This window comes from Kitasatospora herbaricolor, assembly GCF_030813695.1.
Lineage (GTDB): Bacteria > Actinomycetota > Actinomycetes > Streptomycetales > Streptomycetaceae > Kitasatospora > Kitasatospora herbaricolor.
Genome location: NZ_JAUSVA010000002.1, coordinates 7,800,705 through 7,856,811, shown reverse-complemented (window position 1 = coordinate 7,856,811; position 56,107 = coordinate 7,800,705). Strand labels below are relative to the sequence as shown.

Here is a 56,107-nt window from a genome sequence, read left to right as displayed (position 1 = left end):
CCGCTCTACGCCCGGCTGGCCCACTCCACCGCCACCGGGCCGAGCGCCCCGGGGGACGTCCCCGACAACCACTTCGGGCTGCTGTCCGAGGGGGTGCTCAGCGAACGCGGACGGATCAGGCCGCTCGGCTCCGGGCCCGGCTGGGCCGCCTCCGGCCACCGGCCCCGGTGCGGCGGGACGGAGCTGCCCGGGGCCGCCGTGACCTCGGTGGTGCTGGCCCGCGGCGCCGACGAGATCCACGCCCACCTGGTCACCGGCGCCGCACCGGGCACCGGCGTACGGCAGAGCGGCTGGCCGGTGGCCGGCCCGGCCGTCCGGTCGGGGACGACCGGCGCCCACGCCTGGGTCCGGACCGAACGACGCAACGGCACCGGAAGCGATCCGGCCGGCGGCGAGCAAGGCGGCGACGGGCGACCCGGCAGCAAGCAACTCGGCAACGGGCGACCCGGCGGCGAGCAACCCGGCGGCGAGCAACCCGGCAACGGGCAACCCGAGAACCAGCAGTCCGGCAGCGAGCACGACGACCGGACCGGGCTCCCGGACCACCCGGGCGCCACCCGCCCTCCACAGGTCGCCGAACTCCACGGCGGGCTGACGCGGGTGCACGGCTTCAGCACCGCCCGGGCCGTCCCCCTCGCCGGCGGCACCGCGTACGGGCCGGCCGGCGCCGTCCCCGTGCTGGACGGCGTCGCCGCCGGCAGGCCCGGCGGGGACCTCTTCGTCAGCGGCGGCCGGCTCGGCGCCGCACCGCCCGAGGCGGGCCCGGACGCCGCCGCGCCGCCCGAGCCCGCCTCGGGGGCATCGGTCCGCACCGGCTATTCCCCGGACGGCGCCTGGGTGGAGGTGACCTGGCCGGACGGCACCCGTCAGCACGCCGTGCTCCGCGCCGGCACGGTCACCGTCCGCTCCGAGCCCGCCGCCGGCGAGCCCCGGCCAACCTGAGACCGTGCTCGCCGGGCCCCCGCCCGCACCGTCCGTGCGCCCCCGACCTGCCCCGTCCGCGTCCCCGTCGCCGTCCTCAGGAGTGCCGTGCCCCTCGCCCTCGCCACCCTCGGCCTGCCCGGCCTGCCCCTGCCCGAGGCGCTACGGCTCGCCGCCGACCACGGCTGGCACGGGCTGGAACTGCGCTGCGCGGCGGGCGAGGCCGTCCACCCCGCCATGGACTCGTCCGAACGCCGCTCGGCCGTGAGAGAGTTCACCGCCGCAGGCGTCGTCCCGCTCACGCTCGCCTCCTACGTCGGCCTCGCCGCGCCGGGGCCGGACGAGCCCGTCCTCACCGCGCTCCGTGCCCGGCTGCGGCTGGCGGCCGATCTGGGCGCCCGGTACCTGCGGGTCTTCCCGCACGGCGGCGACGGACCGGCCGCCGAGGCCGACCGGCGCGGGGCCCGGCGGCTGGCCGCGGTGGCCGGGCAGGCCCAGGAGCTCGGCCTGCGGGTCCTGCTGGAGACCCACGACTCGCACCGGTCCGGCGCGGACGTCGCCCGGCTGCTGGCGGCGGCCGACCACCCGGCCGCCGGCGCGCTCTGGGACTTGATGCACACCCGGCTCGCCGGCGAGACCCCCGCGGCCAGCTACGCCGCCCTCGGCCCACGGCTCGGCTATCTGCAGGTCAAGGACATCGCCGGCGCCGAGGACCGCACGCCGCTGCCGCTGGGCGCCGGGGTGCTGCCGATCGCCGAGGCGGTGGCCGCGCTCCCGCCGGACAGCTGGGTCGCCTGGGAGTACGAGGCCCCGTGGCACCCCGCCGCCCGGCCGCTCCCGCCGCTGCTCGGCGACGGCGCACGGCTGCTGGCGGGGATGCTCGCCGCGGCGGCCGGCGGCCACCACCGCCCGGGCGGCCGCCACACCGCCGGGGCCGCGGAGGGACGGCCCGGCGGACACGATACGGTCGGCCGATGACCGACACGGCGGACGGAAACGAGCGGATCAGGCCCCGGTACTTCCACGGGATTGCCGGCCTGGAGGACTGGCGGGTACTGGGTGAGGGAGCCTGCGCGTACTTCCGCACCGGGTCGTTCACGACCGGCGCCCGGCTGGTCCGGGCGATCGCCGAACTGCCCGGTCTCGGGCCGCACGCGCCGGATGTCGACCTGCGGCCCGAGGGCGTGACGGTGCGGCTGATCACGCTCACGGACGACTACTACGGGCTGACCGAGCGGCACGTGGGGCTGGCCCGCGAGATCTCGGCGACGGCCCGCGCGCTGGGCATCGCGGCCGACCCGTCCGCCGTGCAGACCGTCCAGGTCACCGTCGACGCGCTGGAAACCCCCGCCGTGCTGCCCTTCTGGCGCGCCCTGCTCGGCTATCAGGACCGCGCGGACAGCGGCGAGGACCTGGTGGACCCCGGCCGCCGCGGAGCGCCGTTCTACTTCCAGCCGATGGACGCGCCGCGCCCGCAGCGCAACCGGGTCCACGTCGACGTCTGGGTGCCGTACGACCAGGCCGAGGCCCGGGTCGCGGCGGCGATCGCGGCCGGCGGACGCCTGGTGAGCGACGCCGACGCGCCGTCGACCTACGTGCTGGCCGACCCCGAGGGCAACGAGGCGTGTGTCGGCGCGGCCGGCGCGCCGGAGCCCGGCTGACGGGTCGCGGCGGGCCGGCTGCCGGTCAGTCCTCCCGCGCCGGCCCCTCCGCGGGCACCGCGGCCACCTTGGCGCCGCAGGAGCCGCGGACCTTCAGGCTGGCCAGCAGCTCGATGTGGTGGGCGGGCAGCGAGGCGCCGCCGCCGAGCCGGCGCAGCAGCAGGTCCAGGGCGGCCCCGCCGACGGCCCGCTTGGGCGGGGCGACGGCCGTCAGCGGCGGCGCGGCCAGGGCCGCGAACACGTCGTCGTAGGAGATCAGCGCCAGGTCGTCCGGGATCCGCAGGCCGCGGGCCCGCATCAGCGGCGCCAGCTGGATGGCGTCCTGGTCGTTGTGGACGAGCGCGGCGCGCACGCCCTGCCCGACCGCCCGGGCGATCTGGTCGGCCACGTACTCCAGGTCCGGCGCGGCGGCGGTCGCCCCGGGCCCGGCCAGCCGGATGTCGGTCACCGGGTACGCCTCCATGCCCAGGTACTGCATGCCCTTGGCGTAGCCGGTCCGCACCCGCTGCGCCGTCCAGGTGTCCTCTCGGGCGGCCAGCAGCACCGACCGGTGGCCGAGCGAGGCGAGGTGACGCAGGGCCAGCAGCACGCCGTGCTGGTGGTCGGAGGAGACGGCGTCCAGCTCCGCACCGGCCGTTCCGGGCCGGGCCTTGCGCTCCACCAGCACGGTCGGCACCGGGAGTTCGGCCAGCCACTCGCTGTCGGCGGGCCAGCTGCCGGGCCGCCAGTTGGGGGTGAGCAGCAGGCCGTCCACGCCGGACTCCAGCAGGCGCTCCACCTGGGCCCGGTCGTCGCGGGCCTCGTAGGGCGAGATCGCCAGCACGAGCTGGGCGCCGGCGGTGGCCGCGGACGCCCGGGCGCCGGCGATCACCTCGTTGAAGTACGAGGCCACCGTGGGCACCAGCATGCCGATCACCCGGTCGCGGCCCTCGGGTTTGCCGAACGCCCCGGTGTCGGGGAGCGCCACCGAGCCGTGCACGCGGTGCAGCAGGCCGGCGTCCGCCAGTGCGGCGACGTCGCGGCGGGCCGTGACGGCGGAGATGCCGATCCGGGCGGCCAGGTCGACCACCCGCACGGTCCCCGTGTCCCGCACCACCTCAAGGATCCGCGCGCGGCGTTCCTCGGACGAAAGGGTCATGGCGTTCTTCCCCGATCCCGGGCCCGATTCGACGTGAGCCCAACTGGTCGCATTCGTATCACTCGATCAATATACGATCCAGTGGTCTCGATGTATTGACTCGATCAGCCTACCGACCCTACGGTTCCGTCGGCGGCCGCTTCAAGGCACTGCCCGTCGCAGGCCGCAGCGCCCCGGCCCGCACCGCACGCACCGCCCGGGCCGGGCCGCACCGCACGCACCGCCCGGGCCGGGCCGGGCCGGGCGGCGAACGCCCGGCCGGATCCGTTGTGGCAGCACCGCCGGGGCAGCACCCCACGACACACATCCTGCCCCTTCCCCCGGCCCGGCCCGGCCGCGCAACCCTCCCGCCGCCCGCCGCGAGTCCACCCGGCGCGGACGCGGCACCACGGCTCGACTCCCGCGACACCCCACCCACGACTGCGGAGTCCCTCATGTTCCTGCCTCACCCCCGCCGGCTCAAGGCGCTCGCCGTCGGCGCCGCCCTGACCGCCGCCCTCGGCGCGCTCGGCGCCCCGCCCGCCTCGGCCGCCGCCACCTCCTGGTACCTCGACTGCGCCGCGGGCAGCGGCGGGTCCGGCAGCCAGGCCGACCCCTGGAACAGCCTCGCCGCCGCCAACGCCCACCTGTTCGGCCCGGGCGACCGGCTCCTGCTCCGGCGCGGCAGCACCTGCACCGGCACCCTGAAGCCCCAGGGCTCCGGCGCCGCCGGCGCCCCCGTCACCCTGGCCGCCTACGGCCCCGGCAGCGCCCGGCCGGTGGTCGCGGGGGACGCCGCCACCGGCGAGAAGGCGGCCGTCCACCTCTACAACGTGGAGCAGTGGGAGATCCGCGACCTGGAGATCACGTTCCAGGACACCAACGCCGTCAGGAAGGAGCGAAACGGCCTGCTGGTCGAGATCGCCGACCTCCCCGACGGGGTGGGCACCCACTACGTGGTCGACGACGTCTACGTGCACGACGTCAACGGCGACAAAGGGAAGTTCAGCAACGGGATCCAGTTCCGGGTCAGCGGCGCCACCACCCCGACCAACTTCGACGACGTCCTGGTGCAGAACTCCCGGATCTCCCGGGTGGACCGCGAGGGCCTGACCAACCGCTCGACCTGGATGTGCCGCCCGTCCTACGGCAGCGGCGACAACTGCGGCAGCACCGTCAACTGGCGCGCCAGCACAAGGGTCGTCTTCCGCGGCAACACCCTGAACGACATCGGCGGCGACGGCATCGTGGTGCGGGCCGCCGACCACGCGCTGGTCGAGCACAACACCGCTTACGACCTGGCGATGCGCCCGATGGGCTCCAACGCCGGTATCTGGACGATCGATTCGGACTGGACCACGATCCAGTACAACGAGGTGCACCATGTCCGCCGGCTGTCCGACAACAACGACGGCATGGCCTTCGACTCCGACTACGGCAACACCGGCGCGCTGTTCCAGTACAACTACAGCCATGACAACGAGGGCGGCTTCATGCTGTTCTGCGGGGCCTGCGGCGCGAATTCCAGCAGCACGGGGACGGTCGTCCGGTACAACCTGAGCAGCAACGACCGGACTCGCTGGCTGTTCGCGGTCGGCGAGAAGAACGCCCGGATGTACAACAACACCGCCTACCTGCCCCCGGGTTCGACCGCATCGGTGATCCAGCAGGGCGCCGGCAACTCGGTCACCCGGCTGAGCGGCAACATCTTCTCCAACCTGGGCACCGGCGGGTACTCCGGCTGGGGCGGCAACGCCTGGAAGCCCGCCGACTTCAGCTGGGACTCGAACGTCCTCCACGGCTACCACCCCGCCGACGAACCGGCCGACCCGCGCAAGATCACGGCCGATCCGGGTCTGCTGAACCCGGGCGGAAGCACCGCCGCCGACTACCGGCTGGGCGCCGGCTCCCCCGCCCGCGCGGCGGGCGCCACCGTCGCGGCCAACGGCGGCCTGGACTACTTCGGCTCGGCCGTGCCGGCCGCCTGCCGCCCCGACATCGGCTTCCAGCAGGCGAGTTCCTTCGACGACGCCGCGTGCTCGGCCGCCGACCCGGTGGTCAACCCCGGCTTCGAGAGCGGCGCCCTGGCCCCCTGGACGTGGTACGGCGGCGCGGCCGCCGACCCGGCGGCCGCGCGCACCGGCGGCTTCGGCGCCCGGGTCGGCCCGGCGCCGGCCGCGGTCGAGCAGGTCGTCCCGGTCGCGCCCAGCACCACCTACCGGCTGTCGGGCTGGGGCAAGGTGTCGGCCGCCGGCACCGAGGTCTCGCTCGGGGCGAAGCAGTACGACACCGCCGGGTCCACCACCCGGGCCGGCTTCACCGCCACCACCTACGCCGCGGGCAGCACGGTGTTCACCACCGGCCCGACCGCGACCACGGCCAGGATCTACTGCTACGCCCGCAGCGGCACCGGCTACGGGTACTGCGACGACATCACGGTCGTCCCGGCCTGACCTGAGCCGACCCGGCCCGGCCCGGCGAAACATCGCCGGGTCGGGCCGGACCACTCTTGACCTCCCGGCACGGGGCTCGTACCGTTCCATTGGGTAAGCGCTTACCGACACCCCTCACCAGCACCCCTCACCAGCACCCCTCACCAGCACCACGCACCAGCACCACGCACGATCACCTCCCAACGTCACCGCGCACCAGCCCGCCCCGCCCAATCCCGGCCCCAGGATCCCCATGCACCAGCCCGTCCCCCGCCTCGCCCTCACCGACGCCGGCTTCCTGCGCGACGGCCGCCCGCACCGGATCGTCTCCGCCGCGATCCACTACTTCCGGGTGCACCCCGACCTCTGGCACGACCGGCTCCTGCGGCTGCGCGCGATGGGGGTGAACACCGTCGAGACCTACGTCGCCTGGAACGTCCACGAGCCCGTGCGCGGCCGGCACGACTTCAGCGGCGGGAAGGACGTCGCGGCCTTCGTCCGCACCGCCGGCGAGCTGGGGCTGGACGTGATCGTCCGGCCCGGCCCGTACATCTGCGCGGAGTGGGAGTTCGGCGGCCTGCCCGGCTGGCTGCTCGCCGACCCCGGGATGCGGCTCCGCCGGGTGAACACCCCGTACCTGGCCGCCGTGGACTCCTGGTTCGACGTCCTGGTGCCCGTCCTGCTCCCGCTGCTCGCCGGCAACGGAGGCCCGCTGGTGGCGATGGGCGTCGAGAACGAGTACGGCAGCTACGGCAACGAGACGGCGTACCCGGAGCACCTGCGCGACGGCCTGGTCCGGCGCGGCGTCGACTGCCTGCTGTTCACCGCCGACGGCGCGGCCGACGGGTTCCAGCTCGGCGGGCGGCTGCCCGGCATCCTCACCACCGGCACCTTCGGCTCCCGCCCGAAGTCCGCCCTGGACTGCCTCCGCCGCCACCAACCCGAGGGCCCACTGGTCTGCATGGAGTTCTGGCACGGCTGGTTCGACCACTGGGGCGAGCCGCACCACACCCGGGAGGCCACGGAGGCGGCCGGCGTGCTGGACGAACTCCTCACGGCGGGCGCCTCGGTGAACATCTACATGGGCCACGGCGGCACCAACTTCGGCTGGTACAACGGCGCCAACCACACCGGGGAGGTCTACCAGCCGATCGTCACCAGCTACGACTACGACGCCCCGGTCGGCGAGGCCGGCGAACTCACCGAGAAGTACCACCGCTTCCGCGAGGTGATCGAGAGGCACACCGGCCCGATCGCCCACACTCCCCCGCCGCCGCCCGCCCGGCTGGCCCCGCGAAGCATCGTCCCGGACGGCCGGGCGGGACTGCTGACCGCGCTGGACGGGCTGGCCGAGCCGGTGCACCGGGCCGAGCCCGAGCCGATGGAGACGTTCGGCCAGTCGCTCGGCCTGATCCACTACCGGACCCGGCTGCGCGGCCCGCTGGCCCACGCCGAGCTGCGGATCGACGGCCTGGCCGACCGGGCACAGGTCTTCCTGGACGGGGTGGAGCTGGGGGTCCTCGACCGCAACCGGCCCGGCCGGGCACTGCCGCTGACCGTCCCGGCCGGCGGCGCCGAACTCGACCTGCTGGTCGAGAACCTGGGCCGGATCAACTACGGGCCGCTGCTCGCCGACCGCAAGGGCATCACCGGCGGCGTGCGGCTGGACAGCCAGTACCAGTTCGGCTGGGAGATCCGCCCGCTGCCGCTCACCGACCTCTCCGCGCTGCCGTTCGACCGGGACCGGGCCCCGGTCGGCGCGACCGGCGGGCGGCTCGCAGGCCCGGTCTTCCACCGGGCGGTGCTGGACCTCGACGCGCCCGCCGACGGTTTCCTCGCCCTGCCCGGCTGGGGCCGCGGCACGGTCTGGCTCAACGGCTTCGCGCTCGGCCGGTACCGGGAGGACGGGCCGCAGCGCACCCTGTACGCGCCCGCGCCGCTCTGGCGGGCCGGCCGGAACGAGATCGTCGTGCTGGAGCTGCACCGCGCGGGCCCCGCCGTGGAACTGCGGGACACACCCGACCTGGGCCAGGCCGAACCCGCCCCCATCCCGGCCTGGTGACCGACAGGTCCTCCCCGCCCCGCCCCCACCCGCACGCCCGCCCCCGGCATCCCGGCCCGCCGCTGTCACCCGTACGCCTCGGCGTCGGCGACCGCCGCGGACGCCGCCGGCCTGGACAATCCCGAGGTGAGCCCCTCCCTCCCCCGGCGCGCCCGCGCCGCGCCCGGAAGGCAGCACCCGATGCCATCTCGCCCCCGCCGCGGCCGGCCCGAGACCGCCGCCGGACCCGCCGGAACACCCTCGAACCCGGCGGTGCCGGCGGCCCTGGCGGTCCTGTCCGCCCTGACGGCCTGCTGCGTGCTGCTGCCGGGGGCCGGCCCGGCCGGGGCCGCGCCCCTGCCCGGCAGCGGGCGGCCGGCCGCCGCCCCCTTCGACTCCGCGCCGGCCGTCGCCGCGCTGGGGCGGCTGCTGCCCGCCCGGGCGGCGCAGTTCACCCTGACGGCGGCCCCGCGGAGCGGCGCCGACACCTATGCCGTCTCCGGCACGGCGGGCGCCGTCACCGTCCGGGGCACCTCCCCCGCCGCGCTGCTGACCGGCGTCGGCTGGTACCTGGAGAACGTGGCCAAGGTCGACATCGGCCTGCCCGGCGACTCGGCGGCCGCCCTGCCCGCCGTCCTCCCGGCCGTCCCGGCCCCGGTCACCCGCGCCGCCGTCGTCCCGCACCGCTACGCGCTGAACGACACCGACGACGGCTACTCCGGCGCCTACCGGGACTTCGCCTCCTACCAGCACGAGATCGACGTCCTGGCGCTGCACGGGGTCAACGAGGTGTTCGTGCAGGCCGGCGCCGAGTACCCGTACTACCGGGCGCTGCAGGAATTCGGCTACGGCGCGGACGAGTTGCGCGACTGGATCCCGGCGCCGGCCCACCAGAGCTGGTGGCTGCTGCAGAACATGAGCGGCTTCGGCGGGCCGGTCTCCGAGCAACTCATCTCCGCCCGGGCCACGTTGGGCCGACGCATCACCGACCAGCTGCGCTCGCTCGGGATGACACCCGTCCTGCCCGGGTACTTCGGCACCGTGCCCCCGGGCTTCGCCGCCCGCAACCCCGGCGCGCGGACGGTGCCGCAGGGCGACTGGGTGGGCTTCACCCGGCCCGACTGGCTGGACCCGACCGGGCCGTTGTTCGGCCGGCTGGCCGCCGCCTACTACCGGGCCCAGAGCGAGGCCTTCGGCGACAGCGCGATGTACAAGATGGACCTGCTGCACGAGGGCGGCCAGGCAGGACCGGTGGACGTCACGGCGGCCGCCGCCGCCGTCCAGCGGGCGCTGCTCACCGCCCGTCCCGGGGCGACCTGGGCCATCCTGGGCTGGCAGGACAACCCCTCGGACGCGCTGCTGGCCGGCGTCGACCGGTCCAGGATGCTGATCGTGGACGGCCTGTCCGACCGGTACGAGGGCCTCGACCGGGACGCCGACTGGCACGGCACCCCGTACGCCTTCGGCAGCATCCCCAACTTCGGCGGCCACACCACGATCGGCGCCAACGCGGGGGTCTGGGCGCGGCGCTTCCAGGAGTGGCGCTCCCGGCCGGGCAGCGCCCTGCAGGGCATCGCCTACCTGCCGGAGGGGACCGGAACCGACCCGGCCGCCTTCGCCCTGTTCACCCGACTGGCCTGGCAGGACGGGCCGATCGACCTGGCGGGCTGGTTCGGCCGCTATGCCGCCCGGCGCTACGGCGCCGCAGACCCGCACGCGGCCGCCGCCTGGGACGCCCTGCGCCAGGGGCCCTACGCGATGCCCTCCGACTCCTGGAGCGAGGCGCAGGACGGCCTGTTCGCCGCGCGTCCGAGCCTGACCGTCGCCAGCGCGGCCAGCTGGAGCCCGCCCTCGATCCGCTACGACCCCGCGCTGGTACGCCGAGCGCTGGACGAACTGCTCGCGGTGGCACCGGCGTTGCGGACGAGCGACGCGTACCGCTTCGACCTGGTGAACCTCGCCCGGCAGGCGCTGGCCGATCACGGCCGCGCCCTGCTGCCCCGGATCAGGGCCGCGTACGAGGCCGGTGACCTGGCGGGCTTCCGCTCGGCCACCGCCGCGTGGCAGGACGCCGTCGGCCTGCTGGACGAACTCCTCGGCTCCGACCGGCGGTTCCTGCTCGGGCCGTGGCTGGCCGCGGCCCGGGCCCAGGGGGCTTCGCCGGCCGAGGCGGACCAGCTGGAGTACGACGCCCGCTCCATCCTGACCAGTTGGGGCGGGCGCGGCCCGAGCGACGGCGGCGGGCTGCACGACTACGCCGGCCGGGAGTGGTCCGGGCTGGTCTCGGGGCTGTACGCCGAGCGCTGGGGGGTGTACTTCGCCTCGCTGGACGCGGCCCTGGCCACCGGCGCCCCGCCGGCGCCGGTCGACTGGTTCGCCGTCGACGACGACTGGGCCCGGCGGACCGACCGCCACCCGACCACCGCCACCGGCGACCCGGTCGAGCTGGCCAGGGCCGCGGCGGCGACGGTGGCGGTGGCGGCGGGGACGCGCGCGCCCGGCCGCTCCTGAGCCACGCCGGGCGGCCCGAATTCCAGGTGCCGCGGCGGGCCCGGCTCCCTACGCTGAGCGGCATGGACGACGGGGGCGGGCTGTGGAACGTGGTGGACGTCGAGGCGACCTGCTGGGACGGGCGGCCGCCACCGGGCGCGGTCAGCGAGATCATCGAGATCGGGCTGACCGTGGTCGACCTCGGCAGTGGTGAGCGGGTCGGCCGCCATCGGGTCCTGGTCCGGCCGCAGCGCTCGTCCGTCAGCGGGTTCTGCACCGAGCTGACCGGGCTGACCCAGGCCGAGGTGGACTCCGGTCTCGGCTTCGCCGAGGCCTGCCGGCTGCTGGCCGCCGAGCACCGGTCCGGCGCACGCCCGTGGGCCAGCTGGGGCGACTACGACCGGCACCAGTTCACCCGGCAGTGCGCCGCCACCCGCACCGAGTACCCCTTCGGGCGGCTGCACACCAACGCCAAGGCGGTGTTCACCGAGGCGCACGGGCTGCGCAGGCGGCCCGGCATGGCGCGGGCGCTGGAGATCGCCGGGCTGCCGCTGGAGGGGCGCCACCACCGGGGCGAGGACGACGCGTGGAACATCGCCGCGCTGGTCCTCGGACTTTCGGCCCGGGGCGCCTGGCCGGCCGGCGCCCCGATCGGCGGCCGCCCGGCCGCCGGGTGAACCCCCGGGCCGGACGGCCCGGTTCAGGCGCCGACGACCCCGTCGATGCCCTCCCGCAGGAAGTCCGCGTGGCCGTTGTGCCGGGCGTACTCGTGCATCATGTGCAGCATCACCAGGCGCAGCGAGACGTCCTCGCCCCAGCGCGGCTGGTGGCCCGTCACGTCGAGCGACTCGGCGGCCGCCTCGATCCGCCGGGAGTGCTCCACCTCGGCCTGCCAGGCGGCGAAGGCCTCCGAGCGGGTGGAGGTGCTCGCGTCGTAGGCGGCCTGGTAGTCCATCTCGTCCGACCAGACGAGCGGGACGTCCTCGGCGTCGATCACCCGCCGGAACCATGTCCGCTCGACCTCGGCCATGTGCCGTACCAGCCCGAGCAGGGAGAGCGTCGAGGGCGGGCTGGACCGCCGGCGCAGTTCCTCGTCGGAGAGGCCGTCGCACTTCATGGCGAGGGTGGCGCGGTGGAAGTCGAGGAAGGCGCGCAGCATCTCGCGCTCGCCGCCGGTGAGGGGCGGGGCGATCCGTTCGGTGGTCACTGCTGGTCCTTCCGGCCGCGACGGGCCGCGGCGGCTGTCACCCGTCGCGCGGGCGTCCCGAATCGACGGGCCAGGCTACCGCGAGGGACGGCCGGGCGATCAAGGGGTTTTCGGCGCGGGGCGGGCCGTCCGGGCGCCGCTGCCGGTCCGCCGCCCGGGACGGCCGGGCGGCGGGGTCCGGGGCGGGTGCTGCCGGTGCCGGGGCAGCCTGCCGGTGCCTGCCCACGCATCCCGCCGGTACCTCAGGAGGCCGCCCGCAGGTGCCGGCGTGGCTTGGCCGTCCGGCGGTCGTCGCCCTGCGCGGCGGCGGCCTCCTCCAGGGCGGCCTGGAGCTGGTCACGGGTCATCGTCGAGCGGTGCGGGATGTCGAGGTCGCCGGCCCGCTTGTAGAGCTCCGCCTTGGTGAGCCCGGAGAGGTCCTCGGCGGCGGCCTTCTTCCCGGCGCCCTTCCCGCTGCTCCTGGTGGCGGCGGCCGTCTTCCGGCTCGCGGCGCCCTTGCCGCCGGCGGCGGTCCGACCGCTCCGGGGGGCCTCCTCGGCCTCCTCGGCCTGCTCGGCCTGCTCGGGTTCGGCGGCCCCGGCCGGCCGGCCGGCGTTCTCCAGGCTGCGGCTGAGGATGTCCATCAGGTCGATGACGTTGCTGGGCCGGGGCGCGGCTTCGGGGGCGGCGTACTCGGCGCCGGACTGCTTGGCGGCGATCAGCTCGTGCACCTTCTGCTCGAAGGTGTCGTGGTAGTCGTCCGGGTTCCAGTCGACGGCCAGCATCTCGATCAGCTGCTCGGCCATGGTCAGTTCGCGGTCGCTGACCGCGGTGTCGCCGTCCGGGAGGTTGCCGATCTCGTGGTGCGGGTCGCGCACCTCGTCGGCGAAGTGCATGGTGTGGGCGGTGAGGATGCCGTTCTCGGCCCGGACGGCCGTCAGGTACTCCTTGCCGCGCATCGAGAACATCGCGATCCCGGCCCGGTTGGCCTGCTCCAGCGCCTTCTGCAGCAGGGTGTAGACCTTGCCGTACTCCTTGCCCTTGGGGCCAAGGTAGTAGGTCTTGTCGAAGAAGATCGGCTTCACCTGGTCCAGGTCGACGAAGCCGGTGATCTCGATGGTCTTGGAACGGCCGGGGGAGATCTGCTCCAGCTCCTCGGGCTCGACCACCACGTACTCGCCCTCGGCGGTCTCGAAGCCCTTCACGATGTCGCCGAAGGCGACCTCCTCACCGGTGCGCTCGTTCACCCGCAGATTGCGCACCCGGTCGGAGGTGCCGCGCTGGATCTGCCGGAAGTGCACGGTGTGGTCCTCGGTCGCCGCGTACAGCGACACCGGTACGGACACCAGGCCGAAGCTCAGGATCCCGCTCCAAATCGGTCGGGCCATCACTGGCCTCCTCTCGAACGACCGCCCGGGCGCGCCGCGCGCTGCCGAGGTCCTGCATCCATGGGACCACTTTCGGCGTGGTCGGCGCACGTGTCCGTCCGGGCTGGTCCGTCGGTGGCCGCACCCGTGCGGGCACCCGGCCCGGTCAGTCGCCGCGCAGCCGGACGAAGCGGGCCCGCAGCACCCGCCCGGCGTCGATCCGGACCTCGGCCCGCAGCGCTCCGGCCAGCGGGTGCACCGGGCCGTGCTCGGGGTCGGTGCGCGGCTCGCCGAGCAGTCCGGCGGCCGCCTCGGCCACCGGGCGGGCCTGGACGGGGGTGAGCCGGGGTGAGCTGAGCACCTCGCGGCCGTCCGCCAGCCGCAGCAGCAGCGCCTGCGGGCGGGTGGCCGTCCCGGTGAAGGCCGTGACGGTGGCGTCGGCGGTGTCGTGCGGGCGGTACTTCACCCAGACCCGGCCGGCGCCCCTGGCCCGGTAGGGGGAGGCCGCGCCCTTGCAGACCAGGCCCTCGACGCCGGTCGCGGCGAGCCGCTCGACCCAGCTGAGCGCCTCGGCGCGGTCGGTGGTGGCCATCACCTGCTGGACCGGCGGCGGCACTCCGGCCAGCACCTCCGCGAGCAGCCGGCGCCGGTCGGTGAGCGGCAGCCCGCGGACGTCCTGCCCGCCGGGCAGCGCGAGCACGTCGAAGGCGATCAGGCCGAGCGCCACGTCGTCGGCCTCGCGGGCGGCGCGGGTGCGCAGGAGCTCCTCGAAGGCGAACCGGCCGTCCCGCCAGGCGACGAGTTCGGCGTCCAGGACGAGGCCGGCGGGCAGCCGGGCGACGGCCCGCGCGATCGGCGGGAAGTCGGCGGAGAGGTCGCGGCCGGAACGGGACTGCAGGTAGGGCGGGCGGTCCCCGCGGGCGAAGGCCAGGCAGCGGAACCCGTCCAGCTTCAGCTCGTAGACGACACCGGAGCCGCCGAGGCCGTCCGGCTCCGGCACCGCGTCGACGGCGGCCGGGCGCATCACGTCCAGGGGCGGTTCCAGCAGGGGCGGTTGCAGCGGCCGGGCGGCGGCGGAGGGCTCCGCGGCCGGCGGCGCGGTGGGCGCCTTCGCGGGCCGGGTCGCGGGCGCCGCCAGGTCCGGCGAGGGAGCCGGCCGGCGCCCGGGGGCGGCCGGCGCGCCCCGGCCCGGCGCGGCGGCCGCGGGCAGCGGGCGGGCCCGGGAGGGGAGGAGCAGCGGGGCGAGCAGGTCGCCGTCCGCCCGCAGCCGGCCGGGGACGTCGGCGATGGTGAACTCCAGGTCCCCGGCGGCCTCGGCCCGGTCGAGTTCGTCCCAGCTGATCGGGGTCGAGACGGTCGGGCGGGGCCGGGCCCGGACGGTGTAGGGCGCCGCCGTGGTCTTCTTCGCCGCGTTCTGGGACCAGTCGACCAGCACCCGGCCGACCCGGCGGGCCTTGGCCATGGTGTGCACGACCAGGTCGGGGTGGAGCCGTTCGAGCTCCGCGGCGACCGCCTTGGCGTACCGGGATACCTCCTCCCCCGGCGTGGGGGTGATCGGCACCAGCAGGTGCAGGCCCTTGGAGCCGGAGGTCTTCACCCAGGTGGTCAGGCCGTCGGCGGCCAGCCGCTCGCGCAGCAGCCGGGCGACCGCCCGGCAGGTCAGGACGTCGGCGCCCTCGCCCGGGTCGAGGTCGAGGACCAGCCGGTCGGCCACCGCCGGTTCGGCGCCGTGCCACTGCGGCACGTGGAACTCGACGCAGCCGAGGTTGGCCGCCCAGACCAGGGTGGCGCCGTCCTCCACCACGACCTGCCGCAGCCCGCCGGCGGTGCTCGGGACCGCGACGGTGCGCACCCAGGCGGGCGTGCCGGCCGGCGGGCTCTTGGCGAAGAACCGCTCGCCCTCGACGCCCTCGGGGCAGCGCAGGAAGGACAGCGGCCGGTCGCGCAGGTGGGGCAGCAGCGCCGACTGCACGGTGGCGTAGTAGGTGATCACCTCGCCCTTGAGGGTCCCGGTCCGCGGGAAGTACACCTTGTCGAGGTGGGACAGGTTGAGCCTGCGTCCCTCGACCACCGTCATCGGCACCGCCGCCACCTCCCGCGCGCGGGCCGGCGGCCGGGGGTTCGACCGCCGGGACCGGGGGTGCGACCGCTCAGTGGGTGCGGTCCTGGAGGTCGGCCATCGCGACCGCCCAGCGGATGTACTTGTTGCGGCCGAGGTCGCCGACGGTCTTGATCCGCAACGAGGCGAGCGCCTCCCCGTGCGCGTCGGTGAGGCCGGCCAGGGCGGCGACCGGCGCGTCGAGCACCTCCGGCAGGCTCAGGTTCTCGTACTTCTTGTCCAGCACCTTGTCGAGGTCGGCGGTGACGGTCATGACGGGGCTCCTCGGGGACGGGGATGATGCCCCCAGGCTCCGGCCGGGCGGGCCCGGCTGCCATCCCGATCGGCCGATCGGGCGACGCGCGGCCCGGGCCTACCCGCCGCCGGCCGGCCTCCCCCAGCGGACGTTCCAGCGGCCGGAGCGGCCGGTCAGTTCGGTGACCGACAGCGGCGGCACGTCCAGCCGCCAGAAGGCCGGTCCGGGTACACCCAGGGCGTGCAGGGCGGCGGCGCGAACGACGTCCGGCTCGACCACGGCGACCACCGGGCCACGTCCGCCGCCCGGCGTCACGTCGAGCGCCAGCGCGTCCAGCCAGCCGGCGACCCGGGCGAACAGGTCGAGCAGGCTCTCGCCGCCGTGCGGGGCGGCCGCCGGGTCGGCCAGCCAGTGGGCCACCGACCCGCCCTCGGCCGCCGCCACCTCGGCCAGGGTCAGGCCGGTCCAGCGGCCCATCGCGCACCCGGCCAGAGCGGGCGCCGGCTCGGCCCGCAGGCCGAGCGCCGCGGCGGTGGCGGCGCAGCGCGGCGACGGGGAGGCGTACGCCCGGCCGCCGGCCGGCAGGGTGCCGGCGGCCTGCTCGGCCTGCCGCAGGCCGGTCGGTTCCAGCGGCCCGCCGTCGTCGAACCGGGCCTCCCGCAGCGCGCTGCCCATCGCCGCTGAGACCAAGGTCACGCGGACGGTCATCGCTCGCTCCATCCTGTCCAACTCCTCTGCCGCGGGGGTGAATCGCTCCGTGCACCGGGCGCTCGGCGGTGCTCCCGGCGCGGTGCTGCCCCAAGAGCGCCGCCCCCACGCCCTTGGCGGACCCGACCGCAGACGGTACCTTCAAGCCCGATACGACGACGGTATGACGGAAGCCCGGTGAGAATCCGGCACGGTCGCGCCACTGTAAGCCCGCAGCACCGGCCCGTACGGGCGGTTCTGCCGGGGAGTCAGACCCGATGCCGTCGTTTCTGCACCATCTAGCGGGACGCGAGTTCCCGAGGAGGTTCCCGTCATGGCACAGTCCGCTGCCCCCGCGGCCATCCCCGCCGCACCACTGACCCTGCCGCTGAAGGCGATCGCCCCCTGGGCGGTCTTCTTCGGCATCCTGATGCTGGCGCTGATCTACTTCGTCGGCGCCGAACAGGGCGCGACGTCCCTCATCTCCGGCGAGAGCGTGCACGAATGGGTGCACGACGGCCGCCACCTGCTCGGTTTCCCCTGCCACTGAAGCTCCGGGGGAACCACTCCATGAACTCCACAACTGTCAGATCCCTGCTCGTCCGCGGCATGCTGGCGGGTCTCGCCGCGGGCGTGCTCGCGCTGATCGTCGCCTACCTGATGGGTGAGCCGCACATCGACGCGGCGATCGCCTTCGAGGAGGCGCACGCCCACGAGCACGGTGAGGTCGAACTCGTCAGCCGGGCCGTGCAGTCGACCGCCGGTCTCGCCACCGGCGTTCTCGTCTACGGCATTTCGCTGGGCGGCTTCGGCGCGCTCGCGTTCTGCTTCGCGCTGGGCCGGGTCGGCCGGTTCGGCGCCCGCGCCACCGCCGCGCTGCTCTCCGGTGCGGCCCTGCTCGCGGTCTACGTCGTCCCTTTCCTCAAGTACCCGGCCAACCCGCCGTCGGTGGGCGACCCGGAGACGATCGGCAAGCGCACCACGCTGTACTTCCTGATGATGGCGCTCAGCATCCTGCTGGCCGTCGCCGCGGTGATCGTCGGCAAGCGCCTCGCGCCGCGCCTGGGCACCTGGTACGCGACGGTGGCCACGGCGGCCGGCTTCGCCCTGGCCGTGGGCCTGGCCTACGTGTTCCTGCCCGCGATCAACGAGGTGCCGGAGGACTTCCCGGCCACGCTGCTCTGGCAGTTCCGGCTCTCGGCCCTCGCCATCCAGGTCACCCTCTGGGTGTCCTTCGGTCTGCTCTTCGGCCACCTGGCCGAGCGGGTGCTCAACCCGAAGGCGGCTCCGGCCGTGGAGCGCACCGCCGCGCCGGAGGCCGCCGCACCGGCGGTCTGACCCTCGGTGCCGGTCACGGGGACGGGGCCGGTGGCAGCGACCTTCGTCGCGGCCACCGGCCCCGTCCGGCTTCGCCGGGTGGCGCTCAGGCGAGGGTGAGGAAGAGCTTCTCCAGCTCGGCCTCGGTCATCGGCGGGGTGTCGCCGTCGGCGGTGGCCAGGCACTGGCGCATCCCGCTGGCCACGATCTTGAATCCGGCGCGGTCCAGCGCCCGGGAGACGGCGGCGAGTTGGGTGACCACGTCCTTGCAGTCCCGGCCGGCCTCGATCATGGCGATCACGCCGTTGAGCTGTCCCTGGGCGCGGCGCAGGCGGTTCAGGACGGCGCCGGTGGCTTCTTCGTCGACGGTCACGGACGTCTCCTCCTCGCGATGGTTCCCTCCATCGTACCCCCTGGGGTATCCGCGGCGGCCGCCGCCGTCCCGGCCGGGGCGCCGCTCACCCGTGCGAGAAGCGGATGTCCGGCAGCACCCGGCGCAGCCAGGCCGGTGACCACCAGGCGGCCCGGCCGGTCAGCCGCAGCAGGACCGGCAGCAGGACCAGGCGCACCAGCGCCGCGTCCAGCAGCACCGCCAGGCCGAGGACGATGCCCATCTCCTTGGGCGGCAGCGGGCCGGAGAGCGCGAAGGTGAGGAACACCGCCACCATCACGGCGGCCGCGGCGAAGACCACCCGCCCGGAGTGGGCCAGCGCCCCGACGACGGCCCGGCGCGGATCACCCGTCCGCTCGTGGTGCTCCTTGGCGGAGGAGAGCAGGAAGACGGTGTAGTCCATCGCGATCGCGAAGATCATGGCGAAGAAGAACACCGGCGCCCAGCCGTCGAGGAAGCCCTGCGGTTCGAATCCGAGCAGCCCCGCACCGTGGCCGTCCTGGAACACCAGCCGGGCGGCGCCGAAGGCGGCGGCGGTGGCCAGCAGGTAGGTGACCGTCCCGAGGAGGGCGAGCAGCGGCGCCTGCAGGGCCAGCAGCAGGAGCACGAAGCCCATCGCCAGCACCACGCCGACGACCAGCGGGGTCTTCCCGTCCAGCATGCTCTGCAGGTCGAGGTTCTCCACCGCCGCGCCGCCGACCAGCGCCTGCTCCGGCAGTCGCTCGCGCAGCTGCTCGACGGTGGCCGCCAGCGCAGGGTCCGAGGGGTCGACCGCCGGCACGGCCTGCAGCATCGTGAGCCCGGAGCCGTCCGCGGCCTGTTGAGCGGGCATCACCGCGGCGATCGAGGCCGAGTCGCGCAGCACGGCGGCCGCGGCGTCGGCCTGCCCGGCGGGCGTCACGATCTGCAGCGCGCCGGGCGCGCCGGGGCCGAAGGCCCGCTGCACGGCGGTGTACCCGGTACGGGCCGAGGAGTCCTCGGGGACGACGGTGATGGAGGGCATCGCGGTCCGCAGCCCGATCACGGGGGCGGCCAGGGCGAGCAGCACGAGCAGCGCCGGAACGCCGTACCGCAGCGGGTGCGCCCACAGGCGCTCGCCCCAGGCGGTGAAGCGGGCCGAGCCCTCGCTCTGCCCGGCGGCCCGGCGGGAGCGGGGCAGCGCACCGGCGTTCACCCGGCGCCCGAGCCGGCCGAGCACGGCGGGCAGCAGGGTGAGGGTGGCGGCGAGCACGAAGGTGACGGCCAGCATGATGCCGAGCGCCATCGAGCGGAACGCCGGCGCGGGCACCAGCAGCACGGCGGAGAGGCTGACCAGCACGGTGACGCCGGACAGGGCGACGGCCTTGCCGGCGGTGTCCATGGTCTCGCCGACCGCGCGGCGGGCGTCGCCGTGCCGGGCGAGGGCCGAGCGGAAGCGGACCACCAGGAACAGCGCGTAGTCGATGCCGAGCGCCAGAGCGAACATCATGGCGAAGTTCATCGCCCAGACCGAGGTCGGGGTGAGGTGGTTGAGCAGGACGAGGGCGCCGGCCGAGGCGGCCAGGCCCGCCAGGGTGAGCAGCAGGGGGAGTCCGGCGGCGACGAGCGAGCCGAAGGCGAGGACCAGGATGGCCAGGGTGACCGGCCAGGACAGCATCTCGGACTTCATCATGGCGTCGTGGTTGGCGGCGTTGAAGTCGCTCCACAGCACCGAGGCCCCGGTGGCGCTGACCTGGACGCCGCCACCGGAGAGCGCGGCGAGCGGGCCCTTGAGGTCGTCCGCGGCCCGGACCATGTCGTCGGTGTCCGCCCCGGCCCCGGCCAGCAGGATCGCCGTCCGGCCGTCGGGGCCGACCGTGACACCGGGCTCCGGCGGGACCACCCGCTCGATCCGCGGGTCGGCCGCGAGAAGGGCCCCGGCGCGTTCGATCACGGAGGCCACGGCGGGGTCCGTGACCGGCCGGTCGGCGGCGACCACGACCTGCAGGGCGGAGGAGGCGTTGCCGCCGAAGTGGGCGTCGGCGAGCTCCCGGACCTTCACCGACTCCGAGCCGTCGGCCTGCCAGCCGGCGCCTGCCAGCGAGGAGGTCACCTGCGGCGCGAACGCGCCGAGCCCGGCGACCAGGGCGAGCCAGAGCACCGCGACCAGTCGCAGGTGCGCGCTCGCCCACCGGCCGAGCCGGCCCAACCGGCCGTAGGGCTGGGGCGGTTCGGAAGGGTCGTGGCCGGGTGCGCCGGTCGGTGGGGGCACCCGGGTCTGGTCTGCGGTGGTCATGGAGAGCCTCCTCGTGGATACCCCGGGGGGTAAGGATGGGATCGAGCCTAACCGATACCCCCACCGGTATCCCGGGAGGCGCACCTCACCCTCGGGGCGAGGGCGGACCGGACGCGCCGATTTACCCTGGGGGGTATAGGCTCACCGTACACCGATACCCACGGGGGTATCCTGGAGCGAACCGGTACCCCACCGGTACCCCACCCACGGGCACCTCGCCCCACCCGGCGCCCGGCCCCGACCCGGCCCACCGGCCGCCCCACCCGCAAGGAGCGCAGCATGAGCTACGACCGCACCGTCCGCGTGAGCGGCGACTTCGCCGACACCGTCACCCGCGTCCGGGAGGCCCTCGCCGAGCAGGGATTCGGCATCCTCACCGAGATCGACGTGGCCGCCACCCTCAAGGCCAAGCTCGACCACACCATGGAGGACTACCTGATCCTGGGGGCCTGCAACCCGCCGCTGGCCCGCCAGGCCCTGGACGCCGACCGGGCCGTCGGACTCCTGCTGCCCTGCAACGTGGTGGTCCGCCGCGACGGCGGCGAGATCCTCGTCCAGGCCCTCGACCCCGACACCATGGTCGCGTTCACCGGGCTGCCCGACCTGGAGCCGGTCGCAGCGGAGGCGACGGCGCGCCTGGACGCCGCCCTCGCAGCCGTCGCCGACCAGGCCTGACGGGCCGGAACCGACCCGGCCCCGAACCCGACCCGACCTCGAACCCGACCCGACCCGACCCGTCCGGGCCGCCCTGCGGCGGCTCAGCGGCCGGTCAGGTCATCCGGCCGGACGGCGATGTGGTCGGCGCCCAGCTCGACCGCCACCCGGTGCTCCATGCCCAGCGCCGCAAGGAACTTGGCGGGCAGCTGGACCCGCCCGGTACGGTCCAGCATCACGTACTCTCGCTCGCTGACCGACTCCTCGCCGTGCTCGTCGGTGACGGTACGGCGCAACACTTCGCTACTGGTGCGCCCGTCCCGGACGGCTACCGTGCGGCGCACCTCACCGGCGACCAGCGGGTCGTGGGTGACGATCACCACGGTGGCGCCCAGCTCGCGGTTGACCGTCCGGAAGGCCTCGAAGACACCCGCGCCGGTCTCCGAGTCGAGTTCGCCGGTGGGCTCGTCGGCGAGCAGCACCGCCGGGTCGTTGGCCATCGCCACCGCGATCGCGGCCCGCTGCTGCTGGCCGCCGGACAGCTCGGCGGGACGGCGGCCGGCCAGCTCGCCGATGCCCAGCGCCTCCAGCAGCTCCCCCACCCGGGCGGCGCGCGCCGCCGATCGGGCCCGGCCACCCCGCTCGCCACGCAACTGCATCGGCATCGCGACGTTCTGAGCGATCGTCAGAAAGGGCAGCAGGTTCCGGGCGGTCTGCTGCCAGATGAAGCCGACCACGTCCCGGCGGTAGGTCAGCCGCTCCTTGGCGGTCATGCCCAGCAGGTCCCGGCCGGCCACCATGGCGGTGCCGGCGGTCGGGACGTCCAGGCCGGCCAGGATGTTGAGCAGGGTGGACTTGCCGCTGCCGGAGGCGCCGACCAGGGCCATCAGGTCGCCCTGCTCGACCTGCAGGTCCAGGCCCTGCAGCGCCTGGACCTCGACCCCGTCCGTGCTGAAGATCCGGACCAGCCGCTCGCAGACGATCGCCGTACCGGCGCGGTGCGTGCGCGGGGCCGCGGCCGCCAGCGCCCGCTGCCGCAACTCCTGCAGGGTGGGCGGGCGGTGGGCGGGCGCCTCCTCGGTGGCCGGGCCGTACGGCGCGCTGTTCATCGGCTGTCCCCTGCTCTCAACTCGGTGGTGATCTGTCGCCGCCCGGTGACGGCGGCCTCTGCCAGCACCCCGGCGGACACCAGCGCGGCCAGGCCCAGCGCCTGGGTGAGCACCGGCAGCGCGGCCGGCCGCAGTCCGGCCGGCACCACCGCGCCGACCAGCGAGGTCAGGTCGACGGCGGGCCCGAGCAGGGCCACGGCGGCGAGCGCCAGCAGCATCCCGCCGGCCGCCGCCACCAGGGTCTGCGGCAGGGTTTCGGCCAGGACCAGCGCCAGCCCCTGCCGTGGCCGCAGGCCCATGGTCCGCAACCTGGCCAGCAGCGCGGCCCGTTCGGGCGCCGCCCGGACGAGGGTGAGCAGCACCGCCAGCAGCGCGAGGCCGGCGGCGCCGGCCACCGAGGCCTGGAACAGCCGGCCGGCGGAGTGCTGCAGCGGGTCGGCGCCGAGCTCCGCCGTCACGGCGGCGCTGGTCAGCACGGTCGGTCCGGCCTGCGCACGGCCGGCCGCCGGGGCCGGCCGTGCACCGGCGGACGGCTCCGGGGCCGCGACCGTGTCGCGGACCAGGGCCCGCAGGCGCTCGTCCTCGACGCTCCCGGTCGCGTACCAGCGGTTGGGCAGGCCCACCGCGGGCACCTTGAGCACCGTCGGGCCGGTCGGCAGCACGATCAGCGCCTTCGTCGCGTTCGGCCGGGCCGGCGTGCCGTCGACCACCCCGGCGACGGTGGCCAGGAACTCGGTCCCGCCCGCGAGCCGCAAGGGGAAGGCGGCCGGGCCGAGCGCCCCGGCGAGGTCGGCGCTCACCAGGGCGGGTACCGGGGCGCCCGGTGCCGGGCCGGCCAGCAGCGCCGGGTCGAAGCGTCCGCGTCCGACCGTCCGGGCCAGCTCGGCGTACCCGGCCGGGTCCGCGACCACCACGGTGGCCCGGTCCCGGCCGGCGGCGGCGGGCAGCGCGATGTCGTCGTCCGTCCACAGCGCGGTGGCGGTCCGTACGCCGGGCAGCCCGGCCGCCGCCCGGGTGAAGGCCTCCGGCAGGGTGCCCCGGACGGGCGCGGCGACGGCGGCGTCACCGCCGACGGCGAGCCGGGCGACCCGCAGCCGGGAGTGGTCCACCGCATCGAGCACGGTGGCGCCGAAGCCGGCCGTCGTCACGGCGAGCAGCAGGGCGAGCAGCGGCAGCACCGGGGTACCGGGGCGGGCTCCGGTACCCCGGGCGGCGCGGGCCAGGCCGAGGAAGCCGATCGCGCCGGGGCCGCGTCCGGCGGCCCGGGCCAGCGCCCCCACCAGTACCGGCTGGAGCCGGGCCAGCAGCAGCGCTCCGGTCAGGGCGAGCAACAGCGGGGCGGCGACCAGCAGCGGGTCCAGGCCCTCGCCGGGCGGGGCGACCCCCCGGCGGCGGACTTCGGTCACGGCGGCCACGGTGGCGGCCAGCACGGCGAGTTCGGCGACCGCGCGGCGCCGCCCGCCGGTCCGCCGGGGGGCGGCGAGCAGCACGGCGGCCCGGACCGGCAGGGCCAGCAGGGCCAGCAGCGTGGTGACGAGGGCCCCCAGCAGGGCGGCCGTCCAGCGCGGTGCGGGGAGCAGCACGAAGGCGAGCAGGGTGGCGGCCGCCGCCGCGGGCAGCACGGTCACCGCGCCCTCGCCGAGCAGCCGGCCGAGGATGCCGGCGCGTGATCCGCCGCGGGCCCGGAGCAGGTGCAGTTCCCCGGCGCGGCGGTCGGCGGTGAGTCCGGCCGCCAGGCAGAGCACCACCAGGGCGACCCCGGCCACGCCGGCCGGGCCGACCGCGGTCAGCGGCGCGGCGGCGAACCGGCGGGCCTGCGCCCGGGTGAGGAGATCCGGCAGGTCGGAGGCGATCCGCAGTTCGCTGCGGCCGGTGGCGGTGGCCAGTTCGGCGGCCCGCGGGCCGGTCACGAAGGAGGCCAGCTCCGCGCCGGTGCCGGCCAGCCGGTCGGCCCGCATCCCGTCGGGGTCGAGCGGCAGCCGCCAGAAGGCCTCGGCCCGGACGCCCCAGTCGAGCAGCCTGCCCACGGATTCCGGCCCGACCAGGCCGGCGGTCGTCCAGAACGACTCGGCCGGCAGCACGTTGGTCATGCTGAGGCAGGCCTCGGTGAGACAGGGGAGGCCGGTCCAGTAGTCCTCGGTCGGATCGGCGGCGCGGTAGAGGCCGACCACCTCGGCCCGCAGCGGGACGCCGACCGAGGAGGGGGCGACCAGGACGGAGCCGACCCGCGCGCCGAGGGTCTCGGCGGCCTCGGCGGCCAGCGCGACGGGGATGGGGCCGTCGGCCGGGCCACCGCCGGGCCACTGCCCCTCGACCAGCCGGACGTGGTCGCCGGCGGCGGGCAGGAAGTACAGGCCGAGTTGGGGCGGCACCGCTTCGGGGCGGGCGAGTTCGGGGTTGGAGAGGACCCGCGGGTGCAGCGCGCGGGCGCCGTGCACCGGCCCGCTCGGGTCGAGCCGGAACGCGGATCCGACCCGGCTGCGCAGGGTGGCGAGCGCCGTGTCGAGGCTCTGGGGCGAGTCCTGGCCGGGCCTGGCCGGGGCGCTGGCCAGCAGGCTGGTCGCCGCCGGGCCGGCGTCGCGCAGGTAGGCGCGCAGGGCGCTGTCGGCGCCGCGGTCCAGGGCGCGCGGCAGGGCCGCGGCGAGCAGGACCAGGCCGAAGGCGAGGGCGGCGCCGAGCAGGACGGCCGACGGCGCCGCGCGCAGCCGGGTGCGCACCCACGGGGCGGGCCGCCGGGCGCGGTCGGCCCGTCCGGCATGGTCGCGGGTGCTCACATCTCCTCCACGAGTCGCAGCCGGGCGGCCGGACCGCGGCGGTGGCGACCGCCGAGGAAGGCCGACAGCAGGGGGACGGCGCCGATCGCGGCCGCCAGCAGCAAGGACTGGCCGAGCGGCGGTCCGGCCAGCACGTCCGGCACCGGGCGGCGGGCGGCCGGGGTGAGCACCACCAGCGGGACGATCAGACGGACCATCAGGGCGCCCAGGGCGATCCCGACCACCGTGCCCAGGCCGACCAGGACGGCCTGCTCGGCGGCGACCGTACGGGTCAGCCGGCGCCGCGGCACCCCGAGCGCCATCAGGACGGCGAACTCCCCCGCCCGTTCGGCCGACGCGGCGGCCGCGGCCGCCGCGAACCCGATCGCGGCGAGCACCGCGGTGGCAACGGTCATCGCGGCCAGCGCGGTCTGCGGGGCGGCGCTCACCGGGTCCTCCAGCAGCCCGGCGACGATCTCCTCGCGCAGGTGCAGCAGTTGGGTTCCGGGTGCGGAGCGGAGTGCGGCGGCGGCCGCCACGGGTGCGGGGTCGTGCTCGGAGGCGGCGGGCAGCCACCACTCGTTCGGGACGGGGGTCTCCACCCCGCTGTCGGCCAGCAGCCGCCCGGCGGAGCCGAGGTCGAGGACGAGCGCGGTGCGGCCGGCCACCGGCACCGAGTCCACGGCGGCGGTGATCCGGACGGGCACGCGGGCCCCGCCGAACGGCACCCGGACGAGGTCGCCGACGGAGGCGCCGACGGCCGTCAGGTAGTCGTGGGTGGCGAGGCCGGGCAGTTCACCGCCGGCGGCGGCCGCCGGGGCGCCGCCCGCCGGGACCAGCGGGACGCGGACGCCGCGGAAGTCGGAGGGCCCGCTGCGGTAGCGCAGCCGGAGCAGCGTGCCGGCGGCCCGCTGGTCCGCCGGGACGCCCTCCACGGTCGCGGCGGCGGTGCCGCCGCCTTGCGCGGGGGCCTGCGACCAGTCCGGCCCGGCGGGGAGGGGCACGGCCGGGCCGTCCGGGGTGTCGGCCGCCGCGATCCGGCCCACCGTCAGCTCGCCGTCGATCCGTTCGCCGCCCGCCCAGCCGTAGCCGACCACCAGGCCGGTCAGGGTCAGCGGCGCGGCGACGGAGCCGAGCGGGGCGTCCGTCAGCGCGGTCAGGTCGACGGAGAGCTTCGCCTCGCCCTCGGCCGGCAGGCCCGGGACGAGGGTGCGGTAGGTGGTGCCGAAGCGGTCGCGCAGCATCAGCCACAGGCCCGGGCGGACGGGCGCGCCGTCGGACGGCGGCCCGGCCGCGGCGGAGCGTTGCAGCACCCGGACGCCCACCTCCAGGTCGATCCGCGCCGGGTGGCCCGGCAGCGGGATGCCGGCCGCCCGGCCCGAGGGTTCGGGGCGCACCAGCGGCGCCAGCAGCTCGCGGGCGCCGCGCCCGTCGAACAGGTCGGGGCGGACCCGCAGGTGCTCGGCCGCGCCCGCCGCGTCCAGCGCCAGCACCCGGCCGGTGCCGCCGCCGGGCAGCGACTGGTCGGTCCGGACGACCGGGATCAGCCGTTCGCCGCCGGGCAGCGCCGCGTAGCGTCCGCCCTGGCCCATCGCGGCCAGGCCGGAGCCGGTGATCCGCAACCCCCCGGCGGTCGCGAAGTCGGCCTGGTCGCGCTGCGAGGCGGACCACGCGCTGTGCTGGCCGAGCGCCAGCACCCCGGTGGCGACGGCGAGCACCAGGAGCAGGACCGGCCCGGTGGCCCGGCCGGGCCGGCGCGCGAACTGCCAACCAACCAGGGCCGGCCCCAGGCCCCGCCCGCGGGCCGCCAGCCGGCCGCCCAGGCGGGCGGCGAACGGCAGCAGGCGCAGGACGAGCAGGGTGCCGGCGCAGAGCGCCAGGGTCGGCGCGGCGACCAGGACGGGATCGACGCCGAGCCGGCCGGCGGTCTCCGCCGCGAGCGTGCCGCCGCTTTGCCGGGCCAGTTGCCGGTAGGCCAGCACGGCGAGGGCGAGCAGGGCGAGGTCGGCGCCGGAGCGGGCCGCGCCGGCCACCACGGCCTGCCGCCGGCCGGCCCGGCGCAGCGCGGCCGCGCCGGCCCCGCGGACCAGCCCGGGCAGGGTGGTGAGCACGACGCAGGCCAGCGCGCAGGCGGCCGCGACGGGCCACAGGATCCACGGCAGGGAGGTGTCCAGCGGCACCCGGGAGAGCGGTCCGAAGCGCCCCAGCAGGTGCAGCAACGGCGGGGTGAGCAGGGGTGCGAGCAGGGCCGCGGGCAGCGCCAGCAGGACGGATTCGGCGGCGGTGAGCAGGCCGATCCGGCGGCGCGAGGCGCCTCGGGCGGCCAGCAGCGCGTTCTCGCCCTCCTGGCGGCCGGTCAGCAGGGAGACGACCAGCAGCAGGGCCGCCGCGCCGAGCACGGCGAGTTGCAGGGCGCCGATCAGTACGGTCGACCGGGCCACCACCGCACCCGATTTCAACTCTCCCAGCAGCTCAGGGAGTTCGGTCTGCACCCGGAGCGCGGCAGTGTGCTGCAGGGCGGCGGAGACGGTGTCGGCCCGCTGCCGCAGGGCCTCCGCCCCGGCGGGCCGGACGGCGCCGAAGTCGGCCCGGACCAGCCAGCTCCGACCGCTCTGGACCAGCCTGCCGGAGGTGAAGGCGGCGTCGTCCACCAGCAGGGGCCCGTACGTGGTGAAGCTGCTGACCTGCACCTCGGCGCCGCCGAGCGGGTCGAGCCGCCAGAACGGGTCGGTGCGGTCGGTGGCCTGGTAGACGCCCGTGACCAGTACCGTCAGCGGGCTCCCCTGGAGCCGGTCGGCCAGGGTCACCGAGGCGGGCAGGGCCGCGGCCGTCAGACCCAGGCGGGTCAGCGCGGCCGGCGGCACCGCGACCTCGACGGCGTCGCCCGCGCCCGCCGGTCCGGGGGCCCGGAGCGGCGGTCGGTCGGACGGCTGCGGCCAGCGACCGGCCAGCAGGTGCGCCTGGTCGCGGTCGAGCGCCACCAGGACGGTGAGGTCGGGGTCCTTGCCGGTGGCGCCGTGGTCGTCGGGGGCCCTGCCCGTCTCGGGTCCGGCTGCGGGCAGCCCGTACGAGCGGCTGCGGGCGGCGCTCTCGACCCGGGTCGGGAGCGGGCCGAAGAGGTCGCCGGCGAAGGCCCGGACGGCCGCGTCGTCGGTGCCGCGGTCCTGGGCGGCGCGCTCGCCGGTGACCAGGACGCTGGTCCGGCTCCGGCCCGGCCCCTGGAGCGCCTGGCGCAGACCGGCCTCGCCCACGGTGCGGTTGAACGCCACGATCGCGGTGAGCATCGCCGTGGTGATCAGCACCGTGACCAGGACCGCCGCGGCGAGCGGGAGTCGCCCGCGCAGGCGGCGAAGGACGAAGCCGAGCATCCCGTTCCTCCCCCAAGGCCGGTTGCTAGACACCGGATAGCGGACGATCCTGTCAGATTCGATCATCGTATGGAAGGGTCTTGCGCAATTCGCGCAAAGGATGAGCAAATTCAAACCCTCACGAACAACGACCGGCCTACGGGCCGAACCCCGGGGGGACTCAGCATGAGCCAGCGAGCGGCGAGCACACCGGCGGCCGCACCGACGGTCGCACCGGCACCCATGGTGCAGGTGGAGGATCTGCGGCGGAGCTTCGGCAGCGGGCCGCAGGCCGTGCACGCCCTGCGCGGGGTCAGCTTCTCCGCCGCCCGCGGCGAACTCACCGCGCTCAAGGGCAGGTCGGGCTCCGGCAAGACCACCCTGCTCAACCTGGTGGGCGGTCTGGACGCTCCGACCGGCGGGCGGGTCGAGCTGGAGGGCGTCGACCTGGCCGGGCTGGACGAGGACGGCCGGCTCGCGCTGCGCCGGGACCGGATCGGCTTCGTGTTCCAGTCCTTCGGCCTGATCCCCGTGCTCACCGCCGCCGAGAACGTCGGCGTCCCGATGCGCCTGCGCAAGCTGCCGGCCAAGCAGCGCGAGGAGCGGGCCCACACCCTGCTGGCCCTGGTCGGCCTGGCCGACCACGCCGGACGGCGACCGGGCGAGCTCTCCGGCGGCCAGCAGCAACGCGTCGCCATCGCCCGGGCCTTGGCCAACGAACCCGCCCTGATCATCGCGGACGAGCCGACCGGCCAGTTGGACTCCGAGACCGGCCGCTCGGTGATGGAGCTGCTCCGCGCGGTGGTCCGCAGCGAGGGCGTCACGGCCTTGGTCGCCACCCACGACCCGGCTCTGATGGAACTGGCCGACCGGGTGGTGGAACTGCGCGACGGCCGGACGGCCGAGCAGGCCGCCGGGTAGCGGTCGCGGTGGCGGGCGACCGGGCCGGTCCGTCAGCCGGAGGTGACGACCGGGCGGGGGCCGCCGTGCCCGGCGGCCCCCGCATCCGGTGCGGCCTGCGCCCGGCCGAGGGGACGGGGGTCACCTCGGGCCCGGAGGGACGGGGGCGGGGCCCGGCCGGACGGTCAGACGTGGGTGTTCTCCGACCAGCTGTCGACCCCCGGGTCGCCGCCCTCGGCGAGGACCACCAGCCGGTCCAGGTAGTGCACCCAGCCCTCGTGGTGCGGAACGCAGGCCTCCGGCGGCAGGTCGCGGTGGACCAGCCGGACCCAGGTGCCCTCGCCCTCGGGTTCGAGGGTGATCTCGACCGTGCTGGAGCCGGGCGGCACGGGCATCCCGCCGCTCTCCCAGCCCCAGGTGAACACCACCCGCTTCGGCGGGTCGATCTCCACGAAGTGGCCGGCCGCGTGGTTCTCGGCGGCCACGTGGGTGCGGTAGGCACCGCCCGGGGTGAACGCGAAGTCGCCGTCCTTGCCCATCCAGGACAACCAGCGGTCTCGGTCGGCGAAGAAGGAGAACACCGTTTCGGGCCGGGCGGCGATCCGCCGCTCCACGGTCACCACGGGGTCGCTCATGGCTGGGGTCCTTCCCTTCGGCCCGGGTGGGCCGGTTCGGCCCGGCGGTCCGCTAGCGGGCCCGCTCGGCGCGTTCGGCGTCTTCCGCGCCCTCGGCCCGCTCCGCCCGCTCGGCGAGTTCGGCCAGGGCGTCCAGTCTGTCGGCCCACATCGTCTGCAGGTACGTGGCCAGCGGACCCATCGCGTCCCGGTCGGCCCGGTAGTAGCGCCTGCGGCCCTCCTGGCGCAGCGTAACCAGCCCGGCGTCACGGAGCACCTTCAGATGCTGCGAGACGGCGCCGAACGTGACGTCGAACCGCTCGGCGATCTCGCCGGCGGACAGCTCCTCGTCCCAGATCAGCCACAGGATCGCGCGCCGTCTGGGTTCGGCGACCACGCGCACCGCATCCATAGGGACATTTTAGTCACGGCTTCAGCTTGCGGCGGGCAGGGCATCGTTTTAGCCTTGACTTAAACGAACGGGCCCCTCGCCCCGGGGCCGCACCACCCCTCTCCCGCAAGGACCGTCGCCATGCGCACCGCACTGAGCGAACTCGCCACCTTGTTCGCCGCCACCGCCGACCGGATCACCCCCGACCAGCTCGACCGCCGCACCCCCTGCCCGGACTACTCCGTCGGCGACCTGCTGGCCCACCTGGGCGGCGTCCTGCCCGACTCGGAGCGGGCCGCCCGCAAGGAGCCCCGCCCCGCCGAGCCCGCCCCGCCGCTGACCGAACCGGCCGCCGTCGCCCGCTCGGCCGAGCGGGCCGTCGCCGCCTGGCTCGCCCCCGACGCACTCTCCGGCACCACCGAATTCGGCCCCGGCACCCTGCCGGCCGAGGTCGCCGCAGCCATCACCATCCAGGAACTCGCCCTGCACGGATGGGACTTGGCCCAGGGCGCCGGCCTCGACCATCCGGTCGGCGAGCACACCGCGAAGATCGTCCTCGGCGTGGTCGAGCAGCTCGCCGAACAGGCCCGCGCCAACGGCTCGTACGGGCCTGCGGTCGATGTCCCGGCCGACGCCGACCCGTTCGACCGCGCCCTCGGCGCCAGCGGACGCACCCCGGTCCGGCGCTCCTGACCGGCCCGCCCGCCGGCACGGGCGATAGCCGCGGAGCCACGTTGCGCCGGCGGCCCGGGCCGGGGCCCCGGGCCGCGAAGCTCCCGGTAAATGTCTTGCCCGCCTCGGTGTCCCTGCTGCAGAGTAGGCGCATCGCCGCCCAGCAACGCAGGAAGGAACGCATCATGCCCACCACCACCGGTGTCCGGTCGTATCAGCGTTCCTCAAGTTCCCAGCGCAGTTCGGGACTTCTCCCCGCACGGTGACCGGCCGACAGCCGAGCCGCCCCGGGGATTCCCCGCGAGGGCGGCTTCTTCCTGTCGCCCTCCCGTGCCGGATGGTGCAACTGGCAGCACGCCTGACTCTGATTCAGGAGATTCGAGGTTCGAATCCTCGTCCGGCAGCGTTGGAGAGTTGGCCGAGTGGCAAGGCAACGGCTTGCTGAGCCGTGGTCGGGTGCAAGCCCGCGCGCGTTCGATCCGCGCACTCTCCGCGCGGTGAAGTCACGTCCGCGATTCCTGGAACCTTGACCGGATTCGTGGATCAAGCACCAGCAGGGCGTGACTCCACACCGAAGAAGGAAGAATGAAAGGCTGTCCTAAGGACGGCACTTCACAGTTCCCGGAGGAACGGACCGGCCGTGCGCAGCCACGGCCGCGCCCGTCCCGGGGGCCGCCCGGTACGCGCAGACGTCCCGGGCGGCCCCCCGCCCCTCCGTCCGGGGTGAGCTGGGCACTGGTGAGCCCAAGGGCCTGTAAAGCCCCCGCTTCGGCTGTGACGGTTCGACTCCGTCCTCGCCCACCTCCGTCTTCCCCCCACCGATCCCGACCGGTGCGGGGGTAGACCCTCAGACAGCCGCGGTGCGAACTCCGCGCAGGCGTCCCGCGTGGCCGGTGCCTCAGCGGCCGGCGCCGTCGTCGTACTCGGCGGCCCCGGCGTCCAGCGAGGCGGCCTGCGGGTGCTTCATGTGGGCGGGGGCCGCCAGGCGCAGGCCGTGGTAGCCGAGGACGACGATCAGGGTGCCCAGGGCGATGCCGCCGAGCTCGAAGGTGTCGGTGAACCTGAGGATGACCCCGCCGATGCCGACGATCACCCCGGCCGCGACCGGGACGAGGTGCAGGGGGTTGGTCAGGTCGACCCGGTTGTGGATCCAGATCTGGGCGCCGAGCAGGCCGATCATGCCGTACAGGACGACGGTGATCCCGCCCAGCACCCCGCCCGGGATCGCGGCCACCACGGCGCCGAACTTGGGGCAGAGGCCGAAGAGGATCGCGAAGCCGGCCGCGCACCAGTAGGCGGCCGTGGAGTACACCCGGGTCGCGGCCATCACGCCGATGTTCTCCGCGTAGGTGGTGGTGGCCGGGCCGCCGACGGCGGTGGACATCATGGTGGCGGCCCCGTCGGCCATCACGGCCTGGCCGAGACTGTCGTCCAGCGGGTCGCCGGTCATCTCGCCGACAGCCTTGACGTGGCCGGCGTTCTCCGCGATCAGGGCCACCACCACGGGCAGCGCGACCAGGATCGCCGAGGCGGAGAAGCTCGGGCCGTGCAGGGCGGGGAACCCGATCCAGTCCGCCGTCCCGACCCCCGACAGGTCCAGGCGCCAGTGGTCGGTCACCGCGCCGGAGCCGTCGGCGGAGTGGATCCGGCCGAAGATCCGGTCGAACAGCCAGGAGACCGCGTAGCCGAAGAGCAGTCCGAGGAAGATCGCGATCCGGGACCAGAAGCCCCGCAGGACGACCAGCGCCAGCCCGGTGAAGGTCATGGTCAGCAGGGCCGTCCACTGGTCCTGCGGCCAGTAGCTGCCGGCCGCGACGGGCGCGAGGTTGAAGCCGATCAGCATGACCACGGCGCCGGTCACCACCGGGGGCAGCACCGCGTGGATCACCCGGGCGCCCGCGGCCCGCACCACCGCGCCGCAGGCCGTCAGGACGGCGCCGACCACCAGCAGGGCGCCGGTCAGGGTCGCCGAGTCGCCGCCCTGGGCACGGATCACGGCGGCCACCCCGACGAAGGAGAGGCTGCTGCCCAGGTAGGACGGGATCCGGCCGCCCGTCGCCAGCAGGAAGAAGATCGTCGCGACGCCCGACACCAGCACCGCGAGGTTCGGGTCCAGGCCCATCAGGACGGGCGCCACGAAGGTGGCCCCGAACATCGCCACCACGTGCTGCGCGCCGAGGCCGACCGTCCGGCCCCAGGTCAGCCGTTCGTCGGGCTTGACGACCTCCCCCACGGCGGGGTTGCGCCCGTCACCGTGCAGCTTCCACCCGAAGCGGCCCATCGACACTCCTCGCGCTCGGCGTCCGCGGCAGACACAGGTGATCAGGAGCCGATCACAGCCGCCTCCCGGGCACCAGCGGGGACGACCGTTCGTGCGAGGACGGGCGGCCGGCCCACGGTGGGCGGAGAAGGCCGGGAGGCCCCGGCCCTGCGCGGCGCGAGGTGTGGCCCGGCCGCGCCCCCGGGGGTGCCCGGGACGGCCGGGAGCCGCCGGCCCCGGCGGAATTCGATTGCGGCCCGGCGGGCCGGCGGACAGGATCGCGGGATGGTCGGGAGCCGCTACAAGGACGGTCGTGCCGGGATCGACGCGGAGCTGGTGCGGCGGCTGATCCGCGCCCAGTTCCCGCAGTGGGGTGACCTGCCGGTGCGGCCGGTCGCCGTCGACGGGTGGGACAACCGCACCTACCGCCTCGGGGACGCGATGACGGTGCGGCTGCCCACCGCCGCGGGCTACGCCCCCGCCGTCGACAAGGAGAGCCGGTGGCTGCCGGTGCTGGCGCCGTCCCTGCCGGTGCCGGTGCCCCGGATCCTGGGGCAGGGGGTGCCGGGCGAGGGGTACCCGTTCAGCTGGTCGGTCCGCGGCTGGCTGGAGGGCGAGAGCGCCGACCGCGGACCGGTCGACGACCTGCCGCGGTTCGCCGTCTCGGTCGCCGGGTTCCTCCTCGCCCTGCAGCGGATCGACGCGGCCGACGGGCCGTCCGCCGGGGCGCACAGCTTCCACCGGGGTACGCCGCCGGCGTTCTACGACGGGGAGACCCGGGCCGCCCTCGCCGCCCTGTCCGGCCTGCTCGACACCGGGCGGGCCGCGGCCGTCTGGCAGGCCGCGCTGGCGGCGGGGTGGCAGGGCTCGCCGGTCTGGTTCCACGGCGACATCGCGAGCGGCAACCTGCTGGTCAGGGACGGGAAGCTGGCCGCGGTGATCGACTTCGGGACGTCCGGGGTGGGCGACCCCGCCTGCGATCTGGTGATCGCCTGGACGATGTTCTCGGGCGAGAGCCGGGAGGCGTTCCGGACCGCTGTCGGCCAGGACGCCGCGATGTGGGCGCGGGCCCGCGGGTGGGCCCTGTGGAAGGCCCTGATCTGCCTGGTGGAGTTCCTCGACCGCGATCCGCGGACGGCCGCCGAGCACCGCCGGGTGATCGGTGAGGTCCTGGCCGACCACGACCTGGCCGGCTGATCCACCGCCCGGGTCCGGGTCCTGGGCCGTGGTCCGGGACGCGGACACGGCCCGCCCCGGGCTTCGGCTCAGTCCGGCAGCAGGAGGTTCACGTCGCCGAACTCGTGCCAGAGGTACCGGTGTTCGATCGCCTCCGCGTAGCAGCGTTCCAGCAGTGCGTGGCCGGCCACCGCCTCCAGCATCAGCAGGTGGGAGGCCTGCGGCTCGTGCCAGCCGGTGAGCAGGCCGTCCACGGCGCGGACACCCCGCTCCGGGGTGATCACCAACTCGGTCCAGCCGTCGGCCTCCCGGACCACGCCGTCCGGGTCGGTGGCCGACTCCAGGGCCCGGACCACGGTGGTGCCGACCGCGATCACCCGGCCGCCGCCGGCCCGGACATGCCCGGTCAGCGCGGCGGTGGTGGCGGGGACGGTGAACCGTTCGGCGTACGGCGCTTCGTGGGCCTCGGGCGAGGCGACCCCGGTGTGCAGGGTGACCGGCGCGACCAGGACGCCCCGGCCGGCCAGCCGGGCCACCGTCCCGGCGGTGAACGGCCTCGCCGCACTGGGCATTTCACTGCTGCCCGGTACGGTCGCGAAGACCGTCTGGTAGGCCTCGACCGGCCAGTCCCGGTCCACGTAGCCGTAGCGCACCGCCCGGCCGTACCGTGCCAGGTAGGCCGGCAGCGCTGCGGGCAGGGTGAGCCGGGCGTGCCACAGCCGGGCGGTGAACGCCTCGCCCAGCTCGGCGCCGGCGCCGCCGGGCAGCGCGATCCGCAGCCCCGCCCGGGCCGGGCCGGCCTCCGGCGGGTAGTAGCCGGCGGCGGCGCCCGGTACGTCGGGGGCGCTGCGCAGTTCGACCAGGTGCGTGCCGAGCGGGCCGGGCTCGGCGGAGGACAGGTGCAGGGCGACGGCGGTGCCGTCGGGGAGGCGGCCGGTCAGCGCGGCGGGCAGGGTGGCGGAGTTGTTGACCACCAGCAGGTCGCCGGCCCGCAGCACCTGCGGCAGGTCGGTGAAGCGGTGGTGCTCGACCGCCCGGCTGCCCCGGTGGCCCACCAGCATCCGGACGCCGTCCCGGCCGACCCCCCGGGCCTCGGCCGGGGCCCGGGCGGAGAGTTCGGGCGGGACGGTGAAGTCGAAGCGGCTGCCGAGGGCTGCGCTCATCGGTGCTCCTCGTCGGTGGTGGAGGTGGAGGTGGTGGAGGTGGAGGTGGAGGTGGCGCTGGGGGCTGCGGACTCGGCGCCGGGGGCGGCGAGCAGGTCGGCGGCGCGGTACCGGCCGGAGGCGGGGCGCTCGCGCAGCAGGGCGAGGAAGGCGGGGACGACGGTGTGCGGCAGCGGCCGGTCCGAGATGTCCTCGCCGGGGAACGCCTCCTGGTGCATCCGGGTGCGCATGTCTCCCGGGTCGACGGCCCAGACCCGCAGCTGCGGCTCCTCGGCCGCCAGCACCGCCGAGGCGTGGTCGAGCGCGGCCTTGGAGGCGCCGTAGCCGCCCCAGCCCTCGTACGCCTCCACGGCCGCGTCCGAGCTGAGGTTGAGCACCGCGCCCGCGTGCTCGCGCAGCTGGGGCAGGACGAGTTGGGTAAGGGCGAGCGGCCCGAGGACGTTCACCTCGAAGGTCTCCAGCAGCCCGGTCAGCGGGAAGTCCGCGAGCCTCGGCAGCGCGGCCCCGGCCAGGTCGTGACCGGTCAGCGTGGAGGCGTTGTTGATCAGCAGCTCGGCCCCGCCGAGAGCGGCGGCGGCCTCGGCCAGCCGCTCCCGGTGGTCGTCGTCGACCACCGACCCGGCCAGCGCCACGACCTTGGTGACGGCGGCCAGTTCGGCCTCGACGGCGGCGAGTTCGGCCGCGTTGCGGGCGGTCAGCACGAGCTGCCGGCCCTCGGCGGCCAGGGCCCGGGCCAGCTCCAGGCCCAGTCCGCGGGAGGCCCCGGTGATCAGGACCACCCGGGGGCCGGGACCGGAAGCGGGACCGGAAGCGGGCTCGGGGGCAGGCCCGGTGGCGAGCTCGGGGCCAGGCCCGGTCGCGGCGGTCGGGCGGGTGCCGGCGGAGGTCTGCGCGGGCGGTGTCTGCGATGCGTTCATGGCACAACTGTCGCTCCGCGAGGGCGTGCTGCGGATCGGCCGCCGGCCGGTCGGCTGCTTGGTCCCTTGGGCCTAGGCCGGACCTAGGCCACGGCGGCAGGGCCCCTCGGGCCCGGCGGACGCGGCGGTCGGAGTGCCCGGGCCTGCTCCTGGTCCGCCTCCGGGAGCCAGTCGCGCTCGGGCCGGTACTCCAGCCAGCGCCGGCGGCGGCCGGCCTCCGCGCAGGCGCGCAGCAACGCGTCCACGGCCGGGGCCGGCCGGCCCGACGGCCGGAGCAGCGACCAGGCGTACAGCGGGGTCGGGTCGACCAGTGGCACCGCGACCAGGCCCGAGCCGTCCGGGAGCGGGACTTCGGCGGGGAAGAGCGTGAAGCCGCCCGGGGTCGAGCGGATCCGGGACAGCAGGTGGCCGAAGCCCAGGTTGGCCTCGCCCGGGACCACCGGCACGGCGAACTCCTCGGCGAACCGCCGTGCGAAGTCGAGCCGTTCGGCGGCCGCGGGCAGCACCAGCCGGCCTTGCGCCAGTTGGTCCGGGCGCAGCGCGGGGCGGTGCGCCAGCGGGTGGTCGGCGGCCATGATCGCGTCGACCGGCTCCAGCCGGACCAACCGGTGGGCGAGCGACTCGTCCCGGCCGTCGCCGAACGGGTGGTACCGGCCGAACCCGGCGTCGCTGTCGCCACGCAGCAGGGCCGCCGCGACGGCCGGCAGATCCCGGGCGGGGCCGACCTCGGCGTGCACGGCGGCGGACGCCGGGTCGTCCAGGACTTCCCGGAGGGTGCGCAGCGGGGCGAACAGGTGGCCCCAGACGTCCAGCCGGACGGGCCGCTCCTCCCGGCGGACGGCGACGACGGCGGCCTCGCCGGCGGCGAGCAGGGCCCGGGCCGGGCCGAGCAGGCGCAGGCCGGCCGGGGTGAGGGCGACCCCGGCCGGGCCGCGCTCGAAGAGCAGGGCGCCGAGGCCCTCCTCCAGCCGGGCGATCCGCTTGGACAGTGCCTGCTGGGTCAGCGCGAGCTGCTGCGCCGCGCGGCCGAAGTGCAGGTGGTCGGCGGTCTGCACGAAGGCGCGCACCTGGGCAAGGTCAAGATCCACGCCCGTCATCCTGGCCCACAACCGACGGTTGTCACCACCGCCGTCCGGTTGTTGGACCGGCTGCGCGGCCCGGCGGTTTGCTGGTGTCCGGCCGGGGAGCACCGGCCGCGACGGCGAGGAGCAGGGTGATGAAGGCATTTGTGGCGACCGGGGATCCGGCGGCGGCGCTCCGGCGTACGGAGGTCGCGGAGCCGGTGCAGAGGCCCGGCGAGGTGCTGGTGAAGGTGGACGCGTTCTCGGTGAACCGGGGCGAGATCTTCCAGCTGGAGGGTGCGGCGGGCGGCGCCCGGCCGGGCAAGGACGTGGCCGGCCTGGTGGTCCAGGCGGCGCCGGACGGCACCGGACCCGCGGTCGGGCAGCGGGTGGTCGGCCACCCGGCGGGCGGCGGCTGGGCCGAGTTCGTGGCGGTGCCGGCCGGCTCGCTGGCCGTGCTGCCGCGCTCGGTCCCGGCGGTGCGGGCCGCCGCGCTGCCGCTGGCGGGCCTGACGGCGCTGCGGCTGCTGCGGACGGCGGGGTCGGTGACCGGCCGGCGGATCCTGCTCACGGGGGCGTCCGGCGGGGTGGGGCACTACGTCACGGAGCTGGCCGCGGCGGCCGGCGCCTCGGTCACGGCGGTCACCGCCTCGGCCGAACGCGGCGAGCGGCTGGCCGAGTTGGGCGCCGCCTCGGTGGTCCGCGGGGTCGAGGAGGCGGAGGGCGTCTTCGACCTGGTGCTGGAGTCGACCGGCGGGAAGAACCTCCCGCTCGCACTGTCCCGGCTGGCGCCGCGCGGCGAGCTGGTCTGGTTCGGCCAGGCGAGCCGGGAGCCGGCCGTACTGGACTTCTTCGGCTTCTTCGCGGGCCCGGTCTCGGCCACCGTCCGGCACTTCAGCTACGCCGACCACGACGGGCCCGACGCCCCGGACCTGGCGACCCTGGTCCGGCTGGTCGCGGAGGACCGTCTGCACCCCGAGATCGGGCTGACCGAGGACTGGCTGCGCACCCCGGAGGTCCTGGTCGACCTGCGGGAGCGCCGGATCCGCGGCAACGCCGTCCTCACGCTCTCCTGAGCCGGACCGGACCTCGCCGCCGCGCCACCGAGCAGCACCAGGCAGCACCGAGCAGCACCGACCGACCGCACCTCGCCGACGAACCCGAGGAGACACCGACATGACCAGCACCGCCCCCGGCACGCCCGAGCCGGGCACCGACCCGGCCGACCCCCGTACCGTCGTCGTGCGCTACGTCGACGCGGTCGCCAGGGGTGACCTGGAGGCCGTCCGCGCCAGCTTCGCGCCCGACGCCACCTGGACGTACCCGGGCGACGTCCCGCTGACCGGCGTGTACCGCGGCCGGGACACCATCGTGGACGAGTTCCTGCTGGGGGCGGGCGTGCTGTTCGCGCCCGGCGGCGCCCCGGCCGTGACGCTCACCAACGTGATTGCCGACGGCGGGCAGGTGGTGGCCGAGTGGACGTCCAAGGGCCTGGCCGCGACCGGTCGGGTCTACGACAACGCCTGCCTGGGGGTCTTCACCGTGGCGGACGGCCTGATCACCTCGGTCCGGGAGTACGCCGACACCCAGCACGTGGAGCGGAGCCTGTTCGGCGGCCCGCAGCCGGGCTGAGTCCGGCTGCGGGCCGGGCACGACGGGGCCGGTCCGCGGGCGCCGGTCAGCCGGCCGGCGGGCCCGCGGGCGGCTCGGCAGCGAGCCGGCGACGGCTCTCGAAGCGGCGCCGCTCCCCGGTCATCGGGTCGGTGAACTCCAGGATCGCCGCCAGCAGTTGGAGCGGCCGGCTGAAGTCGTCGGGGGCCGGTTCGGCCAGCAGCACCGGGTACACCGGGTCACCCAGGATCGGGATGCCGAGGCCGCTCATGTGCAGGCGGAGCTGATGGGTGCGCCCGGTGCTCGGGCTGAGCCGGTAGCGGCCGATCCCGTCGGCGTGCCCGGCCAGCTCGATCAGGCTCTCGCTGTTCGGCGGGCCGGCCACCTCCTGCGCGGCGATCACCCCGCGCTCCTTGACGATCCGGCTGCGCACCGTCCGCGGGAGTTCCAGGCCGGCTACGTACGGCGCCAGCGCCCGGTACTCCTTGCGGACCAGCCGGTCACGGAAGAGGTTCTGGTACGCGGCCCGCTCGCCGGGCCGCACCACGAACATGGCCAGCCCGGCGGTGAGCCGGTCCAGCCGGTGCGCGGGGCTGAGGGCGGGCAGGCCCAGCTCGTGCCGCAGCCGGGACAGTGCCGTCTGGGTGACGTGCCGGCCCCGGGGGGTGGTGGCCAGGAAGTGCGGCTTGTCGACGATCACCAGGTGCTCGTCCCGGTGCAGCACGTCCACCGCGAAGGGGACGGTCACCTCCTCGGGCAGGTCCCGGTGGAACCACAGGTGGGCGCCGGGCACGAAGGCCGCGTCCGGGGCGACCGGGCCGTCCGGGCCGTGGATCTCCCCGCCGTGCAGCATCGCGTCGATCCTGGCCGGGTCGACGGCGGGCAGCCGGTGGGCCAGGTAGGCGCGCAGGGTGGCCCAGTCGCCGTCGCCGGGCAGCCTCAGCCGTACGGGGTCGACGCCGTGGCGCTGCGGGAGCGGGGCGGGCGGTGTCACGGTCTTGCGTCTCATCGCCGCTCAGCCTAGACGCCCGCGGTCGGCCCTGGTCGCCCACCCCGGTCCCGGGCGCGCGCCCCCCGGCCGTGCGGTCCGGCGTGGCCGCCCGGCCGCGCCCGGTGGAGAGTGGACGGTGGAAGGTGGACGGCGGCGGGAGAGCCCGGTGCCGCGCCCGCCCCCACCGCCGCGCCCGGAGGAGTGATGCCTTGACCAGCGGCGCCCGCAAGGACGTGACGCTCCCGCCGGCCCAGCTGCCCCGGCGGGCCCGGCGGCTGCTCACGGCCGCGTACCTGCTGCTGGTCGCCGCGGTCGTCACCGACGCGCTGTCCGGGCCCGGCACCACGGTCTCGCCCGTGCTGGCGGCGGTGCCGGTGCTGGCCGGCGCGAGCACCCGGGCGGCCCGGGTGCCGCTGATGGCCGGCCTCGCCGCCGTCCTCTCGGTCGGACTGCTGGCGGTCACCAACCGCGGCATCTCGGCCTCGGTGCACGTCACGGCACTGATCGCGGTGGTGGCCGCGACCCTGGCCAGCGTGGCCAACGTCGTCCTGGTGACGTCCCGCGAACGGGAGCTGCTGCAGGTCAGGACGGTCTCCGAGGCGGCCCAGCGGGCCCTGCTGCGCCCGCCCCCCAGACAGGTGGGGCGGGTTCGGATCGCCGTCCGCTACGCCGCCGCGGCGGCCGAGGCCCGGATCGGCGGCGACCTCTACGACGTGGTGGAGACCTCGCACGGCCTGCGGATCATCCTCGGCGACGTGCAGGGCAGCGGGCTGGGCGTGGTGGAGACGGCGGCCGACGTGCTGGGGGTCTTCCGGGACGCGGCCCGGACCGAGCCGGAGCTGACCGGGCTGGCCGGCCGGCTGGACTCCGCGCTGGCCCGCCGCCCGGCCGACGGGCGGTTCGTGACCGCGCTGCTGGCCGGCGTCCCGGCCCGGCCCGGCCCGGTCGAGCTGGTCAACTGCGGCCACCCGCACCCGATGCTGCGGCGGGCCGGTGTGGTGACCGAGCTGGAGCCGCCCGAGCACGCCCCGCCGCTGGCCCTGCTGGACCTGGCCGGCGGCCGGTACCGGGCCGGCCTGTTCGACCCGCGCCCGGGCGACCTGCTGCTGATGTACACCGACGGCGTCTCGGAGGCGCGGGACGCCGGGGGCAGGTTCTACCCGCTGGCCGAGCGGCTCGCCGCGCTGCCCGCCGAGGACCCGGACGAGGTGCTGGAGGCCCTGCTGGCCGACGTCCGGAACCACACCCGGACGGGGCTGGACGACGACGCGGCGTTGCTGGCGCTGCGCTGGACGCACTGAGCCCGAGCGGAGGCACCGCACCCGGCCGGGCGCAACCGCCGCCGGGGCGCCTCAGCCCGCGCCCCGCCGCCGCCGGGGCGGCAGCGGGACGAAGCCGCTGGTCCGCGCCACGTACTCGGCCCAGCCGGGCTTGGTGCCGCTCAGCTGGCGCTCCAGCATCGGCTTGCCGCTGCCGTTGACCAGCAGGTACGTCATCAGCAGCGGGCTCAGCAGGGTGGCCCACCCGATCGGCGCGTCGGCCGCCAGCAGGAACAGGCCCCACCAGACGCAGGCGTCGCCGAAGTAGTTCGGGTGCCTGGTGTAGCGCCACAACCCCCGGTCCATCACCCGGCCGCGGTTGGCCGGGTCGGCCTTGAACCGGGTCAGCTGGGCGTCACCGACCGCTTCGAAGAACAGGCCGACGGCCCAGAGCCCGGCGCCGGCCCAGGCGAGCGGGCCGGGCGGGCGCGGCAGTTGCTGGGCCACCTGCACCGGCAGCGAGACGAACCAGAGGATGCCCGCCTGGAGCAGGTAGACGATCCGCAGCGCGTACGCCGTCCGGCGCCCGCCCGGGGCCTTGGCGAGCATCCGGTCGTAGCGCGGGTCCTCCGCCGCGCCGCGCGAGCGCCACCAGATGTGGGCGGACAGCCGCAGGCCCCAGACCAGCACCAGCCCGGTCGCCAGCAGCCGGCGCCCCGGGTCGCCGTGCCCGGCGGAGACGGCGTACCCGGTGAGCGCGACGGCCGCGAAGGCCAGCCCCCAAGCCACGTCCACGCCCCGGTGGCGGCCGCTCCGCACGCCGACGGCGAAGGCGGCCAGCATCACGGCCAGCGCCGCGCCGAGGGTGGCCGCGAGGCTGGTCAGCAGCGCGCCCGCGTCCACGCCGCTCACGGCCGCCCCCGCCCGTCCGCCCGCACCGGGGCCGCTGTCGCCGGGGCCCTCATCGGGCCTGCTCCTCGCGGGTGAACAGCAGGTGCTGGACGTCCAGGTAGCCGGTCCGGAAGCCCGCCTCGGAGTACGCCAGGTACAGCTCCCACATCCGGTGGAACACGTGGTCGAAGCCGAGCGCCGCGACCTCCTCGGCCCGCGCGGTGAACCGCTCGCGCCACAGCCGCAGGGTCTCGGCGTAGTGCGGCCCGAAGGCGTCCCGCTGGGTCAGCCGCAGCCCGGTATACCCGGCGGCGGCCCGCGCCAGGCCCTCGACGGAGGGGATCTGCCCGCCGGGGAAGATGTACTTGAGGATCCAGGTGTAGGTGTCCGAGCTGGCCAGCATCCGCTCGTGCGGCATGGTGATCGCCTGCAGGGCGGCCCGCCCGCCGGGGGCCAGCACCCGGTCCAGGGTGGCGAAGTAGGCGGGCCAGTACGCCCGGCCGACCGCCTCGATCATCTCGACGCTGACCACCGCGTCGTAACTCCCCTGGGCCGTCCGGTAGTCGCAGAGGCGGACCTCGACCCGGCGGGCGTGGCCGGCCTCGGCGATCCGGCGTTCGGCGAGCCGCCGCTGCTCCTCGGAGAGGGTCAGCGTCACCACGTCGGCGCCGCGGCCGGCCGCCCGCAGGGCGAGCTCCCCCCAGCCGGTGCCGATCTCCAGCACCCGGCTGCCGGGGCCCACCCCGGCCAGGTCCAGCAGGCGGTCGATCTTGCGGTGCTGAGCGGGCACCAGGTCGTCCCAGCGGGCCCGGGCCGGCTCCGCCGCACCGTCCCCGCCGGGCGGGAAGAGGGCCGCCGAGTAGGTCATGGTGGGGTCGAGGAAGAGCGCGAAGAGGTCGTTGGAGAGGTCGTAGTGGCGCTGGACGTTGCGGCGCGTGTTGGCCTGGGTGCCCAGTTCGGCCAGCGGCGGGCGCTGGGCGTGCCAGCGGCGCAGCCCCTGCAGCCGGGGCGGCACCAGGGTGCCGGGCGAGGCGGCGAGGGCGGTCAGCAGTGCGACCAGGTCGGGCGAGTCCCAGTCGCCGGCCTGGTAGGCCTCGCCGAAGCCGATCAGGCCGTCGGCGCCGATCCGCCGGTGGAAGTCGCGCGGGCGGTGCAGGCGCAGCGTCGGTGCCTGCTCGGGGGCGGGCACCAGCAGCCGCCCGCCCGGCAGCTCGACGCGCAGGGCGAGCCGGCGGGCGACGCTGCGCAGCAGCTGCCCGGCGACGGCCGCCCGCACCGGGCCACCCGGCACGCGGGCCACGTCGGGCCAGCGCAGCAGGTCCACCTCGGGGGTCTCGGACGGGGGCGTCTGCGGCCGTCCGGGCGCGGTGGAAGGTCGGTAGGTGCTGTAGGTCGTCACGAGGGCGGGGCTTCTTCCTTGACGTCGGACGTGGAGCGGTGGGGTGCGGCGGGGACGGGTGTCGGGCCGCCGGGGGCGTGCGGGTCGGGACGGTGGGGGTCCGGGGCGCCGAGGCCGGGTGCGGGGAGGCCGGGTGCGGGGAGGCCCGGCGCCGGACCGGCCTGGGCCGGGCAGCCTCGCGCCGGGCGCGGGTGGACCGGCAGGCCGCGCAGCAGCAGGCGGATGCCCTGGTACCGGATGTGCAGGGAGACCGCCACGGTGGACAGCGGGTGCCGGACGGCCGCCCGGAGCAGCCCGAGCGGGCCGGCCGGCCGCCGGGTGCCGCGCAGGGTGGCGGTGAACACCCGCTGTCCCTCGCGCCGCAGGTGGATGGTGAGGTCCAGCAGGGCGCCCGGCTCCGGCACCCGCATCAGGTACTCGCCGTCCACCGGGAAGAACGGCGAGACGTAGAACTCCTTGCCGGCCGTCGCCCGGCCGTCCCGGTCCGGGCGCAGCAGGTAGCGGTGCCGGCCGCCGTAGGTGTTGTGCACCTCGGCCACCGTGCAGAGCGGTGAGCCGTCGGCGGCGTGGCACCAGTAGACGGTGAGCGGGTTGAAGACGTGCCCGAAGGAACGGGCGTGCGCCAGCATCAGCACCTGCCCGCCGGCCAGGTCGATGCCGTGGCCGGCCAGGAAGTCCTCGATGTCCTGGCGCGGCGGGCGCCGTCCGTCGCCGTGGTCGGCCGGCCGGAACCGGGCCAGCGGGCGCAGCGGGGCGGGCAGGCGGGGCGGTCGGTCGAGGTCGACCAGCCACAGGTAGGTGCGGTGGCTGAAGGCGTGCCGGACGGGGGCGGTGCGCACATGGGTCGTCCGGCAGTCGTAGAGGGCGGCTCCCCAGGGCCCGGGGAGCTCCCTCCGCAGCGCCTCGACCGGCGCCTCGGCGGGTGCCGCGAACGGTGCCTCGGTCGTTCCGGCCGAGCGGGCGGCCCCGGCGCGGGCCGGGGCGGCGGGCCGGTTCACGGCGCCACGGCCCCGGTGAGGGCCCGGGCCGCCAGCACCCCCGAGCGGCAGCCGTCCTCGTGGAAGCCCCAGCCGTGGTACGCCCCGGCGTAGGCGGTGCGTCCGGTGGTGAGTTCGGGCAGCCGGCGCTGCGCGGCGAGGCTCTCCGGGGTGTAGACGGGGTGGCGGTAGACCATCCGGGCCACCACCTGCTCGGGCGGCACCGGACTGCCTTCGTCCTCGTTGAGGGTGACCAGGTAGTCCTCGGCGGTGTCGAGGCCGAGCAGGCGGTTGAGGTGGTAGCTGACCTCGACCCGGTCGGCCCGGCCGCCGCAGTCCGCCATCCGGTAGTTCCAGGAGGCGCGGGCCCGGGCGGCGGTCGGCAGCAGGCTCGCGTCCCGGTGCAGGACGGTCGGGTTGAGCGAGTACCGGAAGGCGCCGAGGACGTCGCGCTCCGCCTCGGTGGGGTCGGCCAGCAGGCTCAGGGCCTGGTCGGGGTGGGTGGCGAGGACCACCGAGTCGAAGGCGGTCCGCTCGCCGCCGCCGGTGACGATCTCCACCCCGTCGAGGTGGCGCCGCACGGCGCGCACCGGGGTGCCCCGGTGGACGGCGGTCAGCCGGTCGGCGATCTTCTCCACGTACCCGCGGGAGCCGCCGACCACCGTGCGCCAGGTCGGCGATCCGGTGACGCCCAGCATCCCGTGGTTGTCGAGGAAGGCGAAGAGGTAGCGGGCCGGGTAGTCCCCGGCGATGTCCGGCGCGCAGGACCAGACCGCCGAGACCACCGGGGTCATGAAGTGGCTGACGAAGTACGGCGAGAAGCCTCCGTCGGCGAGGAACTCGCGCAGGGTCGGGGCGTCCGCCCCGGGGCCGTCGGCGGCCAGCAGCCGGCGGGCCCGGCGGTGGAAGCGCGGTACCTCGGCGAGCATCCTCAGGTAGTCGCCGCGCAGCAGCCGGGAGGGCTGGGCGAACAGGCCGCCCGGCCCGCGGGCGCCGGCGTACTGCAGCCCGCAGCCCCGGCAGTGCACCGACATGCTCATCTCGCTGGGCCGGGTGACCACCCCCAACTCGTCGAACATCTCGATGAGATGGGGGTAGGTCCGCTCGTTGTGCACCAGGAAGGCGGTGTCGAGGGGCACGCTGCGCCCGTCGGCACCGGTCACGTCCTGGGTGTGCGCGTGGCCGCCCAGCCGGGTGTCGGCCTCGAACAACTCGACCTCCGCACCGGCCTGGTGCAGCCGGTACGCGGCGGTGAGGCCGGCCACCCCGCTGCCGACGACCGCGGTGCGGCGGCCCGCCGCGTGCGGGCGCACCCGGCGCCGTCCGGCATCGTCACCCGCGATCTTCGCCGCTGCGGCAAGTTCGGGCACGCTCACGCACGCCCCTCCCGTTCCTCCGGGCCCACCCGTTCCCGGGTGGGCCGCCTTTCCCCTGGACATCAGGTATTCGGAGCGCGGCGGCGGGCGGATTGGCCGGAATCCGCCCCGCCGGTCAGACGAACGGCATCAGCATCACCGGGGCGCCGGTGGGCGCCGGCGAGCCGCCGGCCGGCTCGACCGTCACCCCGACCCCGGCCGCGCCGTCGATCCCGCCGGTGAGCAGCAACGAACCGGTGCTGGTGGGCAGCAGGCCCGCGGGCCGCATGGTGCCGGAGTCGTTGAACCAGAGTTCGTAGACCTTGTCCTCGGGCAGGTCCGGCAGGGCGGAGGCGAGGAATCCGGCCTGTCCGAGGCTCTCGGACCAGACCACGGTGCCGACGCCGGAGCCGGCCGTGGCCGTCCTGGTCCGGGCGTCCGGTGCGGTCAGCAGGGAGCTGAAAGCGGCCGCCTGCTGCTGCAGTCGGGCGGACTGCCGGTCGGCGCGCTCGGCCTGCTGGTGCTCGTTGACGGCGACGCCGCCGAGACCGAGCGCGACCGCCACCGAGGCGGCCAGCGCGAACCTGGGCCAGGACCGGGCGAGTCGGCCGCGCCGGTCGCCGGACGCCGGCTCGTGCTCGTCCAGCGGCCCGCCGGGCCCGAGTTGGCGCACCGACCCGATGCCGGCCATCACCCGGAGCTTCAACTCGGGCGGGACGGGCGTCGCCTCGGCGGAGCCGAGCCGGGCCAGTGCGGCCCTGAACTCCTGCACCTCCAGCGCGCAGGCCGGGCACTGGGCCAGGTGGCGCTCGAAGGCGAGGCTCTCCGCCTCCGGCAGCGCGTGCGCCGCGTACGCGCCGGTGAGCGTGTGCAGATCGGCGGCCGTGCTCATGACCCCACCCCCAGGCAGTCGCGCAGCCGGATCAGACCGTCCCGCATGCGTGTCTTGATGGTGCCGAGCGGCACCCCGAGCATCTCGGCGGTCTCCCGGTAGGAACAGCCCCGGTAGTACGCCAGGGTGACCGACTCGCGCTGGAGGTCGGTCAGCATCTTCAGACAGCGCCGGACCTGCTCGCGCTCCAGCCGGTTCTCGACCTGCTCGGCCACCTCGTCGTAGGCGGGCACGTGGGCCTGGGCGGCGGCCCGCCGGTCCCGGTCGGCGGCGGCCTGGGCGCTGCGCACCCGGTCCACGGCGCGCCGGTGGGCGAGGGTCATCACCCAGGCCATCACCTCGCCGCGTTCGGGCTGGTAGCGGGCGGCGGTGCGCCAGACCTCCAGCATGACCTCCTGGGTGACCTCCTCGGACTGCGCCGGGTCCCTGAGCACCCGCCGGACCAGGCCCAGTACCGGGCCGGCCACCACGTCGTAGAGCCGGCCGAAGGCCTCCTGGTCGCCGAAGGCGATCTTGGTCAGCAGCTCCCGCAGGTCAGGACCTCGGTGTTGCGGACCGGACAGATGGACCACCGTGTTCATGCCGCCACCTCCCGACGGCCGGCGCGCAGCGCCGTCGCTCGTTGGTACAGGACCGACGGGCGGTCCTGCGGTGGGGTCGCGGGCATGACTGGCCTCCTGCTGGGCGATGGGACGTCCGGACCGTCCCCCGAGCGCTGCGCGGGGGGCGGGCATCTGTTGTTCGGACCAGCCTGGCCGACGGATTGGCCGCGTCCGGGTTTTTCCCGGTGCCGGCCGAACGCGAGCACGCGGGCGAGCGCGGGAGGAGCGGCCCGGCGCGGGCGACCGCGGCGGCCGCTGCCGGGGCCTGACCGGCGGGTCCGGCGGGACGGTGGAACCCGCGGGACGGCTGATCCTGCGGGACCGCCCCTAGCCGGGCCCGGACATGTCCGCCAGCACCACGGCGACGAGCTCGCGGCGGCTCCGGACCCCGAACTTGTCGAAGACGGCGCTCAGATGTTCCTGCACGGTGTTGGCGGAGATGTGGAGCTCGTCGACCAGCTGGCGGGTGGAGCGCCCCCGGATGACCAGGGCCGCGACCCGGGTCTGGGCGTCGGTGAGGCCATGGGCGCTGAGCAGGACGGCGCCGAGTTCCGCCGGCCGGGCCGGCTCCACCACCACGCCGATCTGCGGGCCCAGGCGGCTGGTGTGCAGGGCGAGCCAGCGACCGGAGCGCCCGCGGACGCGGACGGTCGAGGGCACCGGGCCGGCGGCCGCCGCGAGCACGCTGACCGGGAGCAGGCCCGCTCCCTGCCGGTCGCCGTCGGGCAAGTCTCTCAGCCACTGCTCGGCCTCGGGGCTCATGGACACCGTCCGGAGCTCGGAGTCGAGCAGGATGAGACCCACGCCGTCCGGGCCGGTGGCGGCCGCGGGAGGCGGCGTCGCGGTCACCGCCGTGCGCAGACCGGCCGCCAGCGCCGGTGCGAGGCGTCGGACCAGGGCGATCTCCGCGTCGGTGAAGCCCGGGGAGGAGGCCTCCCGGTGCAGGCAGAGCACTCCCCAGCAGCGGTGCCCGGTGACCAGCGCGGCGCGCAGTTCGTCGCCGAGCCCGAGGGGGGCCATGATCTCCCGGTAGCGGGCGCTGTCCGTCCGGTTGCCCCCGGTGGCCCGGTCCAACGAGCCGACCGGATCCGCCGCCCCGGCGAGGCCGGAGAACTTGTTGACGTCCGCCCGCCCGAACTCGTTGTCGAGGAACAGCGCCGTCGCGGGACCGAGCGGGTCCTCGGCGGCCGCCGAGGTGAAGAGCAGGGTCACCGGGTCGACCGTCGCGGAGAAGGCCGCCTCCGCCGGTACCACCCGGCGCAGACGGCCGACGATCTCCGTGCCCAGCGTGGCGGCGTCCAGCCCGCCGCGGCACCGTCGTTCGATGTCGGCGAGCCGGCGTTCCACGGCCGCACCTGCCACGCGTCCGAGCCTACTCCCGGCTACCCGGGGCCCTGGACCAGGCCGAGCCGGCGCAGCAGCCCCAGCTCGTCGAGCCGGCCCCAGCGTTCGACGATGCGGCCCTCCCGGACCCGGAAGATGTTGATCCCGCGCAGCGTGACGGTGCGGCCGGTGGCCGGCGCGCCGAAGATCTCGCCGCGCTGGGTGCCGGCTGCGCTGAAGTGCTCCACGACCAGGTCGTCCTCGGCGACGAGGAAGTCGGGCATGGCGTGCCAGTCCGGGAAGGCACCGCGGAACAGGGCGGCGGCGGCGCGCATGCCCTCGCGGCCGGTGTCGGTACCGACGGGCGGGTCGTGGTCGAGGAAGTCCTCGGCGAGGTACTCGTCGACCGCCGCGAGGTCGCCCCTGGTGAACAGTGCGTCGACGAAGGCACGCACGATCTCCCGGTTGGCTGTGGTTCGGGTCTTCTCGATGGTGTCCATGACCACAGTCTTGGGCGCCGCCGAGGCACCTGGTACCCCAGAAACCTGGGGTTTCCCGCCATGCGGCCGCGGCCCGGCACTGATCCGCCGCGCGCCCCGACGACGGCGACCCCGGGGCCCGGTGGAGCCCGGCACCAATCCCCCCGGCCTGTCGGCGCCGAATACTCCGCGGCGAAGCCGCCGGGCGGGGCCCGCGGGCCGGGACGAGCGAGGGAGCAGCGCACCGTGACGAGCGGGACGGGCAGTGGGACGGGCGACGGCACGGCCCGCACGGACACGAGTACGGGCACTGCGGGCACCGGTACGGGCGGTCCGGGCGGTACCCGCCCGGAGCGCCGGCTGTTCGACGTACGGGAGATCTACGCGGAGCCCGCGGCGGCCGCCTCCCCGCGCGGACGCCAGGTGCTGGACCGCTTCCCCGACGCGAAGGTGATCGCGGTGCCCTCGCACTGGCAGATCCCGCACCTGCACGGGAACGAGGGCAACGTGGCCCGCTGGGCCCGGGTCAAGAGCGAGGTGGTGGTGCTCGGGGAGAAGAAGTCGCTCACCACCCGGCCCAACGGCCGCTCGGCGGACTGGATCGCGCCCAGCTCGGCGAACGGCTGCGCACTGGCCTGCGCGTACTGCTACGTGCCCCGGCGCAAGGGGTACGCCAACCCGGTCACCGTCTTCACCAACATCGACAAGATCGTCGCCCATCTGGGCCGGCACGTCGCGCGGCAGGGCCGCAAGACCGGGCCCAACAGCTGCGACCCGGTGTCCTGGGTGTACGACATCGGGGAGAACAACGACTGCTCGGTCGACGCGCTGATCTGCGACAACACCGCCGATCTGATCCGCGCCTTCCGGCACTGGCCGACCGCCAAGGCCTCGTTCGCCACCAAGTGGGTCAACCGCGAGCTGCTGGCCCTCGACCCGCGCGGCCGCACCAGGATCCGGTTCTCGCTGATGCCGCCCGCCGACGCCCGGCTGCTGGACGTCCGCACCAGCCCCGTCCCCGAGCGGCTGGCCGCCGCCGGGGACTTCCTGGCCGCCGGGTACGAGGTGCACTTCAACTTCTCCCCGGTGGTGCTGCGCGAGGGCTGGGTGCACGACTGGACGGATCTGCTGCGCCGGATGGACGACACCCTGCCGGCCGCCGTGAAGGCGCAGGCCGCCGCGGAGATCATCATGCTGACCCACAACCGCGAGCTGCACGACGTCAACCTGGGCTGGCACCCCAGGGCGGAGGACGTGCTCTGGCGGCCCGGCCTCCAGGAGGCCAAGCGCTCCCAGAACGGCGCCTGGAACGTCCGCTACCGCACCGGCCTCAAGGGCGACGCCGTCCGTACCCTGCGGGGTCTGGTCGAGCGGCACGCACCGTGGCTGCGGATCAGGTACGCGTTCTGACCGCTCCCCCGAACCACCCCGGAGGCACCCATGACCGACAGCCCCGCCGGCGCCAGCGCCGACGAGATCAGCGCCGGCGAGACCGGCGGCGGCACCCGCATCCTGGTGACCGGCGCCACCGGCTACATCGGCGGCCGGCTGGTGCCCGAACTGCTCGCGGCCGGCCACCGGGTGCGCTGCCTGGCCCGCGACCCCGGCCGGCTGCGCGACCTGCCCTGGCGGGGGCGGGTGGAGAGCGCCCGGGGCGACGTCACCCGCCCGGAGACGCTCCCCGCGGCCTTCGAGGGGATCGAGGTGGCCTACTACCTGGTGCACGCACTCGGTACCGGCCCCTCCTTCGAGCAGCGCGACGCGGACGCCGCCCGGGCCTTCGGGCGGGCCGCCGCCGCGGCCGGGGTCCGGCGGATCGTCTACCTCGGCGGGCTGGTCCCGGCCGGTGTCCCGGAGCGGGAGCTCTCCCCGCACCTGCGCTCCCGGGCCGAGGTCGGCCGGATCCTGCGGGAGAGCGGCGTCCCGACGGCGGAGCTGCGGGCCGCCGTGATCATCGGCTCCGGGTCCGCCTCCTTCGAGATGCTCCGCCACCTGACCGAGCGGCTGCCCGTGATGATCACCCCCAGCTGGGTGCGGACCAGGATCCAGCCGATCGCCGTCCGGGACGTGCTGCGCCACCTGGTCGACTGCGTCCGGCTGCCGCCCGAGGTCAACCGCAGCTTCGACGTGGGCGGCCCGGACGTGCTGACGTACCGCGACATGATGCTCCGTTACGCCCGGGTGGCCGGCCTGCCCCGGCGGGTGATCGTGCCGGTGCCGGTGCTGACGCCCAGCCTGTCCAGTCACTGGGTCGGACTGGTCACACCGGTGCCGAGCGGTCTGGCCCGCCCGCTGGTCGAGTCGCTGCGGTACGAGGTGGTCTGCGGCGAGCACGACATCCGCCGCTGGTCCCCCGCCCCGGCGGGCGGCCCGACCGGCTTCGACGAGGCCGTCCGGCTCGCCCTCAAGCGGATCCAGGACGCCGACGTGAGCACCCGGTGGTCCTCGGCCTCGCTGCCGGGCGCGCCCAGCGACCCGCTGCCCAGCGACCCGGACTGGGCCGGCGGCAGCCTGTACGAGGATGAGCGGGAGCTGGCCGTCCAGGTGCCGCCGGCCGCGCTCTGGCGGGTGGTGGAGGGGATCGGCGGCGAGAACGGCTGGTACTCCTTCCCCCTCGCCTGGGCGCTGCGCGGCTGGCTGGACCGCGCGGTCGGCGGGGTGGGCCTGCGGCGCGGCCGGCGCGACCCGGCCCGGCTGCGGGTCGGCGACTCGCTGGACTTCTGGCGGGTCGAGGAGATCGAGCCGGGCCGGCTGCTGCGGCTGCGCGCCGAGATGCGGCTGCCCGGCCCGGCCTGGCTGGAGCTGCGGGTGGAGCCGGGCGCGGACGGCGGCGCGGTCTACCGCCAGCGGGCCCTGTTCCACCCGCGCGGGCTGGCGGGCCACGCGTACTGGTGGTCCGTCGCACCCTTCCACAGCGTGGTGTTCGGCGGGATGGCCCGGAACATCGCCGCGCGGGCCGAGCAGTACGCGGCGGTGCCCGCCGGCTGACCCGCCGGAACTGCCGGGCGGCCCGACCGCCGGTGAACTCCCAGGTCAGGGAGGGGATTTCACTCCTAGGGGTGAGATCGGAACTCGCACCCATCCGGCGGACCCGCCGCCCCGAATGGTGGGTGTGAGCAGCGAACCCGGCCAGGCGCCGGCACCCCCCGGCGGACCCCGCACCCGGCGCCTGCGCGCGTCGGCGGTCCGGGCGGCCGGCGCCGCGGGCGTCGGGGTGGCCGCGGCAGCCGCGGCGATCGCACTGGGCGAACTGGTCTCGGCGTTCACCGGCCCGGCCGGCGCCCCGGCGCTGGCGGTCGGCTCGGCCGCCATCGACCTGACGCCCACTCCGCTCAAGGAGTACGCCGTCCGGACCTTCGGCACCGACGACAAGCCGGTGCTGCTGGGCGGGATCTACCTGACCCTCACCGCGCTGGCGGTGCTGGCCGGGCTGATCGCCGTCCGGCGTCCGCGGGCCGGCGCGGTGATGTTCGCCGTCTTCGGCGGGCTCGGCGCCTGGGCGGCGATGTCCCGGAGCACCGCGGGCCTCTCCTACCTGCTGCCCTCGCTGGCCGCCGGACTGGGCGGGGCCGCCGTACTGGTCCTGCTGGCCGGCCGGTACCGGCGCGCCCTGCCGGCCGGGCCGGCCGAGGCACCGGACGCCGGCCCGGGGCCGGGTGCCGCACAGGAACCGGGTGACGCGCCGGAGCCGGGTGACGCGCCGGAGCCGGGTGACGCGCCGGAGCCGGTCCGGCCGGACCGCCGGCAGTTCCTGATCGCCACCGGCGGCACCGTGGCGCTGGCCGCGGCCGTCGGCTACGCCGGCCGTTCACTGTCGCAGTCGCGCAACGACATCAGCGCCGCCCGGCTCTCCGTGCGGATACCGCCGCCGGCCCGCGCGGCCACCGCCCTGCCGGCGGCCGTCCACCCGGGCATCGCGGGCCTGTCGCCCTTCGTCACCCCGAACGCCGACTTCTACCGGGTCGACACCGCGCTGACCCTGCCGAGGATCGACCCCGACCGCTGGTCGCTGCGCATCCACGGCCTGGTCGACCGACCGCTGCTGATCAGCTTCGACGAGTTGCTGCGGCTGCCGCTGGAGGAGCTGGACCACACCATGTCCTGCGTCTCCAACGAGGTGGGCGGGCCGTACGTCGGCACCACCCGCTGGCTCGGCGCCGCGCTGCCGGCGCTGCTCCGCTCGGCGGGGGTGCGGGCCGGCGCGGACCAGCTGGTCGGCCGCTCCCAGGACGGCATGAGCATCGGCACCCCGCTGGAGTCGGTGCTGGACGGGCGGCGGGCGCTGCTGGCGGTGGCGATGAACGGCGAGGCGCTTCCGGTCGCGCACGGCTTCCCGTGCCGCACGGTGGTGCCCGGCTTCTACGGCTACACCTCCGCCACCAAGTGGCTGACCGACCTGGAGGTCACCACCTTCGCCCGGTACGACCCGTACTGGGTGCGGCGCGGCTGGGACCGGACCGGCGCGGTGCGCACCGCCTCCCGGATCGAGGTGCCGGCCGGCTTCGCCCGGATCCCGGCCGGCACCGTGACGGTGGCCGGCACGGCCTGGGCCACCCACCGCGGGATCGCCGCGGTGGAGGTCCGGGTGGACGACGGGCCGTGGGCCGAGGCGACACTGGCCGCCGACGCCGGGCCCGACCTGTGGCGGCAGTGGAGCTGGGACTGGCCGGGTGCCCGGCCCGGTACCCACACCATCCGGGTCCGCGCCACCGACACCACCGGCGCCGTCCAGCCCGAGGCCCGGGCGGCGCCCTTCCCCAGCGGTTCCACGGGCTGGCACAGCACCGTGGTGACCGTCGTCTGACCCTTACCGCCGAACAATCCCCACCACCGCCTACCAGCCCGGTACGCGACACCACCGCCGTCCCGGCCATGGCACCGCCATGCCCGGAGCCGGACACTCCACAGGAAGTGACCTCTCATGTCCGTGACCCGCATCCGCACCACCGCCGCCCTGCTCGCCGCCGGCGCCCTCGCCTTCGGCCTGACCGCCTGTGGCAGCAGCGGCGACTCGTCGTCCTCCTCGGCGAAGAGCGGCTCCTCGGCACCGGCGGCCACCAGCTCCGCCCCCGCCGCCCCGGCCCCGTCCGCCGCCTCGATGACCGAGCCGTTCGGCGCCGCCTGCGCCGCCGTGCCGAAGGACGGCGCGGGCAGCTTCAACGGCATGGCCCAGGACCCGGTCGCCACCGCCGCCTCCAACAACCCGCTGCTGTCGACCCTGGTGACGGCGGTCAAGGCGGCCGGCCTGGCGGACACCCTCAACTCGGCCAAGAACGTGACCGTCTTCGCGCCCACCAACGACGCCTTCGCGAAGCTGCCCAAGGAGACGCTGGACAAGGTGCTCGCCGACAAGGCGATGCTGACCAAGATCCTCACCTACCACGTCACGCCCGACAGCCTGGCGCCCGCGGCGCTGGCCGGCAGCCACAAGACCCTGGAGGGCAGCGACCTCACGGTGGCCGGCTCCGGGCAGGACTTCACCGTCAACGGCAACGCCAAGGTGCTCTGCGGCAACGTCCACACGGCCAACGCGACCGTCTACATCGTCGACACCGTGCTGATGCCCGCCTCCTGAGCCCTTTCCCCGCACGCGCGCGAGCCCGGACCGTCGGTCGGTCCGGGCTCGCGCGCGTTCTCGGGTGCGCCGGCACGGGACGCGGACCGGGCCGTCCCGGCGGGCGGGACGGCCCGGGCGGGACTACTCGACGACGAGCTCCACCGGGATGTTGCCGCGGGTGGCCTTGGAGTAGGGGCAGACCTCGTGGGCCTGCTTGACCAGCAGCTGGCCGGTCTCGCCGGCGAGGCTGTCCGGCAGCTCGACCCGGAGCACCACCGCGAGGCCGAAGCCGGTCGCGTCCTTGCCGATGGAGACCTCGGCGGTGACCGAGACCTCGCTGACGTCGGCCCGCGCCTGGCGGGCGACCAGGCCGAGCGCGCTGGCGAAGCAGGCGGCGTAGCCGGCGGCGAAGAGCTGCTCGGGGTTGGTGCCCTGGCCGTTGCCGCCGAGCGCCGGCGGCATCGCCAGCGCGAGGTCCACCTGGCCGTCGGAGCTGACGGTGCGGCCCTCGCGGCCGTTGGCGGTGGCGACGGCGGTGTACAGCGCGTCCATCTGGCTGGTCCCTTCTCTCGTCGGCGACCGGTCCCGGCCGCCCCTCTGCGCTCAAGTAGAGCACGCAATTGAATTGCGCACAACTTAAGTGCGCGCGGCCCGGCTATCCTGGAGCCATGACCGACCTGTCCCGGGTGCCCGACGAGGAACTGCTCCGACTCGACCACCAGATCTGCTTCTCGCTGCACGCCGCCTCGCGCGCCTTCGGCGGCGTCTACCGCACGGTGCTCAAGGACCTCGACCTCACCTACCCCCAGTACCTGGTCATGCTGGTGCTCTGGGAGCACGGCGAGCTGCCGGTCAAGCGGATCGGCGAGCACCTGCGACTGGACTCCGGCACCCTCTCCCCGCTGCTCAAGCGGCTCGAAGCCACCGGCTACGTGCGGCGCGCCCGCAGCAGCGAGGACGAGCGCTCCGTCACCGTCCGGCCCACCGAGGCCGGCACGGCGCTGCGCGAGCGGGCCGTCTGCGTCCCGCGCCGGATCGTCGAGGCCAGCGACCTGACCCCCGCCGAGGCGGCGACCCTGCAGTCGCTGCTCGCCCGGGTCACCGGCTCGCTCGACCGGGCGACCCAGGACTTCGCCGCCGCCCCGCCGGAGCCGGGGCCTGCCACGGGGTGACCCGCCCGGCCCCGGCCCGCCGGCCGCGCGGCTCTCAGCCGCGCAGCAGCGCGCAGACGAAGTCCTCCTGGACGTCGCGGAGTTCGGCGAGCAGCGCGGCGTTGCTCCGCTCGCTCACCTGGGTGGTCACCGAGAAGGTCAGCGAGCGCCGCCCGTCCGGGGTGCCCACCGCCAGCTGGGTGTACCCGGCGGTGTTGCCGGTGTGCCCGTACACCACGCCGCAGCGGGTGCTGTAGCGGAAGATCGCCAGCCCGGCCTCGTTGCGCCCGGGCCCGGCGGGCTCGGAGGCCCCGTCGACGAAGGTCAGCTGCTGCGCCCGGACGGCGGGCGCGATCAGCCGGCCGCCCGCGTAGGCGCCGATGAA

General features: G+C 75.8%; 48 protein-coding genes, 3 tRNA genes and 2 pseudogenes (2 of these 53 only partly in view). 24 read left to right on the top strand and 29 right to left on the bottom strand.

What is annotated here, in order from left to right; all coding sequences use genetic code 11:
* The 3 genes from J2S46_RS34150 to J2S46_RS34140 all read left to right on the top strand — a co-directional run.
* On the top strand, window positions 1-942 hold the end of the coding sequence (locus tag J2S46_RS34150) for a DUF2264 domain-containing protein (protein ID WP_229912740.1). Its footprint begins 1,368 nt before the window's first position; 942 of the gene's 2,310 nt are visible here — the last part of the coding sequence; its start codon lies off the left edge, out of view; the stop codon is at window positions 940-942.
* 87 nt (window positions 943-1,029) lie between these two features.
* Window positions 1,030-1,899, top strand: coding sequence for a sugar phosphate isomerase/epimerase family protein (locus J2S46_RS34145; RefSeq protein ID WP_191290224.1), 870 nt, complete (start codon window positions 1,030-1,032; stop codon window positions 1,897-1,899).
* A complete protein-coding gene (locus J2S46_RS34140; RefSeq protein ID WP_191290223.1) occupies window positions 1,896-2,582 on the top strand; it encodes a 4a-hydroxytetrahydrobiopterin dehydratase in 687 nt (228 codons plus the stop codon). Before J2S46_RS34145 ends, J2S46_RS34140 begins: the two co-directional genes overlap by 4 nt.
* Before the next feature lie 25 nt (window positions 2,583-2,607).
* Here J2S46_RS34140 and J2S46_RS34135 read toward each other — a convergent pair whose 3' ends face one another.
* Window positions 2,608-3,720 carry a substrate-binding domain-containing protein gene (locus tag J2S46_RS34135; RefSeq protein WP_191290222.1) on the bottom strand — a complete coding sequence of 371 codons (1,113 nt, stop codon included), beginning with the start codon at window positions 3,718-3,720 and terminating at the stop codon, window positions 2,608-2,610.
* Window positions 3,721-4,154: 434 nt separating this feature from the next.
* Between J2S46_RS34135 and J2S46_RS34130 the strand changes: the two genes are divergently transcribed.
* From J2S46_RS34130 to J2S46_RS34115, 4 genes are all read left to right on the top strand, one after another.
* Complete coding sequence (locus tag J2S46_RS34130; protein WP_191290221.1) at window positions 4,155-6,152, top strand: right-handed parallel beta-helix repeat-containing protein; 1,998 nt, start codon at window positions 4,155-4,157, stop codon at window positions 6,150-6,152.
* Window positions 6,153-6,384: 232 nt separating this feature from the next.
* Window positions 6,385-8,193, top strand: coding sequence for a glycoside hydrolase family 35 protein (locus tag J2S46_RS34125; RefSeq protein ID WP_191290220.1), 1,809 nt, complete (start codon window positions 6,385-6,387; stop codon window positions 8,191-8,193).
* A 180-nt stretch (window positions 8,194-8,373) separates the two neighbouring features.
* Entirely contained in the window at window positions 8,374-10,683 is a 2,310-nt protein-coding gene (locus tag J2S46_RS34120) for an alpha-N-acetylglucosaminidase (protein ID WP_191290219.1), read from the top strand.
* Window positions 10,684-10,745: 62 nt separating this feature from the next.
* Window positions 10,746-11,339, top strand: a complete 594-nt coding sequence (locus J2S46_RS34115) for a 3'-5' exonuclease (protein ID WP_191290218.1) — start codon at window positions 10,746-10,748, stop codon at window positions 11,337-11,339.
* 23 nt (window positions 11,340-11,362) lie between these two features.
* Here J2S46_RS34115 and J2S46_RS34110 read toward each other — a convergent pair whose 3' ends face one another.
* The 6 genes and pseudogenes from J2S46_RS34110 to J2S46_RS34085 all read right to left on the bottom strand — a co-directional run bounded on the left by J2S46_RS34110 (window position 11,363) and on the right by J2S46_RS34085 (window position 16,277).
* Entirely contained in the window at window positions 11,363-11,869 is a 507-nt protein-coding gene (locus tag J2S46_RS34110; RefSeq protein ID WP_191290217.1) for a DinB family protein, read from the bottom strand.
* A gap of 242 nt (window positions 11,870-12,111) precedes the next feature.
* Window positions 12,112-13,236 carry a non-homologous end joining protein Ku gene (ku, locus tag J2S46_RS34105; RefSeq protein WP_191290216.1) on the bottom strand — a complete coding sequence of 375 codons (1,125 nt, stop codon included), beginning with the start codon at window positions 13,234-13,236 and terminating at the stop codon, window positions 12,112-12,114.
* A gap of 145 nt (window positions 13,237-13,381) precedes the next feature.
* Complete coding sequence (locus J2S46_RS34100; protein ID WP_229912763.1) at window positions 13,382-14,239, bottom strand: ATP-dependent DNA ligase; 858 nt, start codon at window positions 14,237-14,239, stop codon at window positions 13,382-13,384.
* Between the two features lie 177 nt (window positions 14,240-14,416).
* Window positions 14,417-15,292, bottom strand: a pseudogene (gene ligD, locus J2S46_RS34095) (non-homologous end-joining DNA ligase); the annotation flags it as partial.
* Between the two features lie 73 nt (window positions 15,293-15,365).
* Window positions 15,366-15,587 (bottom strand): hypothetical protein, encoded by a 222-nt coding sequence (locus J2S46_RS34090; protein ID WP_073921337.1) that lies wholly within the window; start codon window positions 15,585-15,587, stop codon window positions 15,366-15,368.
* 99 nt (window positions 15,588-15,686) lie between these two features.
* Window positions 15,687-16,277, bottom strand: a complete 591-nt coding sequence (locus J2S46_RS34085) for a histidine phosphatase family protein (protein WP_191290214.1) — start codon at window positions 16,275-16,277, stop codon at window positions 15,687-15,689.
* A gap of 313 nt (window positions 16,278-16,590) precedes the next feature.
* Between J2S46_RS34085 and J2S46_RS34080 the strand changes: the two genes are divergently transcribed.
* Together J2S46_RS34080 and J2S46_RS34075 are read left to right on the top strand one after the other, a co-directional pair.
* Entirely contained in the window at window positions 16,591-16,806 is a 216-nt protein-coding gene (locus J2S46_RS34080) for a CbtB domain-containing protein (RefSeq protein ID WP_073921339.1), read from the top strand.
* 20 nt (window positions 16,807-16,826) lie between these two features.
* Entirely contained in the window at window positions 16,827-17,594 is a 768-nt protein-coding gene (locus J2S46_RS34075) for a CbtA family protein (RefSeq protein WP_191290213.1), read from the top strand.
* An 85-nt stretch (window positions 17,595-17,679) separates the two neighbouring features.
* Here the strand turns inward: J2S46_RS34075 and J2S46_RS34070 are convergent, their stop codons facing one another.
* Entirely contained in the window at window positions 17,680-17,946 is a 267-nt protein-coding gene (locus J2S46_RS34070) for a metal-sensitive transcriptional regulator (protein ID WP_073921341.1), read from the bottom strand.
* 85 nt (window positions 17,947-18,031) lie between these two features.
* Window positions 18,032-20,218, bottom strand: a complete 2,187-nt coding sequence (locus J2S46_RS34065) for an MMPL family transporter (protein WP_191290212.1) — start codon at window positions 20,216-20,218, stop codon at window positions 18,032-18,034.
* 279 nt (window positions 20,219-20,497) lie between these two features.
* Here J2S46_RS34065 and J2S46_RS34060 point away from each other — a divergent pair, with 279 nt between their 5' ends.
* Complete coding sequence (locus tag J2S46_RS34060; RefSeq protein WP_191290211.1) at window positions 20,498-20,893, top strand: DUF302 domain-containing protein; 396 nt, start codon at window positions 20,498-20,500, stop codon at window positions 20,891-20,893.
* Between the two features lie 83 nt (window positions 20,894-20,976).
* Here the strand turns inward: J2S46_RS34060 and J2S46_RS34055 are convergent, their stop codons facing one another.
* Genes J2S46_RS34055 through J2S46_RS34045 form a run of 3 tightly spaced genes read right to left on the bottom strand, consistent with a single transcriptional unit; the run spans window position 20,977 to window position 28,102 of the window.
* Window positions 20,977-21,981 carry an ABC transporter ATP-binding protein gene (locus J2S46_RS34055; protein ID WP_191290210.1) on the bottom strand — a complete coding sequence of 335 codons (1,005 nt, stop codon included), beginning with the start codon at window positions 21,979-21,981 and terminating at the stop codon, window positions 20,977-20,979.
* On the bottom strand, window positions 21,978-24,755 hold the full coding sequence (locus J2S46_RS34050) for a hypothetical protein (protein ID WP_191290209.1): 2,778 nt from the start codon (window positions 24,753-24,755) through the stop codon (window positions 21,978-21,980). Before J2S46_RS34050 ends, J2S46_RS34055 begins: the two co-directional genes overlap by 4 nt.
* A complete protein-coding gene (locus J2S46_RS34045; protein ID WP_191290208.1) occupies window positions 24,752-28,102 on the bottom strand; it encodes an FtsX-like permease family protein in 3,351 nt (1,116 codons plus the stop codon). The genes J2S46_RS34050 and J2S46_RS34045 overlap by 4 nt, the downstream gene beginning before the upstream one ends.
* Window positions 28,103-28,267: 165 nt before the next feature.
* Between J2S46_RS34045 and J2S46_RS34040 the strand changes: the two genes are divergently transcribed.
* A complete protein-coding gene (locus tag J2S46_RS34040) occupies window positions 28,268-29,002 on the top strand; it encodes an ABC transporter ATP-binding protein (RefSeq protein WP_191290207.1) in 735 nt (244 codons plus the stop codon).
* Between the two features lie 164 nt (window positions 29,003-29,166).
* On the opposite strand, the gene J2S46_RS34035 is transcribed toward J2S46_RS34040, so the two are convergent.
* Window positions 29,167-29,616 (bottom strand): SRPBCC family protein, encoded by a 450-nt coding sequence (locus tag J2S46_RS34035; RefSeq protein WP_191290206.1) that lies wholly within the window; start codon window positions 29,614-29,616, stop codon window positions 29,167-29,169.
* Between the two features lie 52 nt (window positions 29,617-29,668).
* Window positions 29,669-30,007 (bottom strand): ArsR/SmtB family transcription factor, encoded by a 339-nt coding sequence (locus J2S46_RS34030; protein ID WP_191290205.1) that lies wholly within the window; start codon window positions 30,005-30,007, stop codon window positions 29,669-29,671.
* 120 nt (window positions 30,008-30,127) lie between these two features.
* On the opposite strand from J2S46_RS34030, the gene J2S46_RS34025 reads away from it, so the two are divergent.
* From J2S46_RS34025 to J2S46_RS34010, 4 genes are all read left to right on the top strand, one after another.
* Window positions 30,128-30,679 (top strand): TIGR03086 family metal-binding protein, encoded by a 552-nt coding sequence (locus J2S46_RS34025; RefSeq protein WP_191290204.1) that lies wholly within the window; start codon window positions 30,128-30,130, stop codon window positions 30,677-30,679.
* Window positions 30,680-30,989: 310 nt separating this feature from the next.
* Window positions 30,990-31,062 (top strand) — tRNA-Gln (locus tag J2S46_RS34020).
* Between the two features lie 4 nt (window positions 31,063-31,066).
* Window positions 31,067-31,151, top strand: a tRNA-Ser gene (locus J2S46_RS34015).
* Between the two features lie 228 nt (window positions 31,152-31,379).
* Window positions 31,380-31,459, top strand: a tRNA-Tyr gene (locus tag J2S46_RS34010).
* Window positions 31,460-31,556: 97 nt separating this feature from the next.
* Here the strand turns inward: J2S46_RS34010 and J2S46_RS34005 are convergent.
* Complete coding sequence (locus J2S46_RS34005; RefSeq protein WP_191290203.1) at window positions 31,557-32,939, bottom strand: uracil-xanthine permease family protein; 1,383 nt, start codon at window positions 32,937-32,939, stop codon at window positions 31,557-31,559.
* A 264-nt stretch (window positions 32,940-33,203) separates the two neighbouring features.
* Here J2S46_RS34005 and J2S46_RS34000 point away from each other — a divergent pair, with 264 nt between their 5' ends.
* Window positions 33,204-34,115 (top strand): aminoglycoside phosphotransferase family protein, encoded by a 912-nt coding sequence (locus J2S46_RS34000; protein ID WP_191290202.1) that lies wholly within the window; start codon window positions 33,204-33,206, stop codon window positions 34,113-34,115.
* Between the two features lie 68 nt (window positions 34,116-34,183).
* Here the strand turns inward: J2S46_RS34000 and J2S46_RS33995 are convergent, their stop codons facing one another.
* The 3 genes from J2S46_RS33995 to J2S46_RS33985 form a co-directional block, all read right to left on the bottom strand.
* Window positions 34,184-35,257 carry an S-adenosylmethionine:tRNA ribosyltransferase-isomerase gene (locus J2S46_RS33995; protein ID WP_191290201.1) on the bottom strand — a complete coding sequence of 358 codons (1,074 nt, stop codon included), beginning with the start codon at window positions 35,255-35,257 and terminating at the stop codon, window positions 34,184-34,186.
* Window positions 35,254-36,174 (bottom strand): SDR family NAD(P)-dependent oxidoreductase, encoded by a 921-nt coding sequence (locus J2S46_RS33990; RefSeq protein WP_191290200.1) that lies wholly within the window; start codon window positions 36,172-36,174, stop codon window positions 35,254-35,256. The genes J2S46_RS33995 and J2S46_RS33990 overlap by 4 nt, the downstream gene beginning before the upstream one ends.
* Window positions 36,175-36,257: 83 nt before the next feature.
* Window positions 36,258-37,271, bottom strand: a complete 1,014-nt coding sequence (locus J2S46_RS33985; protein ID WP_191290199.1) for a LysR family transcriptional regulator — start codon at window positions 37,269-37,271, stop codon at window positions 36,258-36,260.
* 119 nt (window positions 37,272-37,390) lie between these two features.
* Between J2S46_RS33985 and J2S46_RS33980 the strand changes: the two genes are divergently transcribed.
* Together J2S46_RS33980 and J2S46_RS33975 are read left to right on the top strand one after the other, a co-directional pair.
* Entirely contained in the window at window positions 37,391-38,311 is a 921-nt protein-coding gene (locus tag J2S46_RS33980) for a zinc-binding dehydrogenase (protein ID WP_191290198.1), read from the top strand.
* Between the two features lie 100 nt (window positions 38,312-38,411).
* Window positions 38,412-38,867, top strand: coding sequence for a nuclear transport factor 2 family protein (locus tag J2S46_RS33975; protein WP_191290197.1), 456 nt, complete (start codon window positions 38,412-38,414; stop codon window positions 38,865-38,867).
* A 46-nt stretch (window positions 38,868-38,913) separates the two neighbouring features.
* Here the strand turns inward: J2S46_RS33975 and J2S46_RS33970 are convergent, their stop codons facing one another.
* Window positions 38,914-39,855, bottom strand: a complete 942-nt coding sequence (locus J2S46_RS33970; protein ID WP_191290196.1) for a pseudouridine synthase — start codon at window positions 39,853-39,855, stop codon at window positions 38,914-38,916.
* Window positions 39,856-40,046: 191 nt separating this feature from the next.
* Between J2S46_RS33970 and J2S46_RS33965 the strand changes: the two genes are divergently transcribed.
* Window positions 40,047-41,138, top strand: coding sequence for a PP2C family protein-serine/threonine phosphatase (locus J2S46_RS33965; RefSeq protein ID WP_191290195.1), 1,092 nt, complete (start codon window positions 40,047-40,049; stop codon window positions 41,136-41,138).
* A 51-nt stretch (window positions 41,139-41,189) separates the two neighbouring features.
* Here J2S46_RS33965 and J2S46_RS33960 read toward each other — a convergent pair whose 3' ends face one another.
* The 8 genes and pseudogenes from J2S46_RS33960 to J2S46_RS33925 form a co-directional block, all read right to left on the bottom strand.
* Window positions 41,190-42,008 (bottom strand): DUF1295 domain-containing protein, encoded by an 819-nt coding sequence (locus J2S46_RS33960; protein ID WP_370882277.1) that lies wholly within the window; start codon window positions 42,006-42,008, stop codon window positions 41,190-41,192.
* 49 nt (window positions 42,009-42,057) lie between these two features.
* Window positions 42,058-43,386, bottom strand: coding sequence for an SAM-dependent methyltransferase (locus tag J2S46_RS33955; RefSeq protein ID WP_229912738.1), 1,329 nt, complete (start codon window positions 43,384-43,386; stop codon window positions 42,058-42,060).
* A 182-nt stretch (window positions 43,387-43,568) separates the two neighbouring features.
* Window positions 43,569-44,285 (bottom strand): annotated as a pseudogene (locus J2S46_RS33950) (DUF1365 domain-containing protein); the annotation flags it as partial.
* A gap of 95 nt (window positions 44,286-44,380) precedes the next feature.
* Entirely contained in the window at window positions 44,381-45,676 is a 1,296-nt protein-coding gene (locus J2S46_RS33945) for an NAD(P)/FAD-dependent oxidoreductase (protein ID WP_229912762.1), read from the bottom strand.
* Between the two features lie 178 nt (window positions 45,677-45,854).
* Entirely contained in the window at window positions 45,855-46,610 is a 756-nt protein-coding gene (locus J2S46_RS33940) for an anti-sigma factor (RefSeq protein ID WP_191290193.1), read from the bottom strand.
* Window positions 46,607-47,191 carry a sigma-70 family RNA polymerase sigma factor gene (locus J2S46_RS33935; RefSeq protein ID WP_191290192.1) on the bottom strand — a complete coding sequence of 195 codons (585 nt, stop codon included), beginning with the start codon at window positions 47,189-47,191 and terminating at the stop codon, window positions 46,607-46,609. The genes J2S46_RS33940 and J2S46_RS33935 overlap by 4 nt, the downstream gene beginning before the upstream one ends.
* Before the next feature lie 348 nt (window positions 47,192-47,539).
* The gene (locus J2S46_RS33930; protein ID WP_191290191.1) at window positions 47,540-48,574 is read right to left on the bottom strand and encodes a LuxR C-terminal-related transcriptional regulator; all 1,035 of its coding nucleotides are present in this window, start codon (window positions 48,572-48,574) and stop codon (window positions 47,540-47,542) included.
* A 20-nt stretch (window positions 48,575-48,594) separates the two neighbouring features.
* A complete protein-coding gene (locus J2S46_RS33925; RefSeq protein WP_191290190.1) occupies window positions 48,595-49,035 on the bottom strand; it encodes an ester cyclase in 441 nt (146 codons plus the stop codon).
* Between the two features lie 225 nt (window positions 49,036-49,260).
* On the opposite strand from J2S46_RS33925, the gene J2S46_RS33920 reads away from it, so the two are divergent.
* The 4 genes from J2S46_RS33920 (at window position 49,261) to J2S46_RS33905 (ending at window position 54,589) form a co-directional block, all read left to right on the top strand.
* Window positions 49,261-50,424 (top strand): spore photoproduct lyase family protein, encoded by a 1,164-nt coding sequence (locus tag J2S46_RS33920; RefSeq protein WP_229912737.1) that lies wholly within the window; start codon window positions 49,261-49,263, stop codon window positions 50,422-50,424.
* A 30-nt stretch (window positions 50,425-50,454) separates the two neighbouring features.
* On the top strand, window positions 50,455-52,002 hold the full coding sequence (locus J2S46_RS33915; RefSeq protein WP_191290188.1) for an SDR family oxidoreductase: 1,548 nt from the start codon (window positions 50,455-50,457) through the stop codon (window positions 52,000-52,002).
* A 124-nt stretch (window positions 52,003-52,126) separates the two neighbouring features.
* Window positions 52,127-53,818, top strand: coding sequence for a molybdopterin-dependent oxidoreductase (locus J2S46_RS33910; RefSeq protein ID WP_370882276.1), 1,692 nt, complete (start codon window positions 52,127-52,129; stop codon window positions 53,816-53,818).
* Window positions 53,819-53,935: 117 nt separating this feature from the next.
* Window positions 53,936-54,589 (top strand): fasciclin domain-containing protein, encoded by a 654-nt coding sequence (locus J2S46_RS33905; protein WP_191290186.1) that lies wholly within the window; start codon window positions 53,936-53,938, stop codon window positions 54,587-54,589.
* 123 nt (window positions 54,590-54,712) lie between these two features.
* On the opposite strand, the gene J2S46_RS33900 is transcribed toward J2S46_RS33905, so the two are convergent.
* Window positions 54,713-55,123, bottom strand: coding sequence for an organic hydroperoxide resistance protein (locus J2S46_RS33900; protein WP_191290185.1), 411 nt, complete (start codon window positions 55,121-55,123; stop codon window positions 54,713-54,715).
* A gap of 116 nt (window positions 55,124-55,239) precedes the next feature.
* Here J2S46_RS33900 and J2S46_RS33895 point away from each other — a divergent pair, with 116 nt between their 5' ends.
* Window positions 55,240-55,743 (top strand): MarR family winged helix-turn-helix transcriptional regulator, encoded by a 504-nt coding sequence (locus tag J2S46_RS33895; protein WP_191290184.1) that lies wholly within the window; start codon window positions 55,240-55,242, stop codon window positions 55,741-55,743.
* A 34-nt stretch (window positions 55,744-55,777) separates the two neighbouring features.
* On the opposite strand, the gene J2S46_RS33890 is transcribed toward J2S46_RS33895, so the two are convergent.
* Window positions 55,778-56,107: the 3' portion of a serine hydrolase domain-containing protein gene (locus J2S46_RS33890; protein ID WP_191290183.1), read on the bottom strand. The gene runs 840 nt beyond the window's last position; the window shows 330 of its 1,170 coding nt (coding positions 841-1,170); the start codon falls outside the window, past its right edge; it ends in the stop codon at window positions 55,778-55,780.

Bases quoted from the DNA above. Each gene is read 5' to 3' on its own strand.
- J2S46_RS34140 (WP_191290223.1), top strand. From the start codon at position 1,896: ATGACCGACACGGCGGACGGAAACGAGCGGATCAGGCCCCGGTACTTC.
- J2S46_RS34135 (WP_191290222.1), bottom strand. From the start codon at position 3,720: ATGACCCTTTCGTCCGAGGAACGCCGCGCGCGGATCCTTGAGGTGGTG.
- J2S46_RS34130 (WP_191290221.1), top strand. From the start codon at position 4,155: ATGTTCCTGCCTCACCCCCGCCGGCTCAAGGCGCTCGCCGTCGGCGCC.
- J2S46_RS34125 (WP_191290220.1), top strand. From the start codon at position 6,385: ATGCACCAGCCCGTCCCCCGCCTCGCCCTCACCGACGCCGGCTTCCTG.
- J2S46_RS34120 (WP_191290219.1), top strand. From the start codon at position 8,374: ATGCCATCTCGCCCCCGCCGCGGCCGGCCCGAGACCGCCGCCGGACCC.
- J2S46_RS34115 (WP_191290218.1), top strand. From the start codon at position 10,746: ATGGACGACGGGGGCGGGCTGTGGAACGTGGTGGACGTCGAGGCGACC.
- ku (WP_191290216.1), bottom strand. From the start codon at position 13,236: ATGGCCCGACCGATTTGGAGCGGGATCCTGAGCTTCGGCCTGGTGTCC.
- J2S46_RS34100 (WP_229912763.1), bottom strand. From the start codon at position 14,239: ATGCGCCCGGCCGCCGTCGACGCGGTGCCGGAGCCGGACGGCCTCGGC.
- J2S46_RS34090 (WP_073921337.1), bottom strand. From the start codon at position 15,587: ATGACCGTCACCGCCGACCTCGACAAGGTGCTGGACAAGAAGTACGAG.
- J2S46_RS34085 (WP_191290214.1), bottom strand. From the start codon at position 16,277: ATGACCGTCCGCGTGACCTTGGTCTCAGCGGCGATGGGCAGCGCGCTG.
- J2S46_RS34080 (WP_073921339.1), top strand. From the start codon at position 16,591: ATGGCACAGTCCGCTGCCCCCGCGGCCATCCCCGCCGCACCACTGACC.
- J2S46_RS34075 (WP_191290213.1), top strand. From the start codon at position 16,827: ATGAACTCCACAACTGTCAGATCCCTGCTCGTCCGCGGCATGCTGGCG.
- J2S46_RS34065 (WP_191290212.1), bottom strand. From the start codon at position 20,218: ATGACCACCGCAGACCAGACCCGGGTGCCCCCACCGACCGGCGCACCC.
- J2S46_RS34060 (WP_191290211.1), top strand. From the start codon at position 20,498: ATGAGCTACGACCGCACCGTCCGCGTGAGCGGCGACTTCGCCGACACC.
- J2S46_RS34055 (WP_191290210.1), bottom strand. From the start codon at position 21,981: ATGAACAGCGCGCCGTACGGCCCGGCCACCGAGGAGGCGCCCGCCCAC.
- J2S46_RS34045 (WP_191290208.1), bottom strand. From the start codon at position 28,102: ATGCTCGGCTTCGTCCTTCGCCGCCTGCGCGGGCGACTCCCGCTCGCC.
- J2S46_RS34040 (WP_191290207.1), top strand. From the start codon at position 28,268: ATGAGCCAGCGAGCGGCGAGCACACCGGCGGCCGCACCGACGGTCGCA.
- J2S46_RS34035 (WP_191290206.1), bottom strand. From the start codon at position 29,616: ATGAGCGACCCCGTGGTGACCGTGGAGCGGCGGATCGCCGCCCGGCCC.
- J2S46_RS34030 (WP_191290205.1), bottom strand. From the start codon at position 30,007: ATGGATGCGGTGCGCGTGGTCGCCGAACCCAGACGGCGCGCGATCCTG.
- J2S46_RS34025 (WP_191290204.1), top strand. From the start codon at position 30,128: ATGCGCACCGCACTGAGCGAACTCGCCACCTTGTTCGCCGCCACCGCC.
- J2S46_RS34005 (WP_191290203.1), bottom strand. From the start codon at position 32,939: ATGGGCCGCTTCGGGTGGAAGCTGCACGGTGACGGGCGCAACCCCGCC.
- J2S46_RS34000 (WP_191290202.1), top strand. From the start codon at position 33,204: ATGGTCGGGAGCCGCTACAAGGACGGTCGTGCCGGGATCGACGCGGAG.
- J2S46_RS33995 (WP_191290201.1), bottom strand. From the start codon at position 35,257: ATGAGCGCAGCCCTCGGCAGCCGCTTCGACTTCACCGTCCCGCCCGAA.
- J2S46_RS33990 (WP_191290200.1), bottom strand. From the start codon at position 36,174: ATGAACGCATCGCAGACACCGCCCGCGCAGACCTCCGCCGGCACCCGC.
- J2S46_RS33985 (WP_191290199.1), bottom strand. From the start codon at position 37,271: ATGACGGGCGTGGATCTTGACCTTGCCCAGGTGCGCGCCTTCGTGCAG.
- J2S46_RS33980 (WP_191290198.1), top strand. From the start codon at position 37,391: ATGAAGGCATTTGTGGCGACCGGGGATCCGGCGGCGGCGCTCCGGCGT.
- J2S46_RS33975 (WP_191290197.1), top strand. From the start codon at position 38,412: ATGACCAGCACCGCCCCCGGCACGCCCGAGCCGGGCACCGACCCGGCC.
- J2S46_RS33970 (WP_191290196.1), bottom strand. From the start codon at position 39,855: ATGAGACGCAAGACCGTGACACCGCCCGCCCCGCTCCCGCAGCGCCAC.
- J2S46_RS33940 (WP_191290193.1), bottom strand. From the start codon at position 46,610: ATGAGCACGGCCGCCGATCTGCACACGCTCACCGGCGCGTACGCGGCG.
- J2S46_RS33935 (WP_191290192.1), bottom strand. From the start codon at position 47,191: ATGAACACGGTGGTCCATCTGTCCGGTCCGCAACACCGAGGTCCTGAC.
- J2S46_RS33925 (WP_191290190.1), bottom strand. From the start codon at position 49,035: ATGGACACCATCGAGAAGACCCGAACCACAGCCAACCGGGAGATCGTG.
- J2S46_RS33915 (WP_191290188.1), top strand. From the start codon at position 50,455: ATGACCGACAGCCCCGCCGGCGCCAGCGCCGACGAGATCAGCGCCGGC.
- J2S46_RS33905 (WP_191290186.1), top strand. From the start codon at position 53,936: ATGTCCGTGACCCGCATCCGCACCACCGCCGCCCTGCTCGCCGCCGGC.
- J2S46_RS33900 (WP_191290185.1), bottom strand. From the start codon at position 55,123: ATGGACGCGCTGTACACCGCCGTCGCCACCGCCAACGGCCGCGAGGGC.
- J2S46_RS33895 (WP_191290184.1), top strand. From the start codon at position 55,240: ATGACCGACCTGTCCCGGGTGCCCGACGAGGAACTGCTCCGACTCGAC.